Source organism: Myceligenerans salitolerans, from assembly GCF_017349295.1.
Taxonomy (GTDB): domain Bacteria; phylum Actinomycetota; class Actinomycetes; order Actinomycetales; family Cellulomonadaceae; genus Myceligenerans; species Myceligenerans salitolerans.
In genome coordinates, this window is sequence record NZ_JAFMPK010000047.1 from 485,295 (window position 1) to 542,965 (window position 57,671).

At 72.1% G+C, this 57,671-nt stretch carries 50 protein-coding genes and 1 tRNA gene (1 of these 51 only partly in view); 14 read left to right on the forward strand and 37 right to left on the reverse strand.

All coding sequences use genetic code 11. The annotated features are described in order from the left end of the window. The first annotated feature begins 147 nt into the window (after positions 1–147). Positions 148–531 (forward strand): hotdog fold thioesterase, encoded by a 384-nt coding sequence (locus J0911_RS15705; RefSeq protein ID WP_372434901.1) that lies wholly within the window; start codon positions 148–150, stop codon positions 529–531. A gap of 39 nt (positions 532–570) precedes the next feature. On the opposite strand, the gene J0911_RS15710 is transcribed toward J0911_RS15705, so the two are convergent. Continuing rightward, positions 571–1,230, reverse strand: a complete 660-nt coding sequence (locus tag J0911_RS15710; RefSeq protein WP_207276410.1) for a GNAT family N-acetyltransferase — start codon at positions 1,228–1,230, stop codon at positions 571–573. A 179-nt stretch (positions 1,231–1,409) separates the two neighbouring features. Continuing rightward, positions 1,410–2,027: an ANTAR domain-containing response regulator gene (locus tag J0911_RS15715; RefSeq protein WP_207276849.1), complete on the reverse strand. Its 618-nt coding sequence runs from the start codon at positions 2,025–2,027 to the stop codon at positions 1,410–1,412. 352 nt (positions 2,028–2,379) lie between these two features. Here J0911_RS15715 and J0911_RS15720 point away from each other — a divergent pair, with 352 nt between their 5' ends. From J0911_RS15720 to J0911_RS15765, 10 genes are all read left to right on the forward strand, one after another. Next, complete coding sequence (locus J0911_RS15720; RefSeq protein WP_207276411.1) at positions 2,380–3,405, forward strand: glycosyltransferase family 2 protein; 1,026 nt, start codon at positions 2,380–2,382, stop codon at positions 3,403–3,405. Beyond that, positions 3,402–4,427: a lysylphosphatidylglycerol synthase domain-containing protein gene (locus J0911_RS15725; protein WP_207276412.1), complete on the forward strand. Its 1,026-nt coding sequence runs from the start codon at positions 3,402–3,404 to the stop codon at positions 4,425–4,427. Before J0911_RS15720 ends, J0911_RS15725 begins: the two co-directional genes overlap by 4 nt. Before the next feature lie 20 nt (positions 4,428–4,447). Further along, positions 4,448–5,896, forward strand: coding sequence for an aspartate aminotransferase family protein (locus J0911_RS15730; protein ID WP_207276413.1), 1,449 nt, complete (start codon positions 4,448–4,450; stop codon positions 5,894–5,896). Further along, positions 5,887–6,945, forward strand: a complete 1,059-nt coding sequence (locus J0911_RS15735; RefSeq protein ID WP_207276414.1) for an NAD-dependent epimerase/dehydratase family protein — start codon at positions 5,887–5,889, stop codon at positions 6,943–6,945. Before J0911_RS15730 ends, J0911_RS15735 begins: the two co-directional genes overlap by 10 nt. Positions 6,946–6,974: 29 nt before the next feature. Beyond that, complete coding sequence (locus tag J0911_RS15740; RefSeq protein ID WP_207276415.1) at positions 6,975–7,901, forward strand: UbiA prenyltransferase family protein; 927 nt, start codon at positions 6,975–6,977, stop codon at positions 7,899–7,901. 62 nt (positions 7,902–7,963) lie between these two features. Next, positions 7,964–8,980 (forward strand): glycosyltransferase family 2 protein, encoded by a 1,017-nt coding sequence (locus tag J0911_RS15745; protein ID WP_207276416.1) that lies wholly within the window; start codon positions 7,964–7,966, stop codon positions 8,978–8,980. Further along, a complete protein-coding gene (locus tag J0911_RS15750; protein WP_207276417.1) occupies positions 8,977–10,095 on the forward strand; it encodes an endonuclease/exonuclease/phosphatase family protein in 1,119 nt (372 codons plus the stop codon). The genes J0911_RS15745 and J0911_RS15750 overlap by 4 nt, the downstream gene beginning before the upstream one ends. 14 nt (positions 10,096–10,109) lie before the next feature. After that, complete coding sequence (locus tag J0911_RS15755) at positions 10,110–11,291, forward strand: glycosyltransferase family 4 protein (protein ID WP_207276418.1); 1,182 nt, start codon at positions 10,110–10,112, stop codon at positions 11,289–11,291. Next, positions 11,284–12,318: an endonuclease/exonuclease/phosphatase family protein gene (locus J0911_RS15760; protein WP_207276419.1), complete on the forward strand. Its 1,035-nt coding sequence runs from the start codon at positions 11,284–11,286 to the stop codon at positions 12,316–12,318. The genes J0911_RS15755 and J0911_RS15760 overlap by 8 nt, the downstream gene beginning before the upstream one ends. 13 nt (positions 12,319–12,331) lie before the next feature. Then, positions 12,332–13,339 (forward strand): aldo/keto reductase, encoded by a 1,008-nt coding sequence (locus J0911_RS15765; protein ID WP_207276420.1) that lies wholly within the window; start codon positions 12,332–12,334, stop codon positions 13,337–13,339. A gap of 51 nt (positions 13,340–13,390) precedes the next feature. Here the strand turns inward: J0911_RS15765 and J0911_RS15770 are convergent, their stop codons facing one another. The 32 genes from J0911_RS15770 to J0911_RS15925 form a co-directional block, all read right to left on the reverse strand. Further along, on the reverse strand, positions 13,391–14,242 hold the full coding sequence (locus tag J0911_RS15770) for a helix-turn-helix transcriptional regulator (RefSeq protein WP_207276421.1): 852 nt from the start codon (positions 14,240–14,242) through the stop codon (positions 13,391–13,393). 203 nt (positions 14,243–14,445) lie between these two features. Further along, positions 14,446–14,527: transfer RNA gene (locus J0911_RS15775), tRNA-Leu, on the reverse strand. A gap of 59 nt (positions 14,528–14,586) precedes the next feature. Continuing rightward, positions 14,587–15,513, reverse strand: coding sequence for a carbohydrate ABC transporter permease (locus tag J0911_RS15780; RefSeq protein WP_207276422.1), 927 nt, complete (start codon positions 15,511–15,513; stop codon positions 14,587–14,589). Then, complete coding sequence (locus J0911_RS15785; RefSeq protein WP_207276423.1) at positions 15,510–16,613, reverse strand: carbohydrate ABC transporter permease; 1,104 nt, start codon at positions 16,611–16,613, stop codon at positions 15,510–15,512. Before J0911_RS15785 ends, J0911_RS15780 begins: the two co-directional genes overlap by 4 nt. Positions 16,614–16,722: 109 nt before the next feature. Beyond that, positions 16,723–18,036 carry an ABC transporter substrate-binding protein gene (locus J0911_RS15790; RefSeq protein WP_307865115.1) on the reverse strand — a complete coding sequence of 438 codons (1,314 nt, stop codon included), beginning with the start codon at positions 18,034–18,036 and terminating at the stop codon, positions 16,723–16,725. A 274-nt stretch (positions 18,037–18,310) separates the two neighbouring features. Then, on the reverse strand, positions 18,311–19,627 hold the full coding sequence (locus J0911_RS15795) for an ABC transporter substrate-binding protein (RefSeq protein WP_207276425.1): 1,317 nt from the start codon (positions 19,625–19,627) through the stop codon (positions 18,311–18,313). 189 nt (positions 19,628–19,816) lie between these two features. Next, positions 19,817–21,256: a pyruvate kinase gene (gene pyk / locus J0911_RS15800; protein WP_207276426.1), complete on the reverse strand. Its 1,440-nt coding sequence runs from the start codon at positions 21,254–21,256 to the stop codon at positions 19,817–19,819. Positions 21,257–21,447: 191 nt separating this feature from the next. Continuing rightward, positions 21,448–22,938, reverse strand: a complete 1,491-nt coding sequence (locus J0911_RS15805) for a glutamate synthase subunit beta (RefSeq protein ID WP_207276427.1) — start codon at positions 22,936–22,938, stop codon at positions 21,448–21,450. Continuing rightward, on the reverse strand, positions 22,931–27,472 hold the full coding sequence (gene gltB, locus J0911_RS15810; protein ID WP_207276428.1) for a glutamate synthase large subunit: 4,542 nt from the start codon (positions 27,470–27,472) through the stop codon (positions 22,931–22,933). Before gltB ends, J0911_RS15805 begins: the two co-directional genes overlap by 8 nt. 105 nt (positions 27,473–27,577) lie before the next feature. Beyond that, positions 27,578–28,480: a prolipoprotein diacylglyceryl transferase gene (lgt, locus tag J0911_RS15815; RefSeq protein WP_307865116.1), complete on the reverse strand. Its 903-nt coding sequence runs from the start codon at positions 28,478–28,480 to the stop codon at positions 27,578–27,580. Between the two features lie 27 nt (positions 28,481–28,507). Then, entirely contained in the window at positions 28,508–29,386 is an 879-nt protein-coding gene (gene trpA / locus J0911_RS15820) for a tryptophan synthase subunit alpha (RefSeq protein WP_207276429.1), read from the reverse strand. Next, a complete protein-coding gene (trpB, locus tag J0911_RS15825; RefSeq protein ID WP_207276430.1) occupies positions 29,386–30,681 on the reverse strand; it encodes a tryptophan synthase subunit beta in 1,296 nt (431 codons plus the stop codon). Before trpB ends, trpA begins: the two co-directional genes overlap by 1 nt. Before the next feature lie 116 nt (positions 30,682–30,797). Further along, complete coding sequence (trpC, locus tag J0911_RS15830) at positions 30,798–31,613, reverse strand: indole-3-glycerol phosphate synthase TrpC (RefSeq protein ID WP_207276431.1); 816 nt, start codon at positions 31,611–31,613, stop codon at positions 30,798–30,800. A gap of 234 nt (positions 31,614–31,847) precedes the next feature. After that, on the reverse strand, positions 31,848–32,324 hold the full coding sequence (locus J0911_RS15835; protein WP_207276432.1) for a DUF2752 domain-containing protein: 477 nt from the start codon (positions 32,322–32,324) through the stop codon (positions 31,848–31,850). After that, on the reverse strand, positions 32,321–32,590 hold the full coding sequence (locus tag J0911_RS15840) for a DUF4190 domain-containing protein (protein WP_207276433.1): 270 nt from the start codon (positions 32,588–32,590) through the stop codon (positions 32,321–32,323). The genes J0911_RS15835 and J0911_RS15840 overlap by 4 nt, the downstream gene beginning before the upstream one ends. Beyond that, positions 32,587–32,832 carry an HGxxPAAW family protein gene (locus tag J0911_RS15845; protein WP_207276434.1) on the reverse strand — a complete coding sequence of 82 codons (246 nt, stop codon included), beginning with the start codon at positions 32,830–32,832 and terminating at the stop codon, positions 32,587–32,589. Before J0911_RS15845 ends, J0911_RS15840 begins: the two co-directional genes overlap by 4 nt. 58 nt (positions 32,833–32,890) lie before the next feature. Next, on the reverse strand, positions 32,891–33,571 hold the full coding sequence (locus tag J0911_RS15850) for a Trp biosynthesis-associated membrane protein (RefSeq protein WP_207276435.1): 681 nt from the start codon (positions 33,569–33,571) through the stop codon (positions 32,891–32,893). Continuing rightward, positions 33,568–35,178, reverse strand: coding sequence for an anthranilate synthase component I (locus J0911_RS15855; RefSeq protein ID WP_207276436.1), 1,611 nt, complete (start codon positions 35,176–35,178; stop codon positions 33,568–33,570). Before J0911_RS15855 ends, J0911_RS15850 begins: the two co-directional genes overlap by 4 nt. Beyond that, positions 35,175–35,627 (reverse strand): phosphoribosyl-AMP cyclohydrolase, encoded by a 453-nt coding sequence (gene hisI, locus J0911_RS15860; protein ID WP_207276437.1) that lies wholly within the window; start codon positions 35,625–35,627, stop codon positions 35,175–35,177. The genes J0911_RS15855 and hisI overlap by 4 nt, the downstream gene beginning before the upstream one ends. Positions 35,628–35,643: 16 nt before the next feature. Then, the gene (locus J0911_RS15865) at positions 35,644–36,276 is read right to left on the reverse strand and encodes a hypothetical protein (protein ID WP_207276438.1); all 633 of its coding nucleotides are present in this window, start codon (positions 36,274–36,276) and stop codon (positions 35,644–35,646) included. A 148-nt stretch (positions 36,277–36,424) separates the two neighbouring features. Then, a complete protein-coding gene (locus tag J0911_RS15870; protein ID WP_207276439.1) occupies positions 36,425–38,281 on the reverse strand; it encodes an ABC transporter ATP-binding protein in 1,857 nt (618 codons plus the stop codon). Continuing rightward, the gene (locus tag J0911_RS15875) at positions 38,278–40,155 is read right to left on the reverse strand and encodes an ABC transporter ATP-binding protein (protein WP_207276440.1); all 1,878 of its coding nucleotides are present in this window, start codon (positions 40,153–40,155) and stop codon (positions 38,278–38,280) included. Before J0911_RS15875 ends, J0911_RS15870 begins: the two co-directional genes overlap by 4 nt. A 233-nt stretch (positions 40,156–40,388) precedes the next feature. Next, the gene (hisF, locus tag J0911_RS15880) at positions 40,389–41,159 is read right to left on the reverse strand and encodes an imidazole glycerol phosphate synthase subunit HisF (protein ID WP_207276441.1); all 771 of its coding nucleotides are present in this window, start codon (positions 41,157–41,159) and stop codon (positions 40,389–40,391) included. Position 41,160: 1 nt separating this feature from the next. After that, positions 41,161–42,099: an FKBP-type peptidyl-prolyl cis-trans isomerase gene (locus J0911_RS15885; RefSeq protein WP_307865117.1), complete on the reverse strand. Its 939-nt coding sequence runs from the start codon at positions 42,097–42,099 to the stop codon at positions 41,161–41,163. A 153-nt stretch (positions 42,100–42,252) separates the two neighbouring features. Next, positions 42,253–43,614 (reverse strand): Pup--protein ligase, encoded by a 1,362-nt coding sequence (gene pafA, locus J0911_RS15890; protein ID WP_207276442.1) that lies wholly within the window; start codon positions 43,612–43,614, stop codon positions 42,253–42,255. A gap of 62 nt (positions 43,615–43,676) precedes the next feature. Beyond that, positions 43,677–44,603 carry a proteasome subunit alpha gene (gene prcA / locus J0911_RS15895; protein ID WP_207276443.1) on the reverse strand — a complete coding sequence of 309 codons (927 nt, stop codon included), beginning with the start codon at positions 44,601–44,603 and terminating at the stop codon, positions 43,677–43,679. Beyond that, positions 44,600–45,496, reverse strand: coding sequence for a proteasome subunit beta (gene prcB / locus J0911_RS15900; protein WP_207276444.1), 897 nt, complete (start codon positions 45,494–45,496; stop codon positions 44,600–44,602). Before prcB ends, prcA begins: the two co-directional genes overlap by 4 nt. Beyond that, positions 45,497–45,694, reverse strand: coding sequence for a ubiquitin-like protein Pup (locus J0911_RS15905; RefSeq protein ID WP_207276445.1), 198 nt, complete (start codon positions 45,692–45,694; stop codon positions 45,497–45,499). 71 nt (positions 45,695–45,765) lie between these two features. Continuing rightward, on the reverse strand, positions 45,766–47,442 hold the full coding sequence (gene dop / locus J0911_RS15910; RefSeq protein WP_207276852.1) for a depupylase/deamidase Dop: 1,677 nt from the start codon (positions 47,440–47,442) through the stop codon (positions 45,766–45,768). Positions 47,443–47,643: 201 nt separating this feature from the next. Then, positions 47,644–49,260 carry a proteasome ATPase gene (gene arc / locus J0911_RS15915; protein WP_242636879.1) on the reverse strand — a complete coding sequence of 539 codons (1,617 nt, stop codon included), beginning with the start codon at positions 49,258–49,260 and terminating at the stop codon, positions 47,644–47,646. A 307-nt stretch (positions 49,261–49,567) separates the two neighbouring features. After that, positions 49,568–50,614, reverse strand: a complete 1,047-nt coding sequence (locus J0911_RS15920) for a tRNA (adenine-N1)-methyltransferase (protein WP_207276447.1) — start codon at positions 50,612–50,614, stop codon at positions 49,568–49,570. 97 nt (positions 50,615–50,711) lie between these two features. After that, the gene (locus J0911_RS15925; protein ID WP_207276448.1) at positions 50,712–51,887 is read right to left on the reverse strand and encodes a site-2 protease family protein; all 1,176 of its coding nucleotides are present in this window, start codon (positions 51,885–51,887) and stop codon (positions 50,712–50,714) included. A 102-nt stretch (positions 51,888–51,989) separates the two neighbouring features. On the opposite strand from J0911_RS15925, the gene J0911_RS15930 reads away from it, so the two are divergent. Next, positions 51,990–52,844, forward strand: a complete 855-nt coding sequence (locus J0911_RS15930) for a RecB family exonuclease (RefSeq protein WP_207276449.1) — start codon at positions 51,990–51,992, stop codon at positions 52,842–52,844. Between the two features lie 5 nt (positions 52,845–52,849). On the opposite strand, the gene J0911_RS15935 is transcribed toward J0911_RS15930, so the two are convergent. Beyond that, positions 52,850–53,569, reverse strand: a complete 720-nt coding sequence (locus J0911_RS15935; RefSeq protein WP_307865118.1) for an HAD family hydrolase — start codon at positions 53,567–53,569, stop codon at positions 52,850–52,852. A 333-nt stretch (positions 53,570–53,902) separates the two neighbouring features. Here J0911_RS15935 and J0911_RS15940 point away from each other — a divergent pair, with 333 nt between their 5' ends. Next, positions 53,903–54,559, forward strand: coding sequence for a metallophosphoesterase (locus tag J0911_RS15940; RefSeq protein WP_207276451.1), 657 nt, complete (start codon positions 53,903–53,905; stop codon positions 54,557–54,559). Between the two features lie 144 nt (positions 54,560–54,703). Here J0911_RS15940 and J0911_RS21190 read toward each other — a convergent pair whose 3' ends face one another. Further along, positions 54,704–57,124, reverse strand: coding sequence for a tetratricopeptide repeat protein (locus tag J0911_RS21190; protein ID WP_207276452.1), 2,421 nt, complete (start codon positions 57,122–57,124; stop codon positions 54,704–54,706). A 100-nt stretch (positions 57,125–57,224) separates the two neighbouring features. Between J0911_RS21190 and J0911_RS15950 the strand changes: the two genes are divergently transcribed. Further along, on the forward strand, positions 57,225–57,497 hold the full coding sequence (locus J0911_RS15950) for a hypothetical protein (protein ID WP_207276453.1): 273 nt from the start codon (positions 57,225–57,227) through the stop codon (positions 57,495–57,497). A 22-nt stretch (positions 57,498–57,519) separates the two neighbouring features. On the opposite strand, the gene J0911_RS15955 is transcribed toward J0911_RS15950, so the two are convergent. Then, on the reverse strand, positions 57,520–57,671 hold the 3' end of the coding sequence (locus J0911_RS15955; RefSeq protein WP_307865119.1) for a GntR family transcriptional regulator. Its footprint extends 370 nt past the window's final position; only the last 152 of its 522 coding nucleotides appear in the window; the start codon falls outside the window, past its right edge — the gene reads right to left on this strand; it ends in the stop codon at positions 57,520–57,522.

Consider the following 57,671-nt stretch of genomic DNA (forward strand, 5'->3'; position numbering starts at 1 on the left):
GACATCGACGCGGGGCGCAGTGGAGGGCACGGGCCGAGGAACGAGGCACACGCCCGCAACGAAGTCCAAGGAGATGGCACGAGCAGCACGGACGCTCGGCCCGGCGGTCCTGTGAGCACCCCCCGCGGCGCGCTGGACATGCGCGCGATGTACCCCGACGCCCCCGAGGTGACGGTGATCGACAAGCTCGGCATCGAGTTCACGGAGATCTCCGCGGAGCGGACGGCGGGGCGGATGCCGGTGGAGGGCAACACGCAGCCGGCGGGCCTGCTGCACGGCGGCTCGTCGGCGGTCCTCGCCGAGACGCTGGCGTCGGTGGCGGCCCAGGTGCATGCCGGCGAGGGCCGTCAGGCGGTGGGCCTCGACCTCAACGCGACGCACCATCGCGGCGTCCGCTCGGGCACGGTCACCGGGGTCGCCACGGCGATCCACCGGGGCCGCAGCACGGCGGCCTACGAGGTGGTCATCACGGACGAGGACGGCAGGCGTGTCTGCACGGCGCGCCTCACGTGCATGATCATCGGCGGCTGACACCGGGCGCCCGTCCGTGCCCACCCGCCGGGGCGACGGTCAGCCGGGCACGCGCTCCGGGCGTTCCACGGCCGCCGGGACGGCACGGAGGTCCAGCGGGCCCGACTCCGCGGAGCGGGCGCGGCGGCGCCTGGCGATGAGGTCTTCGAGACCGGCCCGGACGGGGCGGCGCCGGCGCTGGTCGGCCTCCGTCGCGAACGGGCTGTCCTGCGCGAGACGGCGCAGGAGGGTCTGGGTCGGAGCGACCCGGTGCCCGCACGCCGGCCCGAAGCCCAGGCGTGCCAGGAAGCGCTGCACGCCGCGGGTGCCGGCCACGGGCGCGGCGTAGACCTCGTCGCAGTCGTTCTCGATCGCGAGAACGGCCGCGGCACGCAGGAGCGCGTGCCCGACGCCGCGCCGCCGGGCGTCGGGCGCCACGAACACGGTGTCCAGGTACAGCGCGGGCCGGAGCATGAACAGGTGGGGGCCGACGACCCTGCCCAGCACGACGCCCACGATCCGCCCGGCGCGTTCCGCGACGAGTACGTGCCCGTCGACGGCCAGCAGCACGCTGAGCTGTTCCCGGAGGCGGTCCTGGTCCCCCGCGGTCACCTGGGCACCGGCGGGCGCCTCGTCACGCCCGCGGACCGCGAGCTCCGCGACCGCCTCCAGATCGGCGGGAGCCGCCGACCTGACCTCGACTGCCACTCGCTCTCGCACTGACGCCACCTCCGCAGCTTGCACGCCCCGCGATTCCGGGTCTTCCGCGGGTACCGAACCTCTCTTGGACGAGTGTCCGACTCAGCGCACGAGAATAGGCCCCAGGGGCCCCTGCGTCCAAGTCTCGAGGCCACGCCCCCGCACGGCCGCCCGCGGTGGGTCCGGCACTGCCGGACCGCTCAGGCGTTGCCCACCTGGTCGATCACGGCGTCGGCAACCTCACGCATCGTCAGCCGGCGGTCCATCGACGTCTTCTGGATCCAGCGGAACGACTCCGGCTCCGTCAGACCCATCTTCGTCATGAGCAGGCCCTTCGCGCGGTCGACCCGCTTGCGGGTCTCGAACCGCTCCTTGAGGTCGGTGACCTCGGCCTCCAGGGCCCCGAGCTGCTGGTAGCGCGAGATGGCGATCTCCACGGACGGGAGCAGGTCGGCCGGCGTGAACGGCTTGACGACGTAGGCCATCGCCCCGGCGTCACGCGCCCGCTCGACGAGCTCGGTCTGCGAGAACGCCGTCAGCAGGACCACGGGAGCGGCGTGCGCCTTGCCGATCTTCTCGGCCGCCGAGATGCCGTCCAGCTCGGGCATCTTGACGTCCATCACGACGACGTCGGGCTTGAGCTCGAGCGCCAGGTTCACCGCCGTCTCACCGTCCCCGGCCTCGCCGACGACGTCGAAGCCCGCCTCACGCAGCGTCTCCACCACGTCCATGCGGATCAGCGCCTCGTCCTCGGCGACGACGGCACGCCGCGCGGCGCGGGTGGGTGCGGCCTCCTCGGCCTTCGCCTCCTGGGTCATCGGAGGAAGGTCCAGCTCGACCGTGCCGGTGTCGCCCTCGGTCGCCTCGGTCGTGGGGTTGGTCTCGTCGCTCACGGGTCACATCCTACTTGTCCGGTCACCATGCGCAGCTTGCCGACCTGCGTCTGCGCGACTTGTTCTTCGTCACTCCGGCATGGTCCACATCGCGGACACCGCCCTGACCACCCGACACGGGCACTTGCTGCCAGGCACCCGCTGCCAGGTGAGTCCGTTCCGCGGGAGCCGATCCGTCCGCCACGTGCTGTCCGCCAGATGCCATCCCGGGGCCCTGTGAGAACCCGCCGCACCGCCCCATGCTCGTGCCGAACCGTCACAGACCACTGAGGAACCGATGGCAAACGCTCGGCCCGCACCACGTGTCTCCGTCGTCATCCCGAACTACAACTACGCCGGCACGCTCCCGCTGTGCCTGGAGTCCGTCCTGGCCCAGACCCACGCCCCCCACGAGGTGATCGTCGTCGACGACGCGAGCACCGACGGCTCACGCGAGGTCGCGGCGCGCTACCCCTGCCGCGTCGTCGCGCTGGACCGGAACGGGGGCGTCTCGGCGGCACGGAACCGCGGAGTGGCGGAGTCCACCGGCGACGTCGTCTTCTTCGTGGACTCCGACGTCGCCCTCGCACCGGACGCCATCGAGCAGGCGGTGCGGGAACTGCGGGCCGACCCGTCGCTGGGCTGCGTCTACGGCGTCGTCGCACCGGAGCCGCTCGTCGACGACGGGATCGTCGAGCGGTACCGGGTGCTTCACGCACATCACTGGCAGGCACGCGCCGTCGGCCGCGTGCACACCGCGATCTTCATGATGGCCGCGATGCCGCGCGCCGTCTTCGACGAGATCGGGCCGTTCGACGAGAACCTCCGCGACTCGGAGGACGTCGAGTACAGCGAACGGCTCGCCCCCCGCCACGACATCCTGCTCACCGGTGCGATCAGCGGCAGGCACGACGAGGTGGACCGGCTCGGCCCGCTCCTCGCCGAACAGTTCCGCCGGGCGCAGCTCCTGGTTCCGGTCGCTGCGATCGAGAAGCACAACAAGGGCCGCGGCCTCAAGGCGAACAGCCCTCTGGGCGCGGGCGCGGCGTGGCTGGCCGCGGTCCTCGCGCTCGGCACGGTACTGAGCCCCTGGTGCGCGGTCGCGGCGCTCCTCCTGGTCGCCGCGAGCATCGCGGCCGATCCCGGCCTCTACGGCGCCGCCCTGCGTCGCCACGGGCCGCGCTTCGTGCCCGCGTTCACGGCGATCCACTACCTCGTCCAGGTCACGCTGATCACGGGCGCGATGTCCGGCGCCGTGCGCTGGGTGATCGATCCCTCCTTCGGCCCCGGACCCCGGCGCGACAGCGTCCGGGCAACGCCGTGAACGCCTCCCGGCGCACCCTGGGACGCGCGATCGCCGCGCTGGGAAGACTGGCCGGCCGTCCACCGGTCCGCCGGACCCTCTGGCTGGTCGCCGGTGGTGTGGTGGCGGCATCGGTCCTGCTCGCGCTCCGTTCCTCGCTCGACGAGGGTGGTCTCACGGTGCTGCGCATGTTCGACTCGGCGGCGATCGCCTGGCCGCTGGCGGGCGGTCTCGCGGCCAACGTCGTGGGCGTCTACCTGTCCATGCGCGCCTGGCGGGTCTTCGTCGACGGCCCGTCGATCGATCCCCGGTCCACCACGCGGATCTTCTACGTGGGGTTCCTCAGCAAGTTCGTCCCCGGCAGGGTGTGGGGCATCCTCGCCCAGATCGAGGTCGGGCGCGCCGCCGGCCTCGACGCCCGCAGGATCGTCTCGGCGTTCTTCCTCAGCATGGCCACCGGCCTGCTCGCCGGAGCACTGCTCGGCGTCGCCACCGTGCCGCTCGCGTTCGAGACCTCGTTCCTCGCCACGGCCCTCGTCGTTGCCGGGACCGTCGGCGCCGTCGTCGTGGTGGCCTGGCCCCGGTCGCTCACCCGCGCCGTGCGACGGGCCGTGACGGCGGCCGGCCGGGCCGAGGTGGTCGAGGCCACGCCCGCCGAGGTCCGCACCTCGTTGCTGCTGGCCACGGGTGGCTGGGTGCTGTCCGGCGCACACGTCGGCCTGCTCTCTCTCGCTGCCGGGGCCGGCACCGGGGCCGCCGTCGTCGCGGGGATCGGCGGATTCGCCGCGGCGACGGTGGCCGGCACCCTCGCCGTCGTCTTCCCGGACGGCATCGGCGTCCGGGAGGTGGCGCTCACCGCGGTCCTCGCGGCGATCCTGCCGCTCGACGGCGCGATCGCGATCGTGCTCATGAGCCGGCTGCTCTGCCTGGTCGGCGAGGTGCTGTTGTGCGGCTCCTGGTTGCTGGTCGACCTCGTGCGCAGGCGCCGCGACGCACCCGACGCACCACGCTCGCTCGCGAGAGCCGGCGCCGGCGAACGATGACCGCAACGAAAGGACGGACGGTGACAGCCACACAGATCACGACCGGTCTGCTGAGCGTGGAGGACGCGGAGCAGCTCTCGGTCGGCGAGGTGCACGACCTCTACCGCCGGTACGTGAACCGGAGCCAGGTCAAGCTCATGACCTCCCTCGGTTTCGGGCGCGAGCTCGTCGACCACGCGGAGGGCTGCTGGATCCACACCCGCGACGGCCGGCGGATCCTCGACTTCACCGGCGGCGTCGGCGTGCTCAACCACGGGCACAACCATCCCCGGATCATCGCGGCGCGCCGCAGGTTCCAGGAGCGTTCGCGGATGGAGGTGCACAAGACATACTTCTCCCCCTATATCGCGGCTCTGGGCCACAACTTGGCCGCCCTCCTGCCGGAGGACCTCACCATGTCGTTCTTCCCCAACTCCGGCGCCGAGGCCGTCGAGGGGGCGGTCAAGCTCGCGTACAAGTACCACGACGGCGAGCGCGGGACCGTTCTCAGCGCGGACATCGCGTTCCACGGCAAGCTCCTGGGCAGCGGTGGCCTGACCGGCGCCCAGAGCACCTTCACCTTCCCGACGATCCCCGGGATCGACCACTTCGCGTTCGGCGACCTCGACTCGGTCCGCGAGACCGTCGCCCGCCACCGCCGGGCCGACGGGACGAGCGACGTCTACGCCCTGCTCGTCGAGCCGTTCTCCGCGACGACGATGCGGGAGTGCTCCGAGGAGTTCCTCCGGGGCGTGCGCGACCTGTGCACGGCCGAGGGCATCGTCCTGATCTTCGACGAGATCCACTCCGGCTGGGGCAAGACGGGTTCGCTGTTCCACTTCATGAGGTATCCGGGTCTCGTCCCCGACGTGATGACGACCTCCAAGGCGTTCGGCGGCGGCAAGTCGTCCATCTCCGGGTTCGTCGCGCGGGAGTCGGTGTTCCGGCCCGCCTACGACAACCTCCTGGACGCCCTGCTGCAGTCGACGAGCACCACCTACTACGGGTTCGGGGAGGAGGCCGCGACGGCGATCGAGGCCGTCCGCGTCGCGGTCGAGGACGACTACCCGGCCCGTGCCCGCGCGATCGGCGACCAGCTCGTCACCGGGCTGCGGCGGATCCAGGACCGTTTCCCCGACCTCGTCGCGGACGTGCAGGGAGCGGGCGCCCTCCAGGGGATCTTCCTCTCCGGCAGCCCCCGGCTGATCGAGCTGGCGGCGCGGTACGCCCCCGGAGGGCTCAGCCGCGACCCCCTGCTTCCCCACAAGCTGATCACGGCCGCCGTGATCAACACGATGTACCAGAAGCACGGCGTGTACCTCTACTACACGCTCAACGGGAAGAGCCCGCTCGTCGCCGCTCCCCCGCTGGTGGCCGGCGAGAGCGAGGTGGCCTACTTCCTCACCGCGTTCGAGGAGACGCTGGCGCTCGGCATGCCCCAGCTCCTCGCGGCCCTGATCAAGGACAAGGTGTGGTCGCTATGGAACTGACCGGACGGCACGTCGTGGTCACGGGGTCGTCGGGCATGCTCGGCTCGGCGCTCGTCAGGCGGCTCGCCGCGGAGGGCACCGAGGTGACCGGCCTCGACCGCCGTCCCGACCCCGACGCGCCCGCCGGGGTGGAGCAGGTGGTCGCGGACGTGCGGGACGAGGAAGCGGTGCTGGCCCACCTGCACGGCGCGGATGCCGTCGTGCACTGCGTCGCGGCGCTGCCGAGCTACCCGGCCGACGAGATCCGGACGATCACCGTCGGTGGTACCCGGGCCGTGCTCGGCGCGGCCCGCCGGGCGGGCACACCCCGGTTCGTGCACATCTCCTCGACGGCGGTCTACGGGCTGCCCGTGGTGGTCCCCACGCCGGTGAGCCACCCGCGTGAGCCCGTCGACACCTACAGCGCGGCCAAGGCCGAGGCCGAGGAGCTCTGCGAGGAGGCGCGGGAGGCCGGCCTGCGGGTGACGATGCTGCGACCCAAGACCTTCGTCGGCCCCGGCCGGATGGGTCTTTTCTCGATGCTCTTCGAGTGGGCCGACGAGGGCAGGAACTTCCCCGTCCTCGGCGACGGGAACGTGCGCACCCAGATGCTCGGCATCGACGACCTCGTCGAGGCGATCGTCCTGGCGCTGCGGGCCGACGACGAGGTCGCGGCGGGCACCTACAACATCGGCGCGGCGGAGTTCGGCACCATCCGCGAGGACTTCCAGGCCGTCCTCGACGCCGCGGGCCACGGCAAGCGGGTCGTGGGCCTGCCGCAGCAGCCCACGGTGGCCGTCCTCAGCGCGCTCGGGAAGGCCGGCGCGTCGCCCGTCTACGGGCGCCTGATCCACAAGCTGCGGCGCGACAGCTACGTCGACATCAGCGAGAGCGTCACGCGGCTCGGCTTCCGGCCCCGCCAGTCGAACCGCGACGCGATCCTGGCGACCTTCGACTGGTGGCGGGAGCAGCGGGCGGCCCAGGCGCCGGGAAGCACAACCGGAGGCGGCGTCACCAGCCGGGACGCGTGGCGGCAGGGCGCCCTCGCGCTGGCCAAGTTCCTCTTCTAGCAGGACCGTCGATCGAGAGGCATCGCACCGTGGATGTACTGACCCCAGAAATCCGTGGACCTCGGACCCCCGACACCGCAGCCACGACAGCACGCGAGAAGGCGGCCGATCTCTGGCGCCTGCTACGACCTCAGCAGTGGGTCAAGAACGTCTTCGTCGTCCCGATCGGCATGCTCGGCGTCACGGCGTGGGACACCGCCGCCCTGGACCTCGCCTGGGCACTGGCACTGTTCATCGCCGGTTCGTCGGCCGTCTACGTGGTCAACGACGTCATCGACCGGGACGCCGACCGTCTGCACCCCCTCAAGCGCTCACGCCCGGTCGCCTCCGGGAGGGTTCCCGTCCCGGCCGCCGTCGTCCTCGCTGCCGGGCTGCTCGCCGCCGTCGGCCTGCTGATGGCGCTCAGACCGATCACCGATTCCTGGCCCGTCGCGGCATACCTCCTGCTCAACGTGGGATACAGCTTCGGGCTGAAGCGCATCGCGGTCCTGGACATCGCCATCGTCGCCGGCGGGTTCGCGCTCCGCTACCTCCAGGGGTCGATCGCCGCCGAGGGCGAGCCCTCCGTGCTCCTGGCCGCCTCCGTCTTCGCGGCGTGCATGATGTTCGCCGCGGGAAAGCGCCGCCACGAGATCGGACTCGCCGACGCCCGGCACCGGTCGGCCCTCGCCGGGTACTCCGTGCCGTTCCTGGACCAGCTCATCGGGCTGGCGGCGGTCACGACGCTGCTCACGTACGCCCTCCACGTGAACGAGATCTTCTCCGCCGGTGCGTCCGGCGTGTTCGTGCTGCTGTCGGCAGTCCTCGTCGCCGGCCTCGTCGTGCGGTACCTGCAGCTCGTCCTCGTCAAGCGGCAGGGCGGCGACCCGTCGAAGGACATCGCCTCGGACCGGGTCACGATCGTGGTCGGCATCCTGACCGGTGTCTGCCTCGTGGTCGGCACGGTCCTGCCCTAGCCCGTTCCCGCCCGCCGCCCGCTCGCGTCCGACTGTCAGCAGCACACCGTAAGGAACCAACAATGGGGATTTCAGGTCTGGTCTCGGTCGTCGTGCCGAACTACAACACCGGTCCGGCACTGCGTCTGTGCCTGGAGGCACTGCTCGCGCAGACCTACGAGAACATGGAGATCCTGCTCGCCGACGACTGCTCCACCGACGACTCCGTGGAGACGGCCCGGGCCCTGGGGGTCACCGTGGTGAGCACGGGGGTCAACAGTGGTGCGGCCACCGCCCGGAACACCGGCGCGGAACACGCGCGCGGAGAGTTCATCATGTTCATCGACGCGGACGTCGCGATGCGGCCCGACGCCGTCGCCCGTGCCGTCGAGCTCATGCGGGAGAACGGCCGGATCGGTGCGCTGTGCGGCACCTACGGGCCCGAACCCCTGATCCCGGACGGACCGGTCGAGACCTACCGGTGCCTGCACCAGCACTACTGGTTCACGGAACAGGAGGGCCGGATCGGCACCGTCCACACGGCCATCCTGATGATCCGGGCCGACGTGTTCCGCGAGGTGGGTCCGTTCAACACGGCCCTGCGGCACACCGAGGACGGCGACTACGCCGACCGCCTGACGGCCCGGTACGAGTCGCACAGCTCCAACGCGGTCCGCGGAGCGCACGACCACGACGACAGCCTGCGGACCATCTTCCGCAAGGTGTTCCACCGCACGCGCCTGCACGTGCCCCTGTACCTGCGCCAGGGGAGCCTGCCCGGAGGGTTCGCGACGGGACCGCGTGCGGGGGCCGCGCTGGCCGCGCTCGGCGCGGTCCTCTGCGTGCCGCTGATCGTGCTGTCCCCGCTGTGGGCGGTCGTCGCGCTCGGGCTGCTTGTCGGCAGCATCCTCGCCGACCGCGGGCTGTACGCCTTCGTGCTCGACCGGAAGGGCCTCGGTTTCACCCTGTTCTTCGCCGGGGTCCACCACCTCGTCAACTGCGCGATCGCGCTCGCCGGCGGGATCGGCCTGCTGCAGTGGATCGTCTCGCCCCGGTTCCGGCGCCTCTACGACCGCTCGGGGACGGCGGTCCGGCCATGACCGCTCCCGCCACGCTGCCCGCCCCCGCCACGAGCGGTGAGCGGACCGCCCGCACGCCGTCCCGCCGTGCGCGCGTGGTGTCCCGCGTCGTGCTCGCCCTGGCACTCGCGTGGGGCGCGTACGCCCTGGCCGGAGCCCTGCTGGCCGGCCGGTGGTGGCTGTGGAACGGTCTCGGGCTGGCGCCACCGGTCGCACACCTCGCCGTGCCCGCGCTCCTCGTGGCCGTCGAGCTGCTCGCGGGGGCGCGCCGGCTCGGGGTCCTCGCCGCGACCGGCGTCGCGCTCCTCGTCGGGCTCGGGCAGACCGGAGTGGTCCTGCCCGCCGGCGCACCGCCCGTCGACGGCTCCGCACCGGACGCGCCCACCGCCGTCGTCGTCGGCTGGAACACGTTCTCCTGGGACCAGGGCCACGACCGGCAGGAGTTCTTCGCGTACCTGCGGTCCCTCGACGCGGACGTCTACCTGCTCCAGGAGCACCAGCACGCCACGCCCCCGGACGACCGGCCGCGGCCGGTCGACGACCTGGACCGGGTACGGCGTGAGCTCCCGGGCTACACGGCGGTCGCGGCCGGCGAGTTCCTCACCCTGAGCAGACACCCCGTGGTGGACTCGGTGGCGCTGCGCCCGGACGACCTCCCCCCGCCCCGTACGGACTGGCCCGACTACTGGGACGTCCGCGCGCTGCGCACCGACGTGCGGATCGGCGGCCGGACCGTCAGCCTCTACAACACCCACGCGCCGGACCTCCTGAACGTGAACCGCTCACCGTTCGGGCGCGACTTCTACGAGGAACTGCACGACTCGGCGTCCCGCCGCACCTCCCACTTCACGCTGCTCCAGGACGACCTGGCCGCGAACCCGTACCCGGTGGTCCTCACGGGCGACCTCAACGTGCAGCCCGGGTCGGTGGACCTGCGGTGGTACGACGGGCTGGACGACGCGGCCCGGGCGGGCGGCACCGTGTACCCCGGCACGTTCCCCGCGGCCTTCCCGCTCTGGCGCCTCGACTGGATGCTCACCGGCGACGGTGTCGAGGTGCTGCGCCACGAGGTGCCCGGAACCGGCGCCGAGTTCTCCACCCACCGCCCGATCAGGGCGACCGTCCGGTTTCCCTGAGTGACAGGAGCCACATGCGACCCGATTCGGACCACTACGACCTCACCGTCGCCCTGACCTACTACACGCCCTACGTCAGCGGGCTCACCGAGGTGGCCCGGGCGGTGGCGGAGGGCATGGCCTCGCGCGGAGCCCGCGTGGCGGTCGCCACGACGCGGCACGACGCCGCGTCCCCCGCACGTGAGCGGGTGAACGGGGTGGACGTCCATCGCGCACCCGTCCGGGCCCGCGTCGGCAGGGGGGTGATCAGCCCGGGCTTCACGACGCTCGCCCGCGGGCTCGCGCGCCGCTCGGCGGTGCTCAACCTGCATCTGCCGATGCTCGAGGCGGGGCTCCTCACGCGCGGCCTGCCGGAAACCGCCGTCGTCGCGACGCACCACGACGACGTGTGGCTTCCCACGAGCGTGACCGGGAGGGTGCAGACGGCGATCGTGGACCGTTCGGTGGGCCGCGCGCTGTCCGACGCCGACGCCGTCGTCGTCAACAACGAGGACCACGCACGCGGCTCCCGCCACTGGCCGCTGATGGCGGAGACGGGGATCACCGCCGTCCCGCCGCCCTGCCGGATACGCCGTCGCACCGCCCCCGCGTTCCGCGACGGGACCGGGCCCCACTACGGCTTCCTGGGGCGGCTGGCCCCGGAGAAGGCGCTCGATCTGGCGATCAGGGCGTTCCGGACGATCGACGACCCGGACGCGCGCCTGATCATCGCCGGCGAGGACACGCGCATCGCCGGCGGCGGCGTCGCACGGGACCTGCGCGCGCTCGCCGCGGACGACACCAGGGTGCGCTTCACGGGCTTCCTGGAGGACCACGAGGTGGACGAGCTGTACAGCTCCCTGGACGCGTTCGTGCTCCCCTCGATCGCGGAGGAGTCGTTCGGGATCTCCCAGGTCGAGGCGATGATGCTCGGGGTTCCCTCGATCGCGAGCGACCTGCCGGGCATGCGGCAGCCGGTCCTCACCACCGGGTTCGGCCGGCACTTCCCGGCGGGTGACGTGGCCGCACTCGCCGAGGCCATGGCGGCGGTCGCCGCGCTCGGCCCGGCGGCCCGCTCGGCCGGGGCGGAACGGGCACGGCAGCAGTACGGCGCGAGCGCGTGCCTCGACCGGTACGAGACGTTGTTCGGCACGCTCACCGGCCGAGCGGCCGGCACGTACCGGGAGGCGCGGCGTTCCGGGACCATGCATGGCTGACCCGATCGCCGCGGCGATCCTCGCCGCGTGCGCCGCGTGCGCGGTGGTGGCCCTGCTCGATCTCGTGCTCAACGGCCGCTGGTGGTTCTGGCTCGTCGTCTCACTCGTGCCGCCCCCGGCCCTCGTGCTCCTGCCGTCACTCCTGCTGCCGGCCGCCCTGGTCGCCGGCGGCCCGTACCGTCCGGTCGCGGTGGTCGCCTCGCTGGTCGGCCTGGTGGCGGGATATCGTCGGAGCGGGATCGACCTGGGCGCCATCGGTCGCGGTCCGGCGGTGACGACGTCCGAGCGGGAGCTGAAGGTGTGCGTCTGGAACACCGAGCACTGGTACCAGCAGGGCGACCCCGGACCCTTCTACGCCTTCCTCCGATCGCTCGACGCGGACGTGCTCATGCTGCAGGAGTACCACCACGACAACCACGACGGCACCTGGACGGCGATCGACGACATGGCCCGGCTCCGCACCGCCTTCCCCGGCCACCACGTCGTCGCGGACCACGGCCAGGTGACGATCTCCCGCCTGCCGGCACGGCACGTCCCGACGACGGCGGAACGCGTCCTGCGGGTCGACGTCGACGTCCCGGGCCCGGCCGGGACGCATCGCGTGTCCTTCGTCAACGTTCACGTCCCCGTGCAGATCCGCCGCGTCTCACCGTTGCGGCGCGTGTTCTACCGGGAGGTGCGCGCCCGGGCCGACCACCGGGAACGGGAGTTCGCCGCCCTGGCCGACGACGTCGGCGGCATCGACCACCCACTGCTCGTCGCCGGGGACTTCAACACGAGTCCCGCGATGGCGGACGCGCGGCGGGTCACCTCGCTCGGCGAGGACGCCGCACGGACGCGAGCGATGGTCTTCCCCCGGTCATGGCACGCCCGGGGAGCACGGCTGTGGCGCATCGACTGGGCGCTCACACGGAACGGGCTGGAGGTCCACGAGTACGGACTCGAGCGGGCGCAAGGTCTTTCGGACCACTGCGTCCAGCACCTGACCGTCGGTGTCGGCACGCGGCACCGATCGCATCACGGATGAGAGGAGCACGACCATGAAGTACCGGTTCCTGGGGCGCACCGGCCTCGAGGTGAGCCCGCTGGCGCTCGGCACGATGACCTTCGGACGTGAGGCGGACGAGCAGACGAGCAGGCGGGTCCTCGACACGTTCGCCGACGCGGGCGGGAACTTCGTCGACACCGCCGACGTGTACAACGGCGGCGCCTCGGAGGAGATCCTCGGCCGCTGGCTCAAGGGCCGGCGCGACGACGTCGTGGTCGCCACCAAGGTGCGGTACAACAGCAGCGAGGGCCCCAACACGCAGGGCCTGTCGCGGCGTCGCATCATCGCCGCCGTCGAGGAGAGCCTGCGTCGCCTCGAGACCGACTACATCGACCTCTACCAGATCCACGCCTGGGATCCGATGGTGCCGCTGGAGGAGACGCTCTCCACCCTCGACGGACTCGTCCGCAGCGGCAAGGTCCGGTACATCGGCGCGAGCAACGTCACTGCCTCGCAGCTGCAGAAGGCCGTGGATCTCAGCCGTGGCAACGGCTGGGAGCCGTTCCGGTCGCTGCAGCCCCTGTACAACCTGCTCGACCGGGATGCGGAGCTCGAGTTGTTCGACGTCTGCCGCGACGAGGGCCTGGGCGTCATCGCGTGGAGCCCGTTGCGGGGCGGCTGGCTGACCGGCCGCATGCGGCGCGCCGACGGCGCGCCCGCGCCGGGGACGCGTGTCGAGACGGCGGAGAAGCTGGGGTGGGGCGAGTCGTGGAGCGCCTACGCGGCACAGGAGCGCACGTGGCGCATCCTGGACACGCTCGACGAGATCGCCGGCGAACGGTCCCGTCCCGTCCCGCAGGTCGCCCTCGCCTGGCTGCTCTCTCGACCGGTCCTCACCGCACCGATCGTCGGCGCCCGGGACGCGGGCCAGCTGGCGGAGCTGCTGCCGGTGACGGAGTGGGCCCTGTCGCAGGACGAGGTCGGCCGCCTGGACGAGGCCAGCGCGATCCGGATCCCGTATCCCCACAACGAGATCGCCAAGGGCGCCGCGGGGCGCTGACCGGTGACCTCCGACGGGTGCCGGGGCGCCACGGTCTCGGTACCCGTCGCGTCAGACCCAGCCGTTCCGTGCCGCGACCACACCTGCCTCGAACCGGCTGCGGATGGCCATCCGCCGCGCCAGGTGGGAGTACGTCCTGCGGACGGTCCGGAGCGAGACCTTGAGGCGGTGGCCCACCTGCTCGTCCGTCCTGCCGGCGGCCAGCAGGCCCAGGAGGTCGCGCTCCTGTCGTGTCAGCGGCGACGCCTCCCGGTTCGACGGCTCGTCCCAGTCCCGCGCGGTACTCCACTGCTCCTCCAGCAGGTGGGCGATCGACCCGAGCAGTCCGCTGTGCCCGGCCTCGACCACCCCGGCCTCCGGATCGAGCGGATCGGTGGACAGGACGAACCGGGACCGGTCCGCGATCACGGCGAACGCGCGAACGTGGGGCCGCAGCCGAAAGGCGCCGGTGCACGGGCCCGCCGAGGCCACGAACTGCCGGAAGCCCGCGTCGTGCTCCGCGTCCTCCTCGTGCAGCTGGCGTGTCACGACGCCGCGCCGGGCCAGTTCGCCCTGCACCTCGGCGATGACGTCGAGCCCGATCGCGCTGCGAAACGCCGCGGGCAACGCGACCAGGCAGGTGCGCTCCGCGGACTCCGCGATCGCCCGGAAACGCCGGCCGACGGCCGCAATACCCGCCGAGACCTCGAGCACCTCGTACTGCGGCCGGCGCGGATCGGGTCTGTGGACCTTCGACAGCACCTCGACGGCACGGCGCGCCTCGGTCAGCTCCTCCTCACGGAGACGCAGATCGGCATCCTGAGCGGCGAGCAGGAAGGGAAGTTCTCGGAACAGACGTTCATCGAACCTCGGCGCGCCCGCGCCGGGCTCTGCTGTGTGCGGCCTTGCGATCGACGTTGACATGAGCCCTCCACAGTTCACTGATTGACAGTGGCAGCTGCAAGACTAGCCGAGTCATGGAAGCGATTCCATGGCTTTGACCAGGGCTAATACATGCCCTTGACCGGCGGGTTTGGACGTGGCGTTGACGAAGTCGCGGGCGCGACAACGGCCCGGCCCCGGAAGATCCGGGACCGGGCCGTGGACGATGTCCTGGGACATCTCGGTGCCCGCCGAGGGACTTGAACCCTCACCTCCGAAGAGACGCGGGTTTGAGCCGCGCGCGTCTGCCAGTTCCGCCAGGCGGGCCAGGGCGAGAGCCACCCTACACGGTGACTCTCGCCCGCTCACAGGTCACCGGCCGGCGATCATCCCTTGACCGCGCCCTGCATGATGCCCGCGACCAGCTGGCGGCCGATCACCGCGAAGATGATCAGCAGCGGCAGCGTCACGAGGAAGACACCCGCCATGATGAGCGAGTAGTCGTCGTGATACCCGGCCGTCAGATTCTGTACCGCGATGGGTAGCGTCGGATTCTGTGATCCGAGAACGATCGACGGCCAGAAGAACATCGTCCACTGCATCACGAAGATGAACAGGCCGAGCATCGCCGCCGCGGGGCGCGCGGCCGGCAGCGCGATGGACCAGAAGGTGCGGAACATCGACGCGCCGTCCACCCGTGCGGCCTCGATCAGCTCGAACGGGAGCGCGGAGTCGAGGTACTGGGTCATCCAGAACACGCCGAACGCGCTGACCAGGGCCGGCACGATGACCGCCTGGATCTTGCCCACCCAGCCGATCTCCGACATCAGGATGTACATCGGGATCACGCCGAGCTGAGTCGGCACGGCCATCGTCGCGATGACGAAGACGAGCAGGGCGTTGCGCCCCGGGTAACGCAGCTTCGCGAACGAGAACCCGGCGAGTGTCGACGTCAGGACCGTCGCCACGGAGATCGTGACCGAGATGATGACCGAGTTGGCGAGCGCGAGCCAGAAGTTGACCTGGCTGTTGCCCATGACGTCGGCGAAGCGCTCGAAGATGCTCGCGTCCGGCAGAAGTTGCGGGAGCACCTCCTGCGAGATCGTCACCTGGTCGGAGGATCCCAGCAACAGGGTGTAGTACAGCGGGAACGCCGAGATCACGAGCGCGATCCCCAGCACCGTGTACGTGATCCACCCCGGACGCCGCACCGCGGACTCACCGTGGCGCTTCTGCCGGCGCGCACGCCTCCGAGCGGCGGCCTTCGCGGCACCCTTTCCTGCGCCCTGCGCAGCGGCAGCGACGGAACTCATGAGTCACTCCGGTCGGTCGTAGTGGTGGACTGCTGGACACCGCGCCGGGCGGCACTCTCCTCGCCGGCGGCCCTCGCCTCGGCGAGCAGGCGGCGTGTCACGGCCCGGCTCACCTTCGGAGCCTTCGTACCCGACGACGCGATCTTGGTACTGAACCGGAAGTTGATGAATCCGATCACCAGGATGATGAGGAAGAGGATCCATGCGACAGCCGCGGCGCGGCCCAGGTCCCGCTGGTTGCCCCAGGCGACCTCGTACAGGAAGAGCACCGTGGTCATCCACTGCCGGTCCGAGCCTCCCTGGCCGTACACGTCGTACAGCTTCACCTCGTCGAAGATCTGCAGGCCCCCGATGCTCGCGGTGATCACCACGAAGATGATCGTGGCGCGGATCTGCGGCACCGTGACCGAGAAGAACTGGCGCACCCGCCCCGCGCCGTCGATCGTCGCGGCCTCGTACAGGTCACGCGGCACCGCCTGCATCGCCGCCAGGAAGATCAGCGTGTTGTACCCGGTCCACCGGTAGTTCACCATCGTCGCGATCGCGATGTGGCTGGCGAACCGGTCCGAGTGCCATCCCACGGGATCGAGGCCCAGCACTCCGAGGAACCCGTTGATGAGGCCGAACTGGTCGGCGAACAGGCGGCCGAAGATCAGGGAGACGGCGATGGGGGCCACGACGTACGGCACCAGCACGCCCATCCGCCAGAACGTGGCGTTGCGCAGGTTCTGGTCCAGCAGGGCCGCGAGGGTGATCGCGATGATCACCTGGGGGACGGCCGACAGCAGGAAGATCGAGAACGTGTTGACCAGCGACTTCCAGAACGTGGGCTGGTTGAGCACGTCGACGTAGTTCTGGAGACCGACGAAGTCACCCTGCCCGCCCAGCAGGTTCCACTCGTAGACGGACACGACGGCCGTGTACGCGAGCGGGAACAGCCCGGTCAGCGCGAACAGGATGAAGAACGGCGAGATGTACAGGTACGGCGAGACCTTGACGTCCCAACGGCTCAGAGTCTGCGAGAACCCGAGCTTGCGCGGCGGTCGCGCCGCTGGAGGTGCGGAACCCGTCTCCGGTTCCGTGGTGGTGAGTGCGGCCATGTCGTCTTCCTGATCAGCAGCGCGCGGCGGTGGGCCGGCGGGCGGGTACGTGTCACGACGGGCTCGGCAACCGGCCTGGCCGGCGGCCGAGCCCGTCGGGGACCTCAGGTCAGAGGCCCAGCTCGTCGTAGGCCGAGAGCGCCTTCTCCCACGAGGCGTCCGGCTCGTCCGACTTCGCAACCTCCACGCGCAGGATCGCGTCCTGCACCGTCGTGTGGATCGAGAAGTAGTTCGGTCCCTTGTACGGGTTCACCTCGATGTTCGCGGCGCGGTTGGTGAAGATCTCACCCACGGGGGCGCCGTTCATGAACTCGTTCGTGAAGGACTGGACGGTCTCCGACTCCTGGGCCTCGATCTGCGAGGGGAACGTACCGGCGTTCTCGAACGCGGCGGTCTGCTGCTCCGGAGCGGTCAGCCACTTCGCCAGCTCCTTCGCGGCCTCCACGTTCTCGCCCGACGCCGGGACGGTGAGGAACGAGCCGCCCCAGTTGCCACCGCCGCCGGGGAAGACGTCGGCGATGTTCCAGCCGTCGATGCCACCCGAGTTGGACTCGATCGGGCCCGTCATCCACGCGGGGCAGAGCATGGTGGCGAAGGCGTCCTTCTGGAAACCGGCGTTCCAGTCGTCGCTCCACTGCTCCAGGCCGGCGGACAGCCCGGCCTCGTTCTGCGCGGTCACGGTCTCGTACAGGTCCTTGACCTGGGAGTTCTCGGCGAGCGGGATCGGCGTGCCGTCCGTGTTCTCGTAGGCGGCCTCGACCTGGTTCACCATGCCCTGGTAGATCGACGTGCCGACGTCGTACCACGCGGCGTCGGAGGCCTTGACGAACTCCTCACCCGCCGCGAAGTAGTCGTCCCATGTCGCGTCCTCGCCACCGAGCAGTTCGGCGACCTCGTCCGGCTCCGACGGGAGACCGGCCTCCTCGAACAAGTCCTGCCGGTAGCAGATGGCCTCCGGGCCGATGTCGGTCCCGTAACCGATGAGCTTGCCGTCCGCCGTACCCTGCTCGACCTTCCAGTCGACCCAGCGGCCCTCGACCTCCGGGTCGGCCAGGTCCTCGAACAGGTCCGGGTACTGGGAGAGCTCGGGCATCCAGTCGATCTCGATCGCCTCGACGTCCGCCAGGCCCGCGCCGCCGGCGGCGAGCTTGGTGGTGAGGTTGGTGCGCGCATCCTCGGACCGTGCGGCAACCGTCTGCTCGACCGTGACGTTCGGGTGCTCCTCGGTGTACTGCGCCAGGAGCTCGTCCGTGTACCCGAAGTCATTGAAGGTCGCGACCGTGAGCGTGATCGGCTCGTCGCCGCTGCCCTCGCCCTCACCCTGGTCGTTGCTGCCGCCCCCGCATGCGGACAGGCTGAGCGCCAGGATCGAGATCCCGGCGGTGGCCGCGAGACGGCCCTGTGATCGTGTGCTTCTGTGCACGGTTGACTCCTTTGTCTTGCTGACGTTTTCTTGCGACATACCGAGGCGGCACGTCTCTGGGGGACGCCGTCCACGAGGTGCGTGGGAGCGCTTCCACCGTGTGTGGTCGCCATCGTGCCGAAGGACGCGACGCCTCGTCAAGTTCCGAAGCGGGGCCGACGGCGGCAATCGGACGGCATCACGCATGATCCGATGGCTGTCAGGTCAGATCGTTACCCTTTCGTGCCTCCCTCATGTCCCTCGCGCCGCCCGCTCGTGGCTCCCGCCCGCGGGCTCATCCCTGGCCCGCCGCCAGCTCGTCCACGTCGGCGAGCGCGCGCTTCCACGCCTCGTCCGCGGTCAGCTCGCCCTGGTCGAAGGCCGTGAGCGCCGCGCCGAACGCGTCGTCCTGGATCTGGGAGTCGAGCGGACCCTTGTACTGGGAGCGCACGCCGTCGGTCCGGCGCGCCAAGATCGCCGCCGTCGGCGCGTCGCCGAAGAACGGGTCACCCTTCTGCGACTTCTGGTACACGGTCACCATCTCCTCGGTGCTGGGGAAGGTCCCCGCCACCTCGAACGCCTTCTCCTGCTGCTCGGCCTTGGTGAGCCAGAGCACCAGCTCGGCCGCCTCGTCGCGATGCCCGGAGGCCGTCGGCACGCCCAGGAACGACCCTCCCCAGTTGGCGGCACCACCGGGGAACACGTCGGCGAAGTCCCAGCCGGTCTCCGGACCACCTCCCGCGTTGCGCAGCTGGTCCTTGACGACGCCGAGCATCCAGCCCGGGCACATGAACGTCGCGAAGGACGTGTCGGTGAACGCCTTCCCGCCGTCCCAGTCCCAGGCCGCCTCACCGGCGGACAACCCGTCGGCCTGCGCCTGCGCCAGCCGCTCCCACTGCGCCCGGAGCTCGGCGTTTTCGCGCACGATGAGCCGGCCGTCGATGTCGTAGTAACCCTGGTCCAGCTGGTTCACCATCGCGTTCCACACGTACAGGGGCTGGTCGTACCAGGCGTTGCCGGTCGCCGCCCGGTACTCCCGCCCGACGTCGAAGTAGCGGTCCCAGCCGCCGCCCTCCGCCTCGAAGTACGTGGCGACGTCTTTGCGGTCCGTCGGCAGACCGGCCTCGGCGAACAGGTCGCGGCGGTAGCAGAGCCCCATCGGCCCGATGTCGGTCCCGGCGGCGATGATCCGCCCCGACGGCGCCCTGCCCTGTTCGTACTTCCACGGCACCCATCGCCAGCTCGCCGAGTCGATGTGGTAGTCGCGCAGGTCGACGAACTTGTCGTCCACGGCCATCACCTGCCCGAGCCAGCCCTCCTCGAGGGCCACGACGTCGGGCGGCGCGGCACCCGACTCGAAGGCGTCGAACAACGCGTCCCGGGCCTCACCGCCCTGGTCGTAGTTGGTCGCCTCGATCGTGATGCCGGGGTGGCTCTTCTCGTACTCCTCGTAGAGCCCTTCGAAGCCCATGGTCCCGAACGTCGTGATCGTCAGCGTGACGGGTCCGTCCTGCTCCTGCTCGGCGCCACCGGGAATGCCGGCGCAGCCGGTGAGTGCGGCGGCAACGGCGATCATGCCGGCCGCGGAGGTGGCACGGGTCTTTCTCATCATCTCTCGCTCTTCACCCTCGTTGGTGGTGCCGGACGTCGTCGTCAGCGGCTGCCCCCGTGCTACCGCGGGACGGCGACCGGCCGCCCGATGTTGGGTGGTAACGCTTCCATAGGCCCGCGGCGACGACAAGGATGAAAAAGGGCGCGCGGACGGGGAGATCTCCCCGTCCGCGCGCCCGCGGTCCCGGCGTCAGGCGGTCAGGGTCCGCCCGTCGGCCTTCGTACCGATCCGGTGCACGAGGATCGAGTTGGTGGTGCCGGGCACGCCCACCGGCGCCCCGGAGACGACGACCACGAGGTCACCCTTCTCGGCCAGCCCGTTGGCCTGCAGCGTCGTGTCGACCTGGTCCACCATCGCGTCCACGTTGTCCACCTTGGGCACGAGGTACTGCGTGGTCCCCCAGGTCATCGAGAGCGCGTTGCGCACGCCCGGCTCCGGGGTGAAGGCGAGCAGAGGGATGGAGGAACGCAGCCGCGACATACGCCGCGCCGAGTCGCCCGACTGCGTGAACGTCACCAGGTACTTCACGCCCAGCCGCTCGCCGATCTCGGCCGCCGCCCGGGTGATGGCGCCGCCCCGGGTGTGCGGTGTGGACCCGAGCGGAGCGATCCGCTCGCGGCCCGCCTCCTCGGTCGCCTCGATGATCCGGGCCATCGTCTGGACGGTGACGATGGGGTACTCGCCCACCGAGGTCTCGCCCGAGAGCATCACCGCGTCGGCGCCGTCGAGCACCGCGTTCGCGCAGTCGGAGGCTTCCGCGCGCGTCGGCGTCGGTGAGTTCGTCATCGACTCCAGCACCTGCGTGGCCACGATCACCGGCTTGGCGTTACGCCGGGCGAGCTCGACGATCCGCTTCTGCACGAGCGGCACCTGCTCAAGGGGCATCTCCACGGCGAGGTCACCACGGGCCACCATCACGCCGTCGAACGCCGCCACGACCTCGGCGAGGTTCTCGACCGCCTGGGGCTTCTCGATCTTGGCGATCACGGGGACGGTGCGGTTCTCCTCCTCCATGATCCGGCGCACGTCCTCGTAGTCCTTGGCGGACCGCACGAACGACAGGGCGATGAAGTCGGCGCCCTGGGCGAGGCCCCAGCGCAGGTCGTCGGTGTCCTTCTCGGACAGGGCCGGGACCGACACGGCAACCCCCGGCAGGTTCAGGCCCTTGTTGTTGGACACGGGGCCGGCGACCTCGACACGCGTCACGACGCGGGGGCCCTCCACGGCCTCGACCACGACGCGCACCTTGCCGTCGTCGATGAGGATCGGGTCGCCCACGCGGGCGTCCTCGGGCAGGCCCTTGTGCGTGGTGGAGACCAGTTCCTTGGTGCCCTCCACGTCCTCGGTCGTGATGGTGAACCGGTCACCGACCTCGAGGTGGTGCTTCTGGTCGCCCGCGAACCGGCCCAGGCGGATCTTGGGGCCCTGCAGGTCCACGAGGACCGCCACCGAGGTGCCGGCGTCCTCCGCGGCCTGACGGACGGATCTGATGATCTCCGCGTGCTCGGACTGCTCGCCGTGGCTGCGGTTGATCCGCGCCACGTTCATACCGGCGTCCACCAGCTCCCGCAGTCGCTCGGGCGACGCCGTCGCGGGTCCGATGGTGCACACGATCTTTGCTCTGCGCATGTCTCCAGCCTCGTCATCTCGCGGCGCCCGCGCGTCTGTACGTGCGAGGCAGAGGCACGAACACAGGCTCGGGGTCCGCATGGCCGCGTTCGGGCCATGGTCTTCTCGGTACTCAGGCTATGCCCGCCCACGGGCACGTCGCGCTGTGGGCGGGCACAACGTCAGGTGAACTTTCTGTCGGGCGCCGGGGGTCAGGCCCGTAGGGCGTGGGTCCGCGGGCGCACCGGAGCGGGCAGCTCGGTGCCGCCCGCCAGGTACTCGTCCACCGCGGCGGCCGCGGCGCGGCCCTCCGCGATGGCCCACACGATGAGGGACTGCCCGCGGCCCGCGTCACCGGCCACGAAAACTCCCGGCAGACTCGCAGCGTAGTCCTCCCCGCGCGCCACCAGACCCCGGTCCGTGATCTCGATGCCCGTCTGCTCCTCGAGCGGCTGCGTCTCCGGCCCGGTGAAGCCCATCGCGATCAGGACCAGATCGGCCGGGAGCTCCCGCTCGGTGCCCGCCCTGGGCACACGGCGCCCGTCCGGCAGGTACTCCGTCTCGGCGACGCGGAGAGAGCGCACGCGGCCCTCGCCGTCGTCGGTGAAGCCGACGGTCGAGGCGAGGTAGGTTCGCTCACCGCCCTCCTCGTGGGAGGTGGAGACCTCGAACAGGATCGGGTCGGTGGGCCACGGCTGGCCCTCCGGACGCTCGACCGGCGGCTTGCGCCCGATCGCGAGCGTCGTGACGCTCGCGGCGCCCTGACGCAGCGCGGTGCCGACGCAGTCGGAGCCGGTGTCCCCACCGCCGATGACGACCACGTGCTTGCCGGCGGCCGACGGCGCGCCCTCGGGCAGCGGGGGCAGCTCACCGTCGTCGCCGGCCTGCGCGACGACGTGGTTCTGCGGCGTGAGGAAGTCCATCGCGAAGTGCACGCCGTCCAGCTCCCGGCCCGGCAGGGGCAGGTCCCGCGGGACGGTCGCACCCGTGGCGACGACGACCGCGTCGAACCGGCGGCGCAACGCGTCCCACGAGATGTCCCGGCCGATCTCCACGCCGGGCCGGAAGCGCGTGCCCTCCGCCTCCATCTGGGCCAGACGGCGGTCGATGTGCCACTTCTCCAGCTTGAAGTCCGGGATGCCGTAGCGCAGCAGGCCGCCGATCGCGTCGTCCCGCTCGTACACGACGACCGTGTGACCGGCGCGTGTGAGCTGCTGCGCCGCGGCGAGACCGGCAGGACCGGAGCCGACGACGGCGACCGTGGAGTCGGTGAGCCGCTCGGGCACGTGCGGCGTGACGAGGCCGCGCGCGAACGCCTCGTCGATGATCGACACCTCGACGTTCTTGATCGTCACCGCCGGCTGGTTGATGCCCAGCACGCACGAGGTCTCGCACGGTGCGGGGCACACGCGGCCGGTGAACTCCGGGAAGTTGTTCGTCGCGTGCAGCCGGTCGATGGCATCGGCCCACTGGCCGCGCCACACGAGGTCGTTCCACTCCGGGATGAGGTTGCCCAGCGGGCAGCCCTGGTGGCAGAACGGGATGCCGCAGTCCATGCAGCGCCCGGCCTGCTCCTTGAGGAACGGCTGGCCGTCCACGCGCACGTCGTGCGTGTCCTTCCAGTCCAGCAGCCGCACCGCGACAGGACGGTTCGGCGGGAGCTCCCGCTCCCGCACCTTCAGAAACCCACGCGGGTCAGCCACGAGCCACCTCCATGATCCGGTCCCACTGCGCGGGGTCCCACTCGTTCTCGTCCAGATGATGCGTCGCCAGCGCCTGGCGCACGCGGGCCCAGCCGGGCGGCAGGATCCGCGTGAAGCGCGTCCGGGCGTCCGGGTCCTCCAGCAGCTCGCCCGCGACGAGCGAGCCGGTCTCGGCCCGGTGCCGCTCCAGCAGGCCGCGCACGGTGTCCCAGTCGTCGTCGTCGAGCGGCGCGACCGACAGCTCGCCCGAGGCGAGCGCGGCGGCGTTCGTCGCGCCGTCGCGCAGGTTCAGCACGTAGGCGATGCCGCCGGACATGCCGGCGCCGACGTTCCGGCCGGTCGGGCCCAGCACCAGCACGGTGCCGCCCGTCATGTACTCGCAGGCGTGGTCGCCCACGCCCTCGGTGACCAGCGTGGCGCCGGAGTTGCGCACGCCGAAGCGCTCACCGACCCGGCCACGCAGGAAGATCTCGCCGGACGTGGCACCGTAGCCGATGACGTTGCCGGCGATGACGTTCGCCGCGCCGTCGAGCACCGCCGCCCGGTCGGGCCGCACCACGATGCGGCCGCCGGAGAGCCCCTTGCCGAGGTAGTCGTTCGCGTCCCCGTAGAGGCGCAGCGTGACGCCGGGCGGGAGGAACGCGCCGCACGACTGGCCGGCCGATCCCGTGAGGGTGACGTCGATCGTGCCGTCCGGCAGCCCGTCGCCTCCGTAGCGCCTGGTCACCTCGTGCCCGAGCAACGTGCCGACCGTGCGGTTCACGTTCCGCACCGGCAGTTCGACCGTCACAGGCTCGCCACGTTCCAGGGCGGGCCCGGCGGCGGCGATCAGCTGGTTGTCGAGAGCGCGGTCCAGGCCGTGGTCCTGGTCCTGCGTGCGGTGCAGCGCCGAGCCGGCGGGCGGCTCGATGCGCTCCAGGACCGGGCCGAGGTCGAGGCCCTGCGCCTTCCAGTGGTCCACGGCCTTGCGGGTGTCCAGCACCTGCACGTGGCCGACCGCCTCCTCGAGGGAGCGGAATCCGAGCGCGGCGAGATGCTCACGGACCTCCTGGGCGATGAACTCGAAGAAGTTCACGACGAACTCCGGCTTGCCCGTGAACCGCCTGCGCAGCTCGGGGTTCTGCGTCGCCACGCCCACCGGGCACGTGTCCAGGTGGCAGACCCGCATCATGACGCAGCCGGACACCACCATCGGCGCCGTGGCGAAGCCGTACTCCTCCGCACCCAGCAGCGCGGCCACGACGACGTCACGGCCGGTCTTCATCTGACCGTCCACCTGCACGGTGATGCGGTCGCGCAGGTTGTTCAGCACGAGGGTCTGCTGGGTCTCGGCCAGGCCGATCTCCCACGGCGTCCCCGCGTGCTTGAGCGACGTCAGCGGTGACGCTCCCGTGCCGCCGTCGTGCCCCGAGATGAGGACGACGTCCGCGCGCGCCTTCGAGACGCCCGTGGCGACGGTGCCCACGCCGAACTCGCTCACGAGCTTGACGTGGATCCGCGCGGCCGGGTTGGCGTTCTTCGCGTCGTGGATGAGCTGCTTGAGGTCCTCGATCGAGTAGATGTCGTGGTGCGGCGGCGGCGAGATGAGCCCGACCCCGGGCGTCGAGTGGCGGGTGCGCGCCACCCACGGGTACACCTTGTTCCCGGGCAGCTGCCCGCCCTCACCGGGCTTGGCGCCCTGGGCGAGCTTGATCTGGATGTCGTCGGCGTTGGTGAGGTACTCCGACGTCACCCCGAAGCGGCCCGAGGCGATCTGCTTGACCCGGCTGCGACGCTCCGGGTCGTAGAGCCGCTCGGGGTTCTCCCCGCCCTCACCCGTGTTGGAACGGCCGCCGAGGCGGTTCATCGCGATCGCGAGCGTCTCGTGCGCCTCGGCGGAGATGGAACCGTAGGACATCGCCCCGGTGTTGAACCGCTTGACGATCTCGGACACGGGCTCGACCTCGTCGATCGGCACCGGCTCGCGGTCCGGGCTGAACCGCAGGAGGCCGCGCAGCGTCATGAGCCGCTGGGACTGTTCGTCCACCCGCCGCGTGTACTGGCGGAAGACGTCCATCCGGCCCTCACGCGTGGAGTGCTGCAGCCGGAACACGGTCTCCGGGTCGAAGAGGTGCTCCTCGCCGTCGCGGCGCCACTGGTACTCGCCGCCCGTGGTGAGCCGGTCCGCGGGGCTCCGGTTGCCCGAACGGGGGTAGGCCTCGGCGTGCCGCGCGGCCGTCTCGGCGGCGATGACGTCGAGCCCGATGCCGCCCAGCCGCGACGTCGTGCCGGTGAAGTAGTCCTCGACGAGCTCGTGCGAGAGCCCGACGGCCTCGAAGATCTGCGCGCCGCGGTACGACATGATCGTCGAGATGCCCATCTTGGACATCACCTTGAGCACGCCCTTGCCGAGCGCCTTGATGAGGTTCGCGACCGCGGCCTCGGGCGCGACGCCGAGGTAGCCGCGCAGGGCGAGGTCCTCCACGGTCTCCATCGCGAGGTACGGGTTGACCGCGGCGGCGCCGTACCCGATGAGGAGCGCGACGTGGTGCACCTCGCGCACGTCCCCGGCCTCCACGACGAGCGAGACCCGGGTGCGGGTGTGCTTGCGCACCAGGTGGTGGTGCACCGCGCTGGTGAGCAGGAGCGACGGGATCGGGGCGAGCTCGGCGGTGGAGTGCCGGTCGGACAGCACGATGAAGCTCGCGCCGGCCTCCACGTGGGCGTCGACCTCGGCGAAGATCTCCTCGAGGCGGGCGTGCAGCGCCGCTCCCCCGCCGGACACGTCGTACAGGCCGCGCACGACCTCGCTGCGGAAGATGCCCTCGAGGTTCGGGTCGCGGTCGACGTGCACGATCTTGGCGAGCTTGTCGTTGTCGAGCACGGGGAAGCCGACGACGAGCTTGCGCGCGTGCTCCGGCAGGTCGGCGAGCAGGTTGGGCTCGGGGCCGATGGCGCTGCCGATCGACGTCACCAGCTCCTCGCGGATGGCGTCCAGCGGCGGGTTGGTCACCTGCGCGAACATCTGCGTGAAGTAGTCGAACAGCAGGCGCGGTCGCTGCGAGAGCACCGCGATCGGGGTGTCCGACCCCATGGCGCCGAGCGGTTCGGCACCCGACGACGCCATCGGCGTCAGGAGGATCTTCAGCTCCTCCTCGGTGTAGCCGAAGGCACGCTGGCGACGGCGCACGGACGCCGTGCTGTGTGCGACGTGCTCCCGCTCGGGCAGGTCGTCGAGGTGCACGGAGTGCTCGTCGATCCACTGGCGGTAGGGATGCCGGGTGGCGAGGCCGGTCTTGACCTCGTCGTCCTCCACGATCCGGCCCGAACCGGTGTCGACCAGGAACATCTTGCCGGGCTCGAGGCGGCCCTTGCGCACCACCGAGGCGGGGTCGATGTCGAGCACGCCCGCCTCGGACGCGAGGACCACGAGGCCGTCGTCGGTCACCCAGAACCGGCCCGGGCGCAGGCCGTTGCGGTCCAGCACCGCGCCGATCAGCTCGCCGTCGGTGAACGTCAGCGCCGCCGGGCCGTCCCAGGGCTCGATGAGGTTGGCGTTGTACTCGTAGAACGCGCGCCGGTCGGCGTCCATCTCGGTGTGGTTCTCCCACGCCTCGGGCACCATCATCAGCACGGCGTGCGGCAGGGAGCGGCCCGACAGGTGCAGGAGCTCCAGGACCTCGTCGAAGCTCGCCGAGTCGCTGGCGCCGGGCGAGCACACCGGGCGCAGCTGGTCGAAGTCGCCGAGCACGTCCGAGGCCATGGTGCCCTCACGGGCGGCGACCCAGTTGCGGTTGCCCCGCACGGTGTTGATCTCGCCGTTGTGGGCGATCGTGCGGAACGGCTGGGCGAGCGGCCACGAGGGGAACGTGTTCGTGGAGAAGCGCGAGTGCACGAGCGCGATCTCGGTCGCGTACCGCGGGTCCTGGAGGTCGCCGAAGAACGGCTCGAGCTGCGCGGTCGTGAGCATGCCCTTGTACGTGACCGTGCGCGCCGAGAGCGACGCGAAGTACAGGTCGAGCTCCCGCTCGGCGCGCTTGCGCAGGCGGTAGCAGCGGCGGTCGAGCTCGATGCCGCCCAGTTCGCGGGACGGGTCGGCCACCACGAGCTGGCGGAAGACGGGCATGGTGGCACGAGCCGTGGGACCCACCATCGAGGCGTCGACCGGCACGTCCCGCCAGGACAGCACGTCGAGCTTCTCCTCGGCCGCCAGGGCCTCGACGCGGGCGACGACCTGGTCCCGCTCGGTCTGGTCCGTCGGCAGGAACGCCGTCCCGATGGCGTACCGGCCGGCGGGGGGCAGCTCCGCGTCCACGACGTCGCGCAGGAACGCGTCGGGGATCTGCGTCAGGATGCCGGCACCGTCACCGGTGTCCTCCTCCGCGCCCACGGCGCCGCGGTGGTCGAGGTTCAGCAGGGCGGTCAGACCGGCGTCCACGATGTCGCGTCCGGGCGTGCCGCGGAGCGTGGCGACGAACGCCACACCGCAGGCATCGTGCTCCGCGGACGGGTCGTAGAGCCCTCGGGCTTCGGTCCGGTGCAACGGCATGGTCATGGATCCTCACAGACGTCCGGGCACGCCGGACGCACATCGAACTGGTACCGGGGCGCCGTCGGCCCGGAATCGGACTGGGCGCGCGACCGATGGGTGGTCGGTCCTTCACGCCCTTCGCATGGTCTCGGGTTCCGGTCCGGTGGTGGCCGGATCCGATCCCCGTTCCACCGATTCCTCCCGCTGAGGGAACCGGCGTGCCAGGACTGCCGAGACTGCCAGAGCCACCAGGCCCAGGACCACCGACGTCCAGACATTGAGCCGGAGACCCAGGAGGATCTCCGTCTCGTCGATCCGCATCATCTCGATCCAGACCCGGCCGAGAGTGTAGAGCACGGCGTACGCCCAGAATACTCGGCCATGACCGAACTTGAACCGCCGGTCGAGGAAAAGCAGAAGTCCGGCCGCCGCGAGATACCACAGGATCTCGTACAGGAAGGTCGGATGGAAGGTGGTTCCCTCGGGGTACGGCACTCCCGTGGCCGGGTTCGTCACGAGGTGCTCGCGCGTGACCTCGAGAGCCCACGGGAGGTCGGTGGGCCGGCCGTAGAGCTCCTGGTTGAACCAGCTGCCGAGCCGTCCGACGGCCTGCCCGAGGAGCAGGCCGGGGGCCACCGCGTCCGCGAACGAGGAGAGCCTCAGGCCGAGCGTGCGGCACCCGATCCACGCGCCCAGCGCGCCGAAGGCCAGCGCACCGTAGAACGACAGGCCACCCTCCCAGACGCGCAGCGCGGCGAGGGGGTCGGCACCGGGCCCGAAGTAGTCGCCGGGCAAGGACAGCACATGGTAGACCCGCGCGCCCACGAGACCGAAGGGCACCGTCCAGAAGACGAGGTCGAGGACGTCCCACGGGTCACCGCCGCGCGCCCGCCAGCGCACCATCGTCACCCAGGCCGCGACGGCGATCCCGGCCAGCAGCGCCACGGCGTACGCCCGGACCGGGACGACGCCCAGGTACCAGGTGTGCTCCGGCGGGCTGGGCAGGCTCGCGGGAAGCCACGACGGGATCACGTACGCTCCGGGGTGCTCGGCGGCGGGTCAGTGCGCGCCGTGCGCGGCACGTGCCGACCGTACCCCGGAAGCCAGGTCACGCGTGACCTCGGCCAGGTTCCTGAGACGTTCCTCCCACGGATCGTCACCCAGCAGGCGACGCACGAGGGCCGACCCGACGATCACGCCGTCGGCCCAGCGCCCCACCTCGGCGGCCTGCGCCCCCGTCGAGACGCCGATCCCCACGCACACGTGCTCCGCGCCCGCCGCCCGGGTATCGGTCACCAGGCGCTCGGCCCGGTCTCCCACCTTGGCCCGCACTCCCGTGACACCCATGAGCGACGCGGCGTAGACGAAGCCGCGCGAGGCGCGGGCGGTGAGCGCCAGCCGGTCCGGCGTGGAACTCGGCGCGACGAGGAACACCCGGTCCAGGCCGAGCTCGTCGCTCGCGGCGATCCAGTCGCCCGCCTCGTCGGGGATGAGGTCCGGCGTGATGAGCCCGGAGCCGCCCGCGGCGGCCAGATCCGTCGCGAAGTCCCGGACGCCGTACCGCAGCACCGGGTTCCAGTACGTCATCACCAGCACGGCGACGTGCGGCGCATGCTCCCGGATCCGCCGCACCGCCTCGAAGACATGGGTGACGCGGACGCCGCCGTCCAGCGCCACCTGGGCGGCCTCCTGGACGACGAGGCCGTCCATCACCGGGTCGGAGTAGGGGATCCCCAGCTCGATGACGTCCACGCCGTTGTCCGTGAGCGTCAGCAACGCCTCGACGGACCGCTCCACGTCCGGGAAGCCGACGGGAAGGTAGCCGACCAGGGCCGGCCGGTTCTCCTCGTCCCGCAGGCGGGCGATCAGGTCGCCGGACCGCGGCGCGACATCCGTCGCGCGCCCCGGCTCGGCCGCCGGCGCACTTGTCGAGACCATCACCCTCGTCCTTCCATCTTCTCGAGTTCCTGTGCCGCCACGCCGTCGTCCAGCAGCCCGAACCACCGTGCGGCCGTGGCCACGTCCTTGTCACCGCGACCGGACAGGTTCACCAGGACCGTGTACGGCGCGCCGTCGGGGCCCGTCCGGGCCTCGGCCACCGCACGCCGGCCCAGCTTCAGGGCACCGGCCAGCGCGTGCGCGGACTCGATGGCGGGGATGATGCCCTCGGTGCGGCACAGGAGGCGGAACGCCTCCATCGCCTCGTCGTCGGTCACGGGCTCGTACTCGGCCCGGCCCAGGTCGTGCAGCCAGGAGTGCGCCGGTCCGACGCTCGGGTAGTCGAGCCCTGCCGACACCGAGTGGCTCGGGCGTGTCTGCCCGTCGTCGTCCTGCAACAGGTAGGAGCGGGCGCCGTGCAGCACGCCGGGCGAGCCACCGGAGAACCGTGCGGCGTGCCGCCCGGACTCGACCCCCTCGCCGCCGGCCTCGAAGCCGTACAGGGCCACGCCCTCGTCGTCGAGGAAGGCGTTGAAGATGCCGAGCGCGTTCGACCCGCCGCCGACGCAGGCCGCGACCGCGTCGGGCAGCCGGCCGGTGCGCTCCAGCACCTGCCCGCGCGCCTCCTCGCCGATGATGCGGTGGAACTGCCGCACCATCTCCGGGAACGGGTGGGGCCCGGTGACCGTGCCCAGCACGTAGTGGGTGTGCTCGACGTTCGTGACCCAGTCCCGGAGCGCCTCGTTGATCGCGTCCTTCAGCGTGCGGGTCCCGGCCGTGACGGGCACCACCTCGGCACCGAGGAGCCGCATCCGGGCGACGTTCAGCGCCTGCCGGCGTGTGTCCTCCTCGCCCATGTAGATGACGCACTCCAGGTCCATCAGGGCCGCGGCGGTCGCCGTCGCGACGCCGTGCTGCCCCGCCCCGGTCTCGGCGATCACTCGACGCTTGCCCATGCGCTTGACCAGGAGCGCCTGCCCCAGCACGTTGTTGATCTTGTGCGAGCCGGTGTGGTTCAGGTCCTCGCGCTTGAGGAGCACGCGCACGCTCCCCGGGGCGCCGTCACCGGTGGCGTGCGCGGCGAACCGCGGTACCTCGGTCAACGGGCTCGGACGGCCGGTGTACTCGCGGTGCAGCCGGGCGAGCTCGGCGCCGAACGCCGGGTCCCCGGCGGCCTTCGCGTACTCGGTCTCGAGCTCGTCGAGGGCCGCGATGAGCGCCTCCGGCACGAACCGGCCGCCGAACTCACCGAAGTACGGCCCGGTCACGTCCGCCAGGCGTTCGGCCAGGCTCATGGGTCTCTCCTTTGCGGTGCTGCGTTCTCGTCGTTCTCGTCACCCTCGTCGCCGACGACGGCGGTCGCGGCCGTCTCCGTGCGGGACGGTGCCGTCCGAGGTCATGGGTGGCCGCCTCACGACGGCCGCACCGAGCGCAGCGAGGGATGCGCGCCCGCGGCCACGAGGTCCGCCACCGAGGCGCGGGGCGCCTCGCCGGTCACGAGGGCCTCCCCCACGAGGACGGCGTCCGCCCCGGCCCGTGCCATCTCCATGACGTCCCGCGGACCGCCGATGCCCGACTCCGCGATCCGCACCACGTCGTCCGGGACGTACGGGGCGAGCCGCTGGAACACCGTCATGTCGATCTCGAGGGTCTTGAGGTTGCGGTGGTTGATGCCCACCACGCGGGCCCCGGCGTCCAGCGCGCGCCGCACCTCCTCCAGGTCGTGCGCCTCGACCAGTGCCGTCATGCCGAGCGAGTGCACGCGCTCGACGAGCGACGTCAGCACCGTCTGCTCGAGCGCGGCCACGATCAGGAGAACGATGTCGGCCCCGTGGGCGCGGGCCTCCCACACCTGGTACGGGGTGACGACGAAGTCCTTGCGCAGGACGGGTACGTCCACCCGGGCCCGCACGTCGTCCAGGTCCGCCAGCGACCCGGAGAACCGGCGCTGCTCCGTGAGCACGGAGATCGCCGCCGCGCCGCCCTGCGCGTACTCGACCGCGAGCGCCGCCGGGTCGGTGATGGGGGCGAGCGATCCCTTGGACGGGCTGGACCGTTTCACCTCGGCGATGACGGCCACGGCCTCGGGGTCCTTGAGGCGGCCGACGGCGTCGAGGGCGCCGGGGACGCGCTGCGCCTTCTCCTTGAGGTCGTCGAGCGGCGTGCGCGCCTCACGCTCCGCGAGGTCCTCGAGGACCCCTGCGACGATGTCGTCCAGGACCGCCATACGTGTGCCTCCCGTGCGCTTGCCTGAGCTGCGGTGTCCGCTCCGCGGTTCATCGTAGGACGTCGCGGACGGTGTCCCGGCCACCTGCCACCTGTCGGGACGGGTGTGCGCTCCCAGCATGGACCATGCGGACCATCCGGGCAGCCCGGGGCGGTCGGCGCGGCGTCGCCTCCGGTCCGGCTCCGCCCGGTCGGACGGGGTCCTGGGGCGGCCGGGCGACCGCGATGACCCGGTTCAGAGCCAGGGAGTGAGGGTCGGGGCCAGCGGCGGCAGGTTGCGCAGGATGCCGAACACCACCAGGGATCCCAGCAGCGCCCACGGCGTCCAGGACGGGAGGCGCGGGCCCGGCAGGCCACGGACCCTGCGGGCGAACCAGACCGCCCACCACACCACCAGCGCCGGAGCCAGCAGCACCCAGAGCGGGTTCATCGCCCAGGCGCCCGCCAGGTCGAGATGCGCCAGCTCGTACGTTCCGCGCAGGCCGCCGCACAACGGGCACGCCCAGCCGGTGAGCAGCAGCAGGGGGCAGAAGCCGTAGCTGAGCGGTTCGTGCGGGGTTCGCGATGCCACGAGCACCGTCCCCGCGCCGACCGTGGCCGCGGTCACCAGGGGCGCTCGCAGACCACGTCGGCGCGTCACCGGGCCGCCGCCCGCGGGGCCCGGCAGCCGATCGTCCCGGCCGGGCGCGAGGGCCGCGGTCGGTTCCGTCATGTGCCGTTCGCCACCATGAGGTAGGCGACGACACCGGCGCCGACCACCGTCAGGGCCACCGACGCCCAGCCCAGCAGCACGCCCGCCATCGCGACACCCTCGTTGTCGGCCTCACCGGCGCGGACCGCCCGGCGGCCGTCGTTGCCGACGAGGATCGCGGGGATGCCGGTCAGCACGCCGAGGAACAGCAGGAACGACGCACCGCCGAGCACGAGGGACCAGACGCCCAGCGAGTTGCGTGCCCGGCCGGGCGCCGCCGCGCTCATCGCTGCCCCAGGCCCATTCCCCTGAGCACGCCGCCCACGACCACGCTGCCCGCGCAGACCACCAGGCCGGCCCAGAACATCCAGAACGCACCGTCGACGACGACGCCCGCGGTCGAGACGAGTGCACCGACCATGATGCCGGTCATCGTGACCCATGCGGCCACCGTGTGCCCGTGGTTGTCCGGCGGGATCGTCTCCGGCAGGTAGGCGACCTCGGCGGCTGCGGGCTGGTTCTCGGTCATCGTGGTGTGGTGCCTTTCGACGTCAGGATCTCGGACGGCCGTGCCGCCCGGGACCAGCCTAACGGTCATCCCGCGTCGGGTCCTCGCCACGGGTGAGGGCGTCCCAGTCGTCGGCGGGGTCGGGTTCGTTCCGCGGCGGCACCGGCCCGGCGGGCGCGCTCGCCGGGCCGGCTGGTCGCGGCCCGGACGCCCCGGGGCCGACGGGCCGGGACTCGCCCCGCGCGGGATCCCGTTCGTGGCGGCGGGACGCCGCCGGCCAGCGCCGGGCGGAGAACGCCGCGGCGACCGCCACCAGAACGGCGAGCGCACCCGCGACCGCCGTCGTCCACGGCCACGGGGACAGGCCGACCGGGCCGGCCAGCTCGGTGACGCCGGCGGTCGCGGCGGCCGCGGCCGTTCCCGCGGCGGACGGGTCGGCGACGACGGCGAGCGCGCCTGCGGCCACGCCGGCCCCCGACAGGGCGGCGACCACGAGGACGACGTACCGGCCGGCCGGGCCCGTCAGCGCGAGCGCGGGCCCGCAGGCGAGCAGCACCAGCGCGGCGGCGCCCACGACGGGTGCGGCCTCGGCACCCGTGGCCACGACGGGGACGTCGGGACGCAGGGCGGTCGCCACCTCGGTGCTCACCCACGTGGCGGATGCCGTCGCGAGAGCGGTGCCACCGAGCGCGAGCAGTGCGAGCAGGGCACGGGTGCGAGTGAGCGAGGTGCGCGGGTTCGAGCTCGTCGACCGGCTCATGCCTGGCGGAACCTCGCGGCGAGCTGGACGGCGCGCACGGCGGCGGCCGCCTTGTTGCGCGACTCCTCGTACTCGAGCCGGGGGACGGAGTCGGCGACGATGCCGGCGCCGGCCTGCACGTGGGCGCGCCCGCCGGCGATCATCGCGGTGCGGATGGCGATCGCCATGTCCATGTCGCCGTCGAAGTCGAAGTAGCCGACGGTGCCGCCGTAGATGCCGCGCGAGGCGGGTTCGAGCTCGTCGATGAGGGCGATCGCCCGGGGCTTCGGCGCACCGGAGAGGGTTCCGGCGGGGAACGTGGCGCGCAGCGCGTCCAGCGCGGTGGCCGCCCCCCGCAGCCGGCCCACCACCGTGGAGCACAGGTGCATGATGTGGCTGAAGCGGCGCACCCGCATGAACTCCACGACCTCCACGGACGTGGGTTCGCAGACCTTGACGAGGTCGTTGCGGGACAGGTCGACGAGCATGAGGTGCTCGGCGCGTTCCTTCGGGTCGGCGAGCAGTTCCTCGCCGAGGGCCACGTCCTCCTCGGGGTGGGTGCCGCGGGGGCGGGATCCGGCGATCGGGTAGGTGGTGACGTGGCCGTCGCTCACCTTGACCAGCGTCTCGGGGCTGGAACCGACGACGGCGACCGGCCGGGCACCGGCGTCCTGCAGCCGGAAGTAGTACATGTACGGGCTCGGGTTGATCGTGCGCAGGGCGCGGTACACGTCCAGCGGGTCCGCCGGGCAGTCCAGGTCGAGGCGCTGGGAGAGGACCACCTGGAACACCTCGCCGTCGCGGATCGCCTCCTTGGCCGCGGCCACGGCTGCCTCGAAGTCCTCCCGGGTGGAGCGGAACTCCAGGGCGGGTTCGGTGACGGCCTGCTCTCCCGGGACGGCCGGGGCCAGGACGGTGGTGACCGGCGTCGTCCCGGCGGCGAGACGCGCCTGCATCGCGTCGAGCCGCGCGACGGCGTCGGCATGGGCCTCGTCGACGCGGTGGGCGGTGTCGTCCCCGTTGATCGCGTTGGCGACGAGCCACACCGTGCCTTCCCGGTGGTCGACCACGGCGAGGTCGGTGGCCAGGCAGAGGGCCAGTTCGGGAGCGTGCAGCTCGTCGGGGGCACCGGCCGGCAGCGTGGGTTCCCAGTGCCGGACGACGTCCCAGCCGAGCGACCCGGCCAGGCCGCCCGTGAAGGGCGGCAGGTTCGCCAGGCGCGGCGTGCGCAGGGCCTCGAGGGTGGCCTGGACGACGTCGAGCACGTCACCGTCGGTGGGGATGCCCACGGGGACGTCCCCGGTCCAGTGCGCGCGGCCTCCGGACGACGTCAGCAGGGCACGGGACGCCACGCCGACGAACGACCACCGGGACCACTCCCCCGTCGCCTCGGCGGACTCCATGATGAACGAGCCGGCGCCAGCAGCGAGCGTGCGGTAGAGGCCGACGGGAGTGGTGTCGTCGGCGAGAACCTTGCGGACCACCGGGATGACACGGCGGTCGGGAGCCAGCGCCCGGAAGTCGGCGAGACCGGGCCAGGTGTCGCCCCAGGCGAGGTCGGCGGGGGCGCCGCCGGGGACGGCGGTAGGGGCCGAGGCGGGTGCGGAGGTGGTGGTCGGCTGGGTCACCGGTCGGCCTCCTCCAGGGTGTCCGCGGTCCCCGCCGCGGCTTCGGCCGTCGCCGGCCGCGAACGGCCCGCGACCACCGCGCCGAGGTCGCCACCCGCCTCGAAGCACGTGCGGGCACCCGTGTGGCACGCGGCGCCGACCTGGTCGACCTGGACCAGCAGGGCGTCGCCGTCGCAGTCGATGTCGACCGACCGCACGTACTGCACGTGCCCCGAGGTGTCGCCCTTGCGCCAGTACTCTCCGCGCGAGCGTGACCAGAACGTCACGCGGCCGGAGGTCAGGGTGCGGCGCACCGCCTCGTCGTCCATCCAGCCGAGCATGAGCACCTCGCGGGTGTCGTGCTGCTGGACGATCGCGGCCACGAGGCCGGCGTCGTCCCGCTTGAGCCGGTCGGCGACCTCGGGGTCGAGCCCGGGGCTTGCGTCATTCTCGGAGCTGGAACCTTGCACAGGAGAATCCTGCCACCTACGACGGCATGAGGCTGCGGTCGCGTGTGCGGTACCGCAGCAGGTCGCCGTCGAACACGACGCGGCCGGGCAGGGAGAGCAGCGTCTGGGGCCGTACCTGGCCGCGCGGGACGCGGAGATCGCACACGCCGGCCTGGTACAGGACGTGGTACACGAACTCGGAGCAGAAGAACCGGTAGGCGTCCTCCCGGGTGCGGCCGGTCACATGGTCCAGCAGACCGGCGAAGTTGTACCGGTAGCGGTGCCCGTCCAGCAGGAAGGCCTCCACCTGCGCCCGGATCGCGTCGTGCTGCACGGGTGTGACCGGTACCTCGAGCACCAGGCCCGGCAGGCTGCCCAGGCGCTCGTACAGCGGGTCGTCCAGCCGCTCACGCCGGAAGCAGCCCGACAGCGGGTTGGCCGGGCTGCGCCGCCCGAAGCCGAACATGTACTCCAGGCCCGGATCGAGGGCCAGCGCGGCATGGGTGAGCCGATCCCCGGTCACGACGCCGATGAGCCGGGACGGCACCGTGCTGCTCCGGGACAGCACCACGTACACCGCGCGCCGCGGGCGGCCGAGTCCGCGCAGGGCCTGGGGGCCACCGGGAGAAACGGGCGTTGCCGCGCTACGGGGGATGTCGATGACGCTCACGCGCAGACGCTAGCCTGAGCATCGCCTCACTGACCAGGCGGTACACCGAAAATCCGGGTCTCTTCGGGGATAACCCCCAGCCGAGGCGCTCGCGCCCGGGCGGCGTCGCGGGGCGGACGGCCGGCTCCGGCTGCCCGCCCCGCGCCGGTCAGCGAGTCTGCGCCACCCAGCTCGCGTGCATGCGCGAGTAGATCCCGCCGGCCGCCACCAGCTCGGCGTGCGGGCCGGTCTCGACGATCTCACCGGCGTCGACGACCACCACGAGGTCTGCCGCCTCCGCCGTCGACAGCCGGTGCGCGATCGTGATCGTCGACCGGCCGGCCGTCAGGGAGTCGAGCGCGCGGGCGATCCGCACCTCCGCCGCCGGGTCGACGGCGGACGTCGCCTCGTCGAGGACGAGCAGGTCCGGCGCCGCGAGAAAGGCGCGTGCGATCGCGACGAGCTGTCGCTCCCCCGCGCTCAGCGCCTCCCCGCGCTGGCCGACCTGGGTGTCGAGCCCGTCCGGGAGCGTGTCGACCCAGTCCGTCAGCCCGAGCTCCGCGAACGCGCCCGCGACGACGGCGCGCTCCTCCTGGGGCGTGGCGGGTCCAGCGTCCGTCGCACCGCGCAGCCCGTACGCCGCGTTCTCCAGGACGGTCCCGTCGAACAGGAACCCCTCCTGCGGGACCAGCACGACCCGCTCGCGCAGGGAGGCGAAGGAGACCCGGCGCAGATCCGTGCCGTCGAGCTCGACCGCGCCCTCCACCGGGTCCATGAGCCGCGTGACGAGCTTGGCGATCGTCGTCTTGCCGGAGCCCGTCTGCCCGACGACCGCGACCTTGGTGCGCGCAGGGATGTCGAGCGACACGCCGTGCAGCACGTCGGGGCCGCCGGAGTAGGCGAACCGGACGTCGCGCAGGGTGACGCGTGCGGGGCCACGCGGCAGGTCGACGGCGTCGGGCGCCTCGGTCACCTCCACGGGCGTCTCGACGACCGCGATGACGCGGCGCCAGCCCGCCACCGCGTTCTGCATCTCGTTGAGGATCTCCGTACCCATCTGCACCGGCCCCGTGAACAGCTGCACGAGGAACAGGAACGCGACGATCTCGCCCGCGCTCAGCGCACCGCCGATGCCGAGCCAGGCACCCAGCACCACCACGACGGCCAGCACCAGGTTGGCGACGAACACTCCCGACGAGAACACGACCGCCACGAGCTCCATGGAGCGCCGCTGTGCCCGGCGGGTGGCCTCGACCGCCCCCGAGATGCGGCGCCCGGTCCGCTCGGACACCCCGTAGGCACGGACCGTCTCGGCCCCCACCACGGACTCGCTGATCGCCCCGAGCATCGCCCCGACCCGTTCCCGCACCAGGGTGTAGGCGGCGTTCACCTTACGCTGCCCCACGCGCATGAACAGGAACATCGGCACGAAGCAGACCCAGACCACGGCCGTCAGAACCGGTGAGTACCAGGCCATCAGCACCGTCGCGACCAGGATCTGCAGCACGCTGACCAGCAGCATGATCCCGCCCCACTGCACGAACAGCGAGATGGTGTCGACGTCGTTCGTCACGCGCGCCACGAGCGCGCCACGCCGCTCGGTGTTCTGCGTGAGGGTCGACAGGTCGTGCACGTGCCGGAAGGCGCGGGTGCGCAGCGTCGCCAGGCCGGCCTCCGTGGACCGGAACAGGCGGACGTTGACCAGGGCCGCGCACACCCCGGCCAGCACGAGGCCCACCGCGGCGAACGCCGCGAGGGCGACCACGCGTCCCGCGTCCGGACCACCCGAGGCGAGGATGCCGTCGTCGATGGTGCGTTGCACGGCCAGGGGCACGACCACCTTGCCGCCCGCCGCGAGCACCGCGAGGCCGAGGGTGATCCAGACCCCGTTCAGCATCTCCGGGGAGAGCTGGATGCCGCGGCGCAGCGTGGCGAGCACCCCGAGACCGCTCACCGACTCGATGCGCGCGCCGTTGGCGTCGAGGACGTCCTCGCGTGCCCCGGGCTCCGCCGTCGTCGTGCTCATCGGGCAGCCTCCTGCAGTTCGTCGTCGTGGCCGGCCTGGTCCGCGGCCTTCTCGCGGCGTTCCGCCTCGGCCTGGTAGGCCGTGGCGAGCTCCCGGTAGCCGGGGTCACGCGCCATGAGCTCGGCGTGCGGGCCGACGTCGACCACGCCGCCGTCGTCCAGGTGCACGACGGTGTCGGCGAGCGCGACGGAACTCATCCGGTAGGCGACCATGATCACGGTGGTGCCGGCGGCGTCCCCGCCCGGCACGGCGGACCGCTCGGCGAGGCCGCGCAGGATCGCTTGCTCGACGCGCGGGTCGACGGCGCTCGTGGCGTCGTCGAGCACGAGCAGGCGCGGGCGGCGCACCAGCGCGCGGGCGATGGCGAGGCGTTGGCGCTGCCCGCCGGAGAGGTTGGCGCCGCGCTCACCGAGCGGGGCGTCCAGGCCGTCGGGGTGGGCTCGGACCGTGTCGTCGAGCCGGGCGAGCCGCAGCGCCTCCCACACCTGTTCGTCCGACGGGGAGCCTTCCGCCCCGTGGTCCGCGAGGGTGATGTTGGCGCGGACGGAGTCCTCGAACACGAACGTGCTCTGCGTGACGAGGGAGACGTGCGCGGGGATCTCGCCGGCGGCGAGTTCACGGGCATCCGTCCCGTCGAGCAAAATGCGGCCGCGCGTGGGGTCGGAGAGCCGCGCGAGCAGTGACACGAGGGTGGTCTTGCCCGCGCCGGTGGGGCCGACGACGGCGACCGTCGCGCCGGCGGGGACGACCAGGTCCACGCCGTCGAGCAGCGTGCGCGTCCCCGGCTCCAGGCCGGTGGTCTCGACGTCGACGCCGACCTGCTCGAACCGCACACCGAGGCCGCCCTCCGACGTGGGCAGCCTCCGGGTGCCGTAGGTCAGTTCACCGCCGGCGTCCACGACCTCCGAGATCCGGTCGTAGCCGACGAGCGCGCGCGGGAGCTCGCCGAGCACCCAGCCGAACGCCATCAGGGGCACCGTCATCATCGTGAGCAGGTAGGCGGCGCTCACGACGTCACCTGCCTCGACGTCGCCCGTGGTGGCGCGCCAGGTACCGACCGCGAGCACGACCAGCGTGCCGACCGCGGGAAGGTTCTGGATGACCGGGTCGAAGATCGCGCGGACCACGCCGACGCGCACGTTGGCCGCGCGCAGGTCGCCGGCCGTGGCCGCGAACCGGTCCTCCTCCCGCGCCTCGGTGCCCAGGGCCTTGACCAGGAGCGCGGCCTCGAAGGACTCGTGCGCCACGTCGGCCACGTCCCCGCGCAGCTGCTGCGCGCGCGTGACGGCCGGCGACATGTACCGCTGGTAGATCGTGTTGGCCACGACCGTCACGGGGAAGATCACCAGGGCGGCCAGGGCGAGCCACGGATCGATCGAGAAGAGCATCACCACGGCGGTGACGATCATCACGACGACGCCGAGCGCGAAGGGCAGCGGGTTGAACACGCCGTTGGCGGCCTCGGCGTCCGAGGTGGTGTGGTTGAGGAGCTGGCCGGCCGGGTGCGCCCGGTGCCAGGAGACCGGCAGCCGCAGGTACTGGGTGGTCAGGGCGCTGCGATGGTCGGCGATGTTGTCCGCGAAGCCGTAGCCCGCCCACACGCGCCGGCCGGCCACCGACAGGGCGAGCGTGAGCGCGACGGCGCCGAGCACGGCGCCGGCGACCCAGATGCGGCCCCGTGCCGCCTCGTCCCCGGCGATCGCGGGGACGACGACCGCGTCGGTGGCCCAGCCCACGGCCCGGCTCACGCCCACCGTCATGGCCCCGAACAAGGCCGACGCCGACACGGCCAGGACGTAGGTGCCGGGGTGGGCGCGCATGCCGCGCCACATCAGCACGAGCGACCGACGCGTGCGCGAGCCCGCCAGGGTCATCGGACGGGGATGGCGTCCGGGCCGGTGGGTACCGTGAGCCGGGTCGCTGGTGGCGTCCGAGCGTGTGGCTCTGGGCGCGGCTGAGGGCACGGCGAGACCTCGCTTCCGTCGGGGATCTGTCGATCTTCTCATGCCCCGGGAAACGATTCGACACCTTTTCGCCGAGGGCGACACCGACGTTAGGAGCTGAACCTCACTTGAGGTCAAGGGGCGCCGCGACGCGCCCGCCGGTGTCAGCGGACGTCCAGACCCGCCTCGCGCATCTCCTGCTTCACCTGGGGGATCGTCAGCGTGCCGAAGTGGAAGACGCTCGCCGCCAGAACCGCGTCCGCACCCGACCGGGCGGCTTCGACGAAGTCCGCCGGCTTTCCCGCACCGCCCGACGCGATCAGCGGCACCGCCACCCGCGCCCGCACGTCGGCGAGCATCTCCAGGTCGAAGCCACCGGCCGTGCCGTCCGCGTCCATCGAGTTCAGCAGGATCTCGCCCGCACCGAGCGCCGCGGCCTTCTCGGCCCACTCGACGGCGTCGAGCCCGGTGCCCCGCCGGCCGCCGTGGGTGGTCACCTCGTAGCCGGACGGCGTCGTCGTCCCGCCCGTCGCCCGGCGTGCGTCCACGCTGAGCACGAGCACCTGCGATCCGAACCGCCCGGCGATCTCCGCGATCAGCTCGGGCCGGGCGATCGCCGCCGTGTTCACACCGACCTTGTCCGCACCGGCCCGGAGGAGGCGGTCGACGTCCTCGGCGGACCGCACCCCGCCGCCCACCGTGAGCGGGACGAACACCTGCTCGGCGGTACGCCGGACGACGTCCAGGGTGGTGTCACGGCCGGCCGCGGACGCCGAGACGTCCAGGAACGTCAGCTCGTCCGCGCCCTCGGCGTCGTACCGTGCCGCGAGCTCGACCGGGTCGCCGGCGTCGCGCAGGTTCTGGAAGTTGACCCCCTTGACGACGCGGCCCGCGTCGACGTCGAGGCACGGGATCACGCGGATCGCGACAGACATGTCAGTCCTTCTTCTTCTCGTTCTCCCGGACCGGCCGGTGCGCGTCCAGGATGTCGATCACGTACACCAGGGTCTCGCCCGCCAGCGGGTTCTTCGTGCCCGCATACGCCATACCGGGCGGTACCACCAGCATCACCTGGGAGCCGACCGGCTGCTGGACGAGACCGGCGTCCCAGCCCTCGATCAGTGCGCCGATGCCCACCTGGGCCGAACGCGGCGGGGCGTCCCGCGCCCACGTGGACTCGACGACCCTACCGTCGGCCCACGTGACCGCGTGCAGTTCGACGGTGATCACCTGGCCTTCGGTGACCTGCGGTCCGCGGCCCCGGATCAGCGGCACCACCTCGAGGTCCTGCGGCGGCGGCGCGCCACGCGGGACCCGCACCGTCGGGGCGCCCAGCTCGTCGCGGGTCACGCGCGGCAGGCCACGGGGCGGACCGGGCAGCTCCGTCCCGGAGGCCCGCGTGGGCAGGACGTCGACCACCAGCAGCACCGGCACCTGTGCGCCCTCGTCGGTGTCGGTGTCGGTCAGCATCACCCGGGCGCCCGCCCGCTTGCCCTCCAGGGCCTCGAACAGGTGGTTGCCGAGCGAACTCTCCGTCATCGTGTACGGAGCCGGGGCGCTGCGGAACGTGTTCTGCAGCTCGGTGCCGTCACGGCCGTCCTCCGCGTAGAGGTTGAGCAGCACCGGCCCGTCACGCTCGAGCCGTTCGCCGGTGCCCGGCCACACGGTCCGCGATCCCGGCTCCAGCACCTCGAACGGCTTGACGTACGTCAGCCTCGGCACCTGGCCCGGCCGGCCGTCGACGTCGAGCGGCGCCTGCGACGCGGTCGAGGTCGGCGCCGGGCCGACCTCGACCGGGAGCGAGGCGGGGGCACAGGCGCCGACCGCCACGAGCAGCCCCGCGAGGACCAGGGCGACGAGCGGACGGCGAAGCACCAGCAGATCGTACCTGGAGCACCGGACGCGGCCCGGTCGGGCCGGTGGCCGGGCCGGCCGCCCGCCCCGTGCCGCCGGAAGGGTGGCGAGGGCCGCGGACGCCACGTGGGAGCGCCCGCCGGGCCGAGCCCGGCGGCTGCGGGGAAGACACCACTACATCGACTCGATGAGGCGCTCCACCCGCTCGTCGACGTTCCGGAACGGGTCCTTGCACAGGACCGTGCGCTGGGCCTGGTCGTTGAGCTTGAGGTGCACCCAGTCGACCGTGTAGTCACGGCGCGCGTCCTGGGCTGCGCGCACGAAGTCGCCGCGCAGCTTCGCGCGCGTCGTCTGGGGCGGGACCGCCGTCGACTCGAAGATCTCCAGGTCCGTGACGACTCGCTCCACCATGCCGCGGGCGGCGAGCAGGTTGTACAGGCCCTCGGTCCGGGAGATGTCGTGGTACGCCAGATCCAGGCGCGCGATACGGGGATCGTCGAGCGCGAGGCCGTGCTTGGCCTGGTAGCGCTGGATGAGGCGCAGCTTGATCACCCAGTCCAGCTCGCGGTCCACCAGCGACAGGTCCCCGGTGTCCAGCGCCCGCAGGCCGCGCTCCCACAGATCGAGCACCTGCTTCACCACCGGCGTCGGGTCACCGTGCCCCTCGACGAAGTCCCGCACCCGCTCGTAGTACTCGGTCTGGATCTCCACGGCCGTCATGGACCGTCCGTTGGCGAGCGTCACCGCGTGCTTGCCCGAACGGTCGTGGCTGATCTCCCGGATCGCGCGGATCGGGTTCTCGAGGCTCAGGTCGCGCATCGGCAGGCCGGCCTCCACGAGCCGCAGCACCAGGTCCGTGGCCCCGACCTTGAGCATCGTGGTGGGCTCCGCCATGGAGGAGTCCCCGACGATGACATGCAGGCGCCGGTAGTGCTCGGCGTCGGCGTGCGGCTCGTCCCGGGTGTTGATGATGGGGCGGGACCGCGTGGTCGCGGACGACACCGCCTCCCAGATGTGGTCCGCACGCTGCGACAGGCAGTACACGGCACCGCGCGGCGTGGCGAGGACCTTGCCCGCGCCCACCAGCACCTGCCGGGTGATGAGGAAGGGCACCAGCACGTCACTCAGCCGCGCGAAGTCCCCGCCGCGGCGCACCAGGTAGTTCTCGTGGCACCCGTAGGAGTTGCCCGCCGAATCCGTGTTGTTCTTGAACAGGTGGATCCGGCCGGGCAGGTCCTCGTGCTCCAGACGCTGCTGCGCGTCCTCGACCAGGCCCTCCAGGATGCGCTCCCCGCCGCGGTCGTACGCGACAAGCTGCCGCACGTCGTCGCACTCGGCCGTCGCGTACTCGGGATGCGAGCCCACATCGAGGTACAGCCGGGAGCCGTTGCGCAGGAACACGTTGGAGCTGCGTCCCCAGGCCACGACCTTGCGGAACAGATAACGGGCGACCTCGTCGGCCGAGAGGCCGCGCCCGTCCTCGGCGGCGCAGGTGACGCCGTACTCGGTCTCCAGTCCGAAGATCCTGCGATCCATGGCGGTACCTCCCTATCTGTGCGTACGGTGCGTGCGGTGGTCCCTGGCGATGTCGACGGCGATCAGTCCTGTGGCGATCCCCCCTGAGGCCCCGTGTCCTCGGCAGACCCCGCGTCCCCGGCGGGCTCCGTGCCCCCGGCGGGCTCCGTGCCCTCGGCCCCCTGACCCTTCTCGGCCTGCTCGTCCTTCTCGGTCTGGTCCTCCTTCTCGGCCTGCTCGGGCGCCGCGGGCACGGCCTGCGGGGCCGCGACCCCGCCCGGCTCGCCGGGGTCGCCCGTCCCCGGTTCCGCTCCCTGCTCCTGGGCCAGCAGCTCGGTCAGCGTCTGCTTCGTGAGGCGGCGGAAGGCGCGACGCGGCCGCGACCGCTCCAGCACCGCCACCTCGAGCTGGCCCGGCTCGATGGTGCGGGGCGTACCGCTGTCGGAGGACCCGAGCACGGTCACGGCGAGCCGTAGCGCCTCACCCAGCGTCATGTCCGCGCGCCAGCCCTCACCCACCTTCCGGCCCAGCTGTTCGGCCTGGCCGCCCATGACGACGTGACCGTGCTCGTCGGCGACGGTCCCGTCGTAGGTGAGCCGGTAGATCTGGTCGTCCTCCGCGGTCCTGCCGACCTCCGCGACGACGAGCTCCACCTCCAACGGCTTGGACTCCGTGATGAACACGGTCCCGAGGATCTGCGCGTAGGCGTTCGCGAGGCCGCGGGCGGTGACGTCGGAGCGGTCGTAGGTGTATCCACGAAGATCGGCGTACCGCACACCGGCGACGCGCAGGTTCTCGAACTCGTTGTACTTGCCGACCGCCGCGAACCCGATGCGGTCGTAGATCTCGGAGATCTTGTGCAGGGCGCGCGAGGGGTTCTCCGTGGCGAACGCGATGCCGCCGTCGTAGGCGAGGACCACGACGGACCGCCCGCGGGCGATGCCCTTGCGGGCGAAGTCCGCCCGGTCCTTCATCAGCTGCTCGGGCGAGACGTAGAAGGGCATGTTCATGCGAGCGACCCCCGTTCCCGCCGCTCGGCGGCGATGCGTTCGGCGACGGCGGCGACGTCGTCGCCGGGCAGGCGAGAATACCCGTCGGCAGTGACCGTGGCGACGACGGGGAAGATCCGGCGCACCGTGTCGGGCCCGCCGGTGGCCGAGTCGTCGTCGGCGGCGTCGTACAGCGCCTCGACGGCGACGGCCACCGCGCCGGCCGCGTCCAGGTCGCGACGCCAGAGCTTCTTCATGGCGCCGCGGGCGAAGAGCGAGCCGGAGCCCACGGCGTGATGCTCACGCTCCTCGTAGCATCCGCCGGTCGGGTCGTAGGAGAAGATCCGCCCCTCGCCACGCTCCAGGTCGTAACCGGCGAACAGCGGGACCACGGTCAGCCCCTGCATCGCCATCGGCAGGTTGCCCCGCAGCATGGTGGCCAGGCGGTTCGCCTTGCCCTCCAGCGAGAGGAGCGAGCCCTCGATCTTCTCGTAGTGCTCGAGCTCGAGCTGGTAGAGCTTGACCAGCTCGATGCCGATGCCGGCCGCCCCGGCGATCCCCACCGCGGAGTACTCGTCGGCGGGAAACACCTTCTCGATGGACCGGCTGGCGATCATCGGGCCGGCCGTCGCGCGGCGGTCGCCCGCCATGACGACGCCGCCCGCCTCCCCGTCGAACGCCACCGCGACGATCGTCGTGGCGTGCGGCGCCAGCTCGTGGTGGTAGCCGCCCTGCCCGCTGCCGACGCCTGCCGTGCCGGCGGAGCCGCCCGGCCCCGCGCCGACCGCGCCCGGCAGACGATCGGGCGCGTGCTCCGCGAGGAACTCGACGAACGACGACGATCCCGGGCGCAGGAACGCGTCCGGGAGCCGTCCTTGACCGCGGCCGCCGGGGCCGCCTCCGAAGCCGTCCAACTACTGGCCACCCTTCTGCACGAAGCCACGCACGAACGACTCCGCGTTCGACTCCAGCACGTCGTCGATCTCGTCCAGCAGTTCGTCGACCTCGTCGTCACGCTGCTGCGCCTGGCCCGCGGGGGCCGGGACGTCCGCGGCGTCGTCGTCCGGTGTACGGTCCTCGTGTGACGGGTTGATACGTTCCTGACCGGCCATGATCGCCTCCTGGTATTGCTCACGGCTGCCGCTGGTCTCGCCAGCCTAGAACCTTAACTGCACTTTGCGAATCATCCCTCGCCGGAAAGTCTCCGCAAAAGAGTCACAGCGTCGGGACTCGCATCCAGCAACGGCCCGACGATCGCCTCGGTTCCCCGCGCCGGGTCGAGCATCGGGACACGCTGGAGGGTCTGCCGACCGCCGACATCGAAGATCACCGAGTCCCAGCTCGCCGCGGAGACCTGGTCGCCGTAGCGGGCCATGACCTCGCCCCGGAACCACGCGCGGGTGTCCGCCGGTGGATGGTCGACGGCACGCGCCACCGAGGCCTCGTCGACGATCCGGTCCACGGCTCCCTTGGCCAGCAGCCGGTGGTAGATCCCGCGCTCGGGCCGCACGTCGGACCACTGCAGGTCCATGGCGTGCAGGCGCGGATGCTCCCAGTCCAGCCCGTCCCGCCGGCGCAGGCCTTCCAGCAGGCGCAGCTTCGCGATCCACTCCACCTCACGGGCACACCCCGCCCGGTCCACCGCCAGGCGCTCCAGCAGCGACGTCCAGCGTTCCAGCACCGCGTCGGAGTCCGGGTCGCTGCCGAGCGTCTTCAGCGAGCGGCGCACCACGTCGGCGCAGACGCCCTGGATCTCGAGCGCCGTCATCGTCCGCCCGTCCGCCAGCTCCAGCGGCACGGACAGCTCCAGATCGCGGGAGACACGCTGGACAGCGGCCACCGGCTCGGCGAGCTTCAGGGCCCCGAGCTCCTTGCGCGCGTCCACACCGCCGTCCGCCAGCTCGTCGAGATGCTCCAGCACCCACAGGAAGAGGGAGGTCACGCCCGTCTTGAGGTAGGTCGGCACCTCCATGCAGTTGGCGTCACCGAGGATGAGGTGCAGGCGACGCCAGCGCTGGCGGTCGGCATGCGGTTCGTCGCGCGTGTTCACGATGGGCCGGCGCAGGGTGGTCTCCAGACCGATCTCGGCCTCGATGTAGTCGGCGCGCTGCGAGAGCTGGTACCCGGGCTGGCCCCCCGCGGCGCCCAGGCCCACCCGGCCCGAACCGGTGTACACCTGCCGTGTCACCAGGAACGGGGTGATGAGTTCCGCGAGCGTGGCGAACGACAGGGCACGGTCCACCAGATAGTTCTCGTGCGTGCCGTAGCTGGCCCCCTTGCCGTCCACGTTGTTCTTGTACAGGACCGTCTCGTTGCCCGGCACGGCCGCGAGGGCGCGCACGGCCGCGAGCATGACCCGCTCCCCGGCCACGTCCCAGCGCACGAGGTCGACCGGATTGGTGACCTCGGGCGACGAGTACTCCGGGTGCGCGTGGTCCACGTACAGCCGAGCGCCGTTGGTGAGGATGACGTTCGCGGCGCTCGGGTCGTCGTACTCCTCGGTGGCCGGCCGTTCCACGTCCTGCGGCGGTGAGCCCTGCCCACCGCGCACCACCGGGATCTGCCCTGTCCCGGGACGAGCGCCGACCACGGGCACCTGGCCGGTCTGCGGGCCCGAGGGCGCCGGGCGCGCCGGGTCGTTGGTGATCAGCGAGGGGTGCGCCGACGCCTGTTCCAGGCGGAACCCGCGCGCGTCCTGCAGCGGGTCCTCGTCGTCGTAGTCCCATCGCGCCCTGCTGCGGGCGGAGGCGTCCCGGTCCGCGATGGCGCGGTAGGTCGTCACCACCTGGCTCGAGAGCAGCATCGGGTTCGCCAGCGGGCGCCCCGGCTGCAGCACTCCGTACTCGGTCTCGATTCCCATCACGCGACGCACGCTCACACCACCACCCTATGCAGTGTTCTCCGGAGTCGCCGGGATCGGTCGCCGTGGGTGCTCGTACCTCTCGCACCCCCGGGGCCTCGCGACGGTTCCGGCGGCCCGGGACCGGCCGGGTCGAACTGCCGACCCTCCGGCCCCGGGCCCCTTGAAATTGACGCCTGGAGCCTCATACCGCTGGTCGGGTCACAGGTACTGGCCTGTGTTCTGGACCGTGTCGATGGTGCGGGGAGCCGCGCCCTCGCCCTTCTTCTGGACGATGGTGCGGATGAAGACGATCCGCTCGCCCTTCTTCCCGCTGATCCGCGCCCAGTCGTCGGGGTTGGTGGTGTTGGGCAGGTCCTCGTTCTCCTGGAACTCGTCCACGCATGCCGAGAGCAGGTGGTCGACGCGGATGCCCTTCTGACCGGTGGACAGGAAGTCCTTGATCGCGTTCTTCTTCGCCCGGTCCACGACGTTCTCGATCATGGCGCCGGAGTTGAAGTCCTTGAAGAACAGGGTCTCCTTGTCCCCGGACGCGTACGTGACCTCCAGGAACTGGTTCTCCTCGTCCTCGGAGTACATGCGCTCCACGACGGAGGTGATCATCCCGTCGAGTGCCGCGGCGGTGTTGCCGCCGTACTCGGCGACGTCCTCGGGATGGATGGGCAGGTCCTCGGTGAGGTACTTGGCGAAGATCTCCTTGGCGCCCTCGGCGTCCGGACGCTCGATCTTGATCTTCACGTCGAGCCGGCCCGGGCGCAGGATCGCCGGGTCGATCATGTCCTCACGGTTGGACGCGCCGATGACGATGACGTTGTCGAGACGCTCCACACCGTCGATCTCCGCGAGGAGCTGCGGCACGATGGTGGTCTCGACGTCGGACGAGAGCCCCGTCCCGCGGGTGCGGAACAGCGACTCCATCTCGTCGAAGAAGACGACCACCGGCATGCCCTGGGAGGCCTTCTCCCGGGCACGGGCGAAGATCAGGCGGATGTGCCGCTCGGTCTCGCCCACGTACTTGTTGAGGAGCTCGGGGCCCTTGACGTTGAGGAAGAAGCTCTTCGCCGACGGGTTGCCGCCGTTCGCCTTCGCGACCATACCGGCCAGGGAGTGCGCCACCGCCTTGGCGATGAGCGTCTTGCCGCAGCCGGGCGGGCCGTACAGGAGGACGCCCTTGGGCGGCCGCAGACCGTGCTCCCGGAACAGGTCCGGGTGGGCGAACGGCAGCTCGACCGCGTCACGGATCGCCTCGATCTGCGGGCCGAGGCCGCCGATGTCGCCGTAGTCGATCTCGGGGACCTCCTCGAGAACGAGCTCCTCGACCTCGGACTTGGGCACCACCTCGAAGACGAAGCCGCTCCGGGTGTCCACGGTGAGCGAGTCACCGACCCGCAGCACCTCGTCGGCGATCGAGCCGGCGAGGCGCACGACGCGTTCCTCGTCCGCGCGGCCGACGACGAGCACCCGCCCGCCGCCGAGCAGCTCCTTGACGGTGACCAGCTCGCCGGTGCGCTCGTACTCACCGGCCGCGACCACCGTCATCGCCTCGTTGAGCTTGACCTCCTGGCCCGGGCTCAGCCGGGACACGTCGAGGTTGGGACTGGCCGCCACGTGCATCTTGCGGCCCGAGGACGAGATGTCCACCGATCCGTCGGGGTGCGCCCCCAGGAAGGTGGCGTAGGTGCCCGGCGGCTTGGCCAGGTCGTCGAGCTGCTTCTTCAGCTCGACGATCTGGTCGCGAGCGGCTCGCAGCGCCTCGGCGAGGCGCTCGTTCTTTGCTGAGAGGAGGGCAATCTGACGCTCGTAGTCGCGATTGGGCATCGATCCGTTATCGGGAAGGTTGTATCCACCTGTGTTGTCGGTCATGGCTTCCCCTCTCGTAGGGCCCGGAAGGCGACCCTACGACGTGGACCGCCTCCGAGAACAGCACTGTAGGCGCAGTGTCTGACAGTCAGGGAGGGAGAACACGCGTCGGAGACGGCGCGGGTACCCGATCGTTACGCGCTGTTCACGTACGACGTGCGCCCACGTCCCTGTTCGCTCTCGGCGGATCCGGCGACGTCTCAACCCGTGGGAATGCCCGCGCCCGCGGCCCTCGCTCCGCCGCGCCCTCACTCCGCCGCGCCCCTCACTCCTCGGGTGGCTTGCCGACCTCCCGGCGCACCCGCCGGATCTTCTTCGCGGAGACCTCGCGCTCTCCCAGCGCGTCCTCGGTCCACTCCTCGGCCCAGGCGGTGTCGACCGCCTGGTCGGCGGCGGTGCCGTTCGCGGTGGCGCGTTCGGTCTTCGCGCCCTTGGCCGGCCGGCGCTTGCGCTCCGGCGGGGTCACGCCGTCGGCCAGACGCCGCGCGGTGACCAGGAACCCGGTGTGGCCCACCATGCGGTGCTGCGGACGGACCGCGAGACCCTCCAGGTGCCAGCCACGCACCATGGTCTCGAACGCGGCCGGTTCCGCGAACCGGCCGCTCGCCCGCAGGTCCTCGGCCGTGCGCGACAGCTGGGTCGCGGTCGCGACGTAGCAGGTCAGCACACCGCCGGGCACGAGAGCGTCGGCGACGACGCCGATGTTCTCCCAGGGGGCGAGCATGTCGAGCACCACGCGGTCCACCGTCCCGGGCTCGACGACGCCCGGCAGGCGGTCGGCGAGGTCACCCGTGTGCAGACGCCACGCGGGGTGCGGGCCGCCGAAGAACGTCTCGACGTTGCCGCTCGCGATGGCCGCGAAGTCCTCACGCCGTTCGATCGAGTGGAGCTCTCCCGCGTCGCCGACGGCACGCAGCAGCGACAGGGTGAGCCCGCCGGAGCCGACGCCCGCCTCGACCACACGCGCGCCAGGGAAGATGTCACCCATCGTGACGATCTGGCCGGCGTCCTTCGGGTAGACGACTGCCGCGCCCCGGGGCATCGACAGCACGTAGTCGTTCAGCAGGGGCCGCAGTGCCAGGTACTCGACGTCCTCGGTGTTCGTGACGACCCAGCCCTCGGGTCTCCCGATCAGCTCCTCGTGCCGGAAGTAGCCCTTGTGCGTGTGGAACGTGGCGCCGGGCTTGAGGGTGATGGTGTGCATCCGGCCCTTGGGATCGGTCAGCTGCACCTTGTCGCCCACCCGGAAGGGTCCGCGGCGCTCGTCGGCGCCGGTGGCCACCGGGCGGGGGGCATCGGTCGGAGAAGTCACGACCGACCATCCTACGTGCGCCCGGCCCGGGACGTGCGCCCGGCCGGCGAGGTGCGCACGGCGACAGGCGGTGGCGCGGCCCGGTCGCGACCGGCGGTCAGGAGCCGCGGACCGCCATGGCGACCCTCGCCAGGTCGAGGACGCCGGTCACCCGGCCGGCCTCGACGACCGGCACGAGACGCGCCCCGCCGGACGACGTCGCGAGATGGCGCAGGAGATCCTGCCCGCTCACGTCCGGGCCGACGGCGGACCTGGGCACGAAGGGTACGGCGACGGCGTCGACCCCGGTCGTCTCGCGGGCGTCCGGCGGGACGGAGCCGGCCGCGTCGTCGTCGAGCACGGCCAGCGGGACGTCGGCATGCCCCACGACGACGACGCGGGGCGACGTCCCGCCCGGCCCGGCGGGCGGACGGGCCGCGAGCGCCGCGGCGACGGTGGAGCCGAGCGGAACGGTCACGACCGGGTCGGCGAGGTCCCCGGCGCGCAGCGCGGAGATCGCGTCGCGGCGGCGCCCGCCCGCGATGGCCGTGCTCGCGCCGGCCCAGATGAAGACGGCGACGAGTGCGGAGAAGAGCACCGTGTTGAGGTCCAGCGGTGTTCCGTTCACGAGCGGGAGGACGACGGCGTCGGCCAGCGCCCAGAGCACGACGGCGACCGCGATGAGTCGCCCGGCCCATCCGGCGGCGATCGTGCCGGTGCTCCGTGAGCCGGTCAGGCGCCAGACGACGGCTTCCAGGATCTGCCCGCCGTCCAGCGGGAGGCCCGGCAGCAGGTTGAACACGCCCACGAACGCGTTGGAGAAGGCTCCGGCGCCCAGCAGCAACGCGGGGATGTCCAGGCCGCCGTCCGCGCGGGCGAGGAACGCCAGCCAGAACCCGCCGGCCAGCGCGATGTTGGTGAGCGGGCCGACGATGGCCACCAGGACGCCGTCGAGCGGGCGGGTCAGGCCACCGGAGTAGGCGGTGTGCCCGCCCCAGAGCGTGATCGCGAGTTCGTGGACCTCGTGCCCACGGGCGCGGGCCATGAGGGCGTGGGCGACCTCGTGCAGGAACACGGACGCGAACAGCATGATCACGAAGGTGGCGGCCACGAGGTACGCGACAGCACCGAGATCGGGTATCTGCCTGAGCACCCAGGGGCCGAACACGAGGGTCAGCACCGCCGCGGCGACGAACCACGAGGGGGTGACGATGACCGGCGCGCCGGCGATGTGACCGAGCGTCCAGCCGCTGGATCGCCGGGGTGCGGCCGGTGCCGATGGCTTGCTGTCCACCGGGAGAGCCTATCCGCCGGGGCGGCGCCGGGGCGGTGATCTCGCGGCGCGCCTGTGGATGACGCCGGGGCGTTGTCGGTCTCTCGCCCTAGGGTTGTCGCCATGACCGTGATCGCGCCTCCGTCCCGTCCACCGGCCCTGTCACCGTCGCGCGCGAGCGACTTCATGCAGTGCCCGCTGCTCTTCCGGCTGCGGACGGTGGACCGGCTGCCCGAACCGGCGTCGTCGGCGGCGACCCGGGGGACCCTGGTGCACTCGGTCCTGGAGCGCCTGTACGACGCGCCGGCGGGTGAGCGGACGCCGGCGGCCGCACAGGCGCTGCTGCCCGTGGAGTGGGAGAAGCTGCGGGAGACCGATCCGCGGGTGAACGAGCTGTTCGCGCCCGGCGGCGAGGCGGCGGCGGAGGGGGTCGACAACTGGCTCGACGGTGCCGGACGGCTGGTGAGCACCTACTTCACGCTGGAGGATCCGAACCGCCTGGAGCCGGCCGAGCGCGAGCTGAAGGTGGAGACCCAGCTGGAGGACGGCCCGCTGCTTCGGGGGATCGTCGACCGGCTCGACGTGAAGCCGGACGACGGCGCGCTGCGGGTGGTGGACTACAAGACGGGCCGCGCGCCCAGCCCGCGGTTCGAGGGCAAGGTGCTGTTCCAGCTGCGGTTCTACGGGCTGGTGCTGTGGCGCGAGCGGGGCGTGGTCCCGAGGATGCTGCAGCTCGTCTACCTGGGCGACGGGCAGATCCTGCGCGCGGAACCCACCCCGGAGCAGCTGGAGGGAGCCGAGCGGAAGGTGCGCTGGGTGTGGTCGGAGATCGAGAAGGCGGCACGCGGCGGCGTCTGGGAGCCGCGCCCCGGCAAGCTCTGCGACTGGTGCGCGCACCGGTCGGTGTGTCCGGCGTTCGGCGGGACGGCGCCGCAGATCCCCGAGGGGGCCGTGGAGCTGCGGCTGGGAATCGTGTAGCGGGCTCAGTACTCGTCGACGACCTCGCCGGCGGCGAGACGCGCGATCAGGTCGAGGCCCGCGCCGTCGAGGGAGCGGACGCGGCTCAGGCCCGGGCGGCGCTCGACCGGCAGGACGGCTTCGACGCCGAGCGTGCTGGCGCCGCTGGCGAGCGCGGAGGTGATGCCGACGGGCGAGTCCTCGACGGCGACGCAGTCGGCCGGGTCCACGCCGAGCCGCTCCGCCGCGGTGAGGTAGGGCTCCGGCGCCGGCTTGCCCTGGGTGACCTCGTCGCCCGCGACGATCGTGGTGAACGTTCCGTCGGGGGCTCCCGCGGCGACGGCTTCGGCCAGGTTGCGGTAGGACATCGTGACGATCGCGCAGGGCACGCCGGCGGCGTTCAGGTCGGCCAGCAGCGGCAGCACACCGGGGCGCCACGGGACCTCGTCCGCCAGGCGGTCCTGGACGCGCCCGATGAGCCAGGTGACGATGTCGACCGGTTCCATGGGCACGCCGGCAGCCCGCAGGACGCCCGCGCTGACGATCAACTGCTGCCCCACGAGCCGCAACGCGTCCTCGTGCGTCCAGGTCACGCCGTGGGCCGCGGTGAGCTCATGCTCCGCCGCGATCCAGTACGGCTCCGTGTCCACCAGGGTGCCGTCCATGTCGAACAGCACGGCCTTCGGGAGCGCCTGGGAGCCTCCGGCTCCGCCGGCTTCCGGGTCGTGGCGCAGAGCGGTGTTCACAGGGACCTCCGGAGGGATCGGCGAGGGGATCGCGGTACGGGCCCACCCCATCACATGCGCGAAACGCCGTGTGACGAGGAGACGACGAGGAGGTGACGAACCCGCACGGCGACCCCAGGACTGCGACGCATCTCACACCGCGGGACTCGTCCGGGCGAGCCTGGCGGCCGAGCGGCTCGACCGTCTGCACGCCCGGCGGCCGGCGCGCCCGACCGTGCCGCATTCGCTCCGGCGCACGTTCCCCCTCCGGCGCGCGGCCCGTCCGCGGCCCCTCTTTCGGGATCACTCCGTCCTTTCGGGATCGCTCCGTCACCCGGTTGAATGGCCCCCGACATGACCATCTTCTTCACGTCCGACCTGCATCTCGGGCACGCCAACATCATCAGGTTCTGCGACCGGCCGTTCGACGGCGTCGGGCACATGAACGCCCGGCTCGCCGAGCTCTGGAACGAGACCGTGTCCGACGAGGACACCGTCTGGGTGCTCGGCGACGTCGCGCTCGGCAGCCTGGACGACTCGCTGAGCTGGATCGGACGCCTCGCCGGGCGCAAGATCCTGGTTCCCGGCAACCACGACCGCTGCTGGGCCGGGGACCGTGAGCTTCGCAAGGGTACGGCCGAGGCGCGCGCCGCGCGCCGGGACAGGGCCCGGTCCCGCTATCTCGCCGCCGGGTTCGCCGAGATCCACGACGAACCGGGCCGGTTCCCCGTCGCGGGAACCGACGCCGTGGTCTCGCACTTCCCGTACACCGGGGACTCGCACGGTGAGGACCGGTACGTCGAGCACCGTCCACGGGACGACGGCGGCTGGGTGCTGCACGGGCACGTCCACGACACGTGGCGGCAGCGAGCCCGCCAGCTGAACGTCGGCGTCGACGCCTGGGGCGGGCGCCCGGTCGCGGTCGACCGGCTCGCCGACCTGATCGATCACGGGCCGCGCGACCTGGCACCGCTGGCCTGGCCGGACGCGACGGGTCACGGACGGCCATGACCCGCGACGCGCCGCACCCGGCCGCCTCGCCCGCCATGCTCGACGGTCGACTCGCCCGCACCGCGCAGAAGTGGGACGCGACCGCGCACGACCTGCTGGAACGGTGCCTGTGCGTGGTCTGCGCGATGGCCGCGCTGACCGCGCTCAGAGGGACGCCTCACCGCTGCCCCCGTCCGCACGCGCGGCCTCGAGCGATCTGACGAGCTCGTCCGAGCGTTCCGCCGGCTCACGGAACCGCACCGGGTTCTCGTCCGCCAGCCGGGCGCGGAGCCGCGCCGCTCGCCGTGCCGCGCCGAGCGCCGTGTCGAGGTCACCGCGACCGGCGAGCGCGACGGCGAGGTTCGTCAGGGCGAGAGCGAGTTCGGGTTCGTACTTCTCGGGCCGCGCCCGCGTGAGGCCGTCGAGGATCTCGGCGGCCTCCTCCGCCGCTGCCACGGCGTCGTCGTGCCGGCCGACGTCCGCGTAGGTCCCCGCCAGATTCGTCAGCGACGTGGCGAGGACCGGCAGGTGCTGGGTCCCGCTGCGCCCGGTCAGGCGTCGGCTGGCGCCGACGGCCTCCTCCGCCGGGTCGACGGCATCCGGGGTGCGCCCGTTCTCGGCGAGCCGTGACGCGAGGTTCGACAGCGACTTCACCAGGCCCGACAGGTGGCGCTCGGGATGCGCGGCCGCGAGTTCGCGAAGGATGCCGGTGGCCTCGTCCTCCGCGGCGAGCGCCTGGGTCGCGTTCCCGAGGACCGAATGGGTCACGCCGAGGTTGGACAGGGAGGCGGCGAGCTCCGGCAGGTACCGGTCCGGGTTCGACGTGGCGAGCCGCCGTCTGATCGTCACGGCCTCGCGTTCGCGTTCCAGTCCCAGCCGGCGCCGGCCGAGCTGCGCGTTGAGGATCCCGAGGTTCGACAGCGTCTGGGCGACGAAGGGCAGGTAGCCCTCGTGCTGCTCGGCGAGCCGACGGCGCAGTTCGAGCGCCTCGGCCGTGGCGCGAGCCGCTTCGGCCGGCCTGCCCAGTTCGCTCAGCCGGGCTCCGAGGTAGGAGAGCGCGGAGGCGAGATCGGGGTTGTACCGGTACGGGTCGTGCCGCACCAGTTCGCGGCACGTCTCGACGGCCTCCAGCGTGCACCGGTACGCGTCGCCGACCGCGCCGAGCGCGGCGTGGCGCTTCCCGAGGTTCCAGAGGCCCTTGGCCAGCAGGAGGCGGACCTGCGCAGGGGCGCCGCCGGAGGTGAGACGTGCCAGGGCGACGCTCTCGGCCGAGGCCGCCAGCGCCTCCTGGGCTCGTCCGAGTTCCGCGAGGGTGCTACCCATGTTCATCATCGACTGGGCGAGCTCCGGCCGGTACCGGGCGGGACGGTCGGCGACGAGGTCGCGGTACGCGGCGACGGCCTCCTCGTGGTCGTCGAGCGCCTCGTCGATCCGGCCCCGGAACCACAGCAGCGTGCCCCGCGAGGCGTGGGCGGCCGCGAGCGCGGACTCGAGTCCGGCACGCGAGCCGTCGCCCGCGAGCGCCACGAGAAGACGCAGCGCCTGGTCGGCCGCCTCGAGCGCCCGGGCGTACCTGCCGTCGTTCTTCAGCGCGTCGGCCAGTACGACGTGGACGGCGGCCTGGCGCCGACGATCGCCGTCGAGCAGGGTGACGGCGCGCCGTGCCACGCGGACGCGTGCACGCATGAAGTCGCCGGTCAGGTACTCCGGATGGCAGGAGAACGTCTCCAGCACGTCGGCGTCGTCGGGCAGCTGTGCCGTCACGCGCGCGTACGCTCCGGCCACCGCTCGCGCGGACGCGTCCCGTGGGCCGGCGGACATGATCCTGGCCAGGAGCCGGGCCGCGTGCACCGCCTGGCGAGCCGTCAGGCCGGTGGTGACACGTGCGGCGAACTTCGGGTCGTCGGCCAGGGCGCGGGCCACGAGGTCCTCGTCCGGCGGACCGACGGCGGCCGGCGGCTCGGACCTGCGCGTGGGGCCGGTCTCCTGCGCGCCCAGGAGCATGGCGGTGGCCAGGACGGCGCCGCGGGCCGGTGTGAGCGGTCCAGGGTCGTCCGAGGGGCGGCCGGGCACGGACGCGGCCGGCTCCGGGGCGGGCAGCTCGAGGACGAGTGATCCGCACAGCAGCGGGTGCAGCGCGGGGGTGCCGTGCTCGAGCCGGTCACGCCAGACGGCGGTCCGCCGCGCGAGCAGTAGGACGCGTGTGCGCCCACCGTCCTGACCCGCCGCGGAGAGCAGGAGCGAGCGCAGGGCGGGAAAGGTGTCGGCGTCGTCGACCACGAGCAGGCGTCGGCGAGCCCGGTGCTCGAGGGCCGCGCGGGCCGCGTCGTCGTTCCGGAGCTGGAGGACCGCCCAGCCCCGCCGGGCGAGCCGCCCGGCCAGGTCGTGTGCGAGGCGGGTCTTGCCGGAGTCCCGCGGGCCGGTGAGGAAGCACACGGCCAGCGGTGTCCGGGAACGTGCCCAGTGCAGCAGCGTCCTGAACTCGGCGCGCTGTGCGGCCGGGCGGCCGGGCTCGCCCGCCTGCGGGGGCCGCACCGCCGACGCACGCGGAGCTCGGGTGCTGTGCGGCGGGAGGCTGAGATCCACCACGTCAGTGAACCGGACAATCACGATCCCTGCCAGAAATAGGGCGGGAGTCGCGGGCCTGCGGGTAGCGTTCTGGTAACAGCGAGATGAGGAGTGACCCGTGTCCGAGTTCTTTTCCGACCGTCCTGGTGCGTTCGACCTCGACGGCGACGGCGTACCGGACGTCGAGACCGCCGACACCACCGGCGACGGCACCGTCGACGCCCAGTTCGAGGACTACGACGGCGACGGTGTGCCGGACCTCGAGATGTACGACACCAGCGGCGACGGCCACCCCGACGTCGTCCGTGACGTGGCGGGCGGCGTCGAGTCGATCGCGGTCGACACGGACGGCGACGGCGAGGCCGACGTCGAGGACACCTTCCCGGCGTGACGGCTGAGGCCGTCACGTCCGTTCACGGGCGCTCCGTGCGCAGCGCTCCCCGCACCATGTCGAGGACGGCCTCGTCCCCCAAACCTTGCGCGCGCGCACGGCGGACCAGGTCTCGGGTGCGGGCCAGGAGGTCTCCGCCGGACGGCGACGTGGCACCGTCCTCGGGCACGGCGC

Bases quoted from the DNA above. Each gene is read 5' to 3' on its own strand.
- J0911_RS15870 (WP_207276439.1), bottom strand. From the start codon at position 38,281: ATGAGCACGACGACGGCGGAGCCCGGGGCACGCGAGGACGTCCTCGAC.
- J0911_RS15765 (WP_207276420.1), top strand. From the start codon at position 12,332: ATGAAGTACCGGTTCCTGGGGCGCACCGGCCTCGAGGTGAGCCCGCTG.
- gltB (WP_207276428.1), bottom strand. From the start codon at position 27,472: ATGACCATGCCGTTGCACCGGACCGAAGCCCGAGGGCTCTACGACCCG.
- pafA (WP_207276442.1), bottom strand. From the start codon at position 43,614: ATGGATCGCAGGATCTTCGGACTGGAGACCGAGTACGGCGTCACCTGC.
- arc (WP_242636879.1), bottom strand. From the start codon at position 49,260: ATGCCCAATCGCGACTACGAGCGTCAGATTGCCCTCCTCTCAGCAAAG.
- J0911_RS15720 (WP_207276411.1), top strand. From the start codon at position 2,380: ATGGCAAACGCTCGGCCCGCACCACGTGTCTCCGTCGTCATCCCGAAC.
- J0911_RS15780 (WP_207276422.1), bottom strand. From the start codon at position 15,513: ATGAGTTCCGTCGCTGCCGCTGCGCAGGGCGCAGGAAAGGGTGCCGCG.
- J0911_RS15845 (WP_207276434.1), bottom strand. From the start codon at position 32,832: ATGACCGAGAACCAGCCCGCAGCCGCCGAGGTCGCCTACCTGCCGGAG.
- prcA (WP_207276443.1), bottom strand. From the start codon at position 44,603: ATGAACATGCCCTTCTACGTCTCGCCCGAGCAGCTGATGAAGGACCGG.
- J0911_RS15715 (WP_207276849.1), bottom strand. From the start codon at position 2,027: ATGACCCAGGAGGCGAAGGCCGAGGAGGCCGCACCCACCCGCGCCGCG.
- J0911_RS15785 (WP_207276423.1), bottom strand. From the start codon at position 16,613: ATGGCCGCACTCACCACCACGGAACCGGAGACGGGTTCCGCACCTCCA.
- J0911_RS15875 (WP_207276440.1), bottom strand. From the start codon at position 40,155: ATGACCCTGGCGGGCTCGCGCACGCGTCGGTCGCTCGTGCTGATGTGG.
- J0911_RS15760 (WP_207276419.1), top strand. From the start codon at position 11,284: ATGGCTGACCCGATCGCCGCGGCGATCCTCGCCGCGTGCGCCGCGTGC.
- J0911_RS15840 (WP_207276433.1), bottom strand. From the start codon at position 32,590: ATGAGCGCGGCGGCGCCCGGCCGGGCACGCAACTCGCTGGGCGTCTGG.
- hisF (WP_207276441.1), bottom strand. From the start codon at position 41,159: ATGTCTGTCGCGATCCGCGTGATCCCGTGCCTCGACGTCGACGCGGGC.
- J0911_RS15735 (WP_207276414.1), top strand. From the start codon at position 5,887: ATGGAACTGACCGGACGGCACGTCGTGGTCACGGGGTCGTCGGGCATG.
- J0911_RS15705 (WP_372434901.1), top strand. From the start codon at position 148: ATGTACCCCGACGCCCCCGAGGTGACGGTGATCGACAAGCTCGGCATC.
- J0911_RS15795 (WP_207276425.1), bottom strand. From the start codon at position 19,627: ATGATGAGAAAGACCCGTGCCACCTCCGCGGCCGGCATGATCGCCGTT.
- trpC (WP_207276431.1), bottom strand. From the start codon at position 31,613: ATGGCGGTCCTGGACGACATCGTCGCAGGGGTCCTCGAGGACCTCGCG.
- J0911_RS15745 (WP_207276416.1), top strand. From the start codon at position 7,964: ATGGGGATTTCAGGTCTGGTCTCGGTCGTCGTGCCGAACTACAACACC.
- J0911_RS15905 (WP_207276445.1), bottom strand. From the start codon at position 45,694: ATGGCCGGTCAGGAACGTATCAACCCGTCACACGAGGACCGTACACCG.
- J0911_RS15750 (WP_207276417.1), top strand. From the start codon at position 8,977: ATGACCGCTCCCGCCACGCTGCCCGCCCCCGCCACGAGCGGTGAGCGG.
- J0911_RS15850 (WP_207276435.1), bottom strand. From the start codon at position 33,571: ATGAGCCGGTCGACGAGCTCGAACCCGCGCACCTCGCTCACTCGCACC.
- pyk (WP_207276426.1), bottom strand. From the start codon at position 21,256: ATGCGCAGAGCAAAGATCGTGTGCACCATCGGACCCGCGACGGCGTCG.
- trpB (WP_207276430.1), bottom strand. From the start codon at position 30,681: ATGAGCCTGGCCGAACGCCTGGCGGACGTGACCGGGCCGTACTTCGGT.
- J0911_RS15770 (WP_207276421.1), bottom strand. From the start codon at position 14,242: ATGTCAACGTCGATCGCAAGGCCGCACACAGCAGAGCCCGGCGCGGGC.
- J0911_RS15755 (WP_207276418.1), top strand. From the start codon at position 10,110: ATGCGACCCGATTCGGACCACTACGACCTCACCGTCGCCCTGACCTAC.
- dop (WP_207276852.1), bottom strand. From the start codon at position 47,442: ATGGGAATCGAGACCGAGTACGGAGTGCTGCAGCCGGGGCGCCCGCTG.
- trpA (WP_207276429.1), bottom strand. From the start codon at position 29,386: ATGGTCTCGACAAGTGCGCCGGCGGCCGAGCCGGGGCGCGCGACGGAT.
- J0911_RS15930 (WP_207276449.1), top strand. From the start codon at position 51,990: ATGACCGTGATCGCGCCTCCGTCCCGTCCACCGGCCCTGTCACCGTCG.
- J0911_RS15940 (WP_207276451.1), top strand. From the start codon at position 53,903: ATGACCATCTTCTTCACGTCCGACCTGCATCTCGGGCACGCCAACATC.
- J0911_RS15835 (WP_207276432.1), bottom strand. From the start codon at position 32,324: ATGACGGAACCGACCGCGGCCCTCGCGCCCGGCCGGGACGATCGGCTG.